The sequence below is a fragment of the Mariniflexile gromovii genome (assembly GCF_017814435.1).
Classification (GTDB): domain Bacteria; phylum Bacteroidota; class Bacteroidia; order Flavobacteriales; family Flavobacteriaceae; genus Mariniflexile; species Mariniflexile gromovii.
In genome coordinates this window covers 1-55,740 of record NZ_JAGJCB010000022.1, presented here as the reverse complement: position 1 = coordinate 55,740, position 55,740 = coordinate 1, and the positions used below count along the sequence as shown (strand labels likewise).

32 protein-coding genes are annotated in these 55,740 nt (G+C 33.9%); 21 read left to right on the top strand and 11 right to left on the bottom strand.

Features of this window, described 5'->3' with window-relative positions:
- The first annotated feature begins 153 nt into the window (after window positions 1–153).
- The 5 genes from J8H85_RS16510 to J8H85_RS16490 all read left to right on the top strand — a co-directional run bounded on the left by J8H85_RS16510 (window position 154) and on the right by J8H85_RS16490 (window position 4,983).
- Window positions 154–1,263 carry a cellulase family glycosylhydrolase gene (locus tag J8H85_RS16510; protein ID WP_209656454.1) on the top strand — a complete coding sequence of 370 codons (1,110 nt, stop codon included), beginning with the start codon at window positions 154–156 and terminating at the stop codon, window positions 1,261–1,263.
- Between the two features lie 313 nt (window positions 1,264–1,576).
- Complete coding sequence (locus J8H85_RS16505; protein WP_209656453.1) at window positions 1,577–2,629, top strand: glycoside hydrolase family protein; 1,053 nt, start codon at window positions 1,577–1,579, stop codon at window positions 2,627–2,629.
- Between the two features lie 46 nt (window positions 2,630–2,675).
- Complete coding sequence (locus J8H85_RS16500; RefSeq protein ID WP_209656452.1) at window positions 2,676–2,948, top strand: hypothetical protein; 273 nt, start codon at window positions 2,676–2,678, stop codon at window positions 2,946–2,948.
- 52 nt (window positions 2,949–3,000) lie between these two features.
- On the top strand, window positions 3,001–3,114 hold the full coding sequence (locus J8H85_RS19200) for a sulfatase-like hydrolase/transferase (protein WP_209656455.1): 114 nt from the start codon (window positions 3,001–3,003) through the stop codon (window positions 3,112–3,114).
- Window positions 3,115–3,123: 9 nt separating this feature from the next.
- The gene (locus tag J8H85_RS16490) at window positions 3,124–4,983 is read left to right on the top strand and encodes an arylsulfatase (RefSeq protein ID WP_209656451.1); all 1,860 of its coding nucleotides are present in this window, start codon (window positions 3,124–3,126) and stop codon (window positions 4,981–4,983) included.
- Between the two features lie 526 nt (window positions 4,984–5,509).
- On the opposite strand, the gene J8H85_RS16485 is transcribed toward J8H85_RS16490, so the two are convergent.
- Together J8H85_RS16485 and J8H85_RS16480 are read right to left on the bottom strand one after the other, a co-directional pair.
- The gene (locus tag J8H85_RS16485) at window positions 5,510–9,661 is read right to left on the bottom strand and encodes a hybrid sensor histidine kinase/response regulator transcription factor (protein ID WP_209656450.1); all 4,152 of its coding nucleotides are present in this window, start codon (window positions 9,659–9,661) and stop codon (window positions 5,510–5,512) included.
- Window positions 9,662–10,011: 350 nt separating this feature from the next.
- The gene (locus J8H85_RS16480) at window positions 10,012–11,442 is read right to left on the bottom strand and encodes a sulfatase-like hydrolase/transferase (RefSeq protein WP_209656449.1); all 1,431 of its coding nucleotides are present in this window, start codon (window positions 11,440–11,442) and stop codon (window positions 10,012–10,014) included.
- A 479-nt stretch (window positions 11,443–11,921) separates the two neighbouring features.
- Here J8H85_RS16480 and J8H85_RS16475 point away from each other — a divergent pair, with 479 nt between their 5' ends.
- From J8H85_RS16475 to J8H85_RS16460, 4 genes are all read left to right on the top strand, one after another.
- Complete coding sequence (locus J8H85_RS16475) at window positions 11,922–12,179, top strand: ExbD/TolR family protein (protein ID WP_209656448.1); 258 nt, start codon at window positions 11,922–11,924, stop codon at window positions 12,177–12,179.
- Window positions 12,180–12,263: 84 nt separating this feature from the next.
- Complete coding sequence (locus J8H85_RS16470; protein WP_209656447.1) at window positions 12,264–14,093, top strand: alpha-L-fucosidase; 1,830 nt, start codon at window positions 12,264–12,266, stop codon at window positions 14,091–14,093.
- 174 nt (window positions 14,094–14,267) lie between these two features.
- The gene (locus tag J8H85_RS16465) at window positions 14,268–15,761 is read left to right on the top strand and encodes a sialate O-acetylesterase (RefSeq protein WP_209656445.1); all 1,494 of its coding nucleotides are present in this window, start codon (window positions 14,268–14,270) and stop codon (window positions 15,759–15,761) included.
- A gap of 12 nt (window positions 15,762–15,773) precedes the next feature.
- Window positions 15,774–16,226, top strand: a complete 453-nt coding sequence (locus J8H85_RS16460) for a YybH family protein (RefSeq protein WP_209656443.1) — start codon at window positions 15,774–15,776, stop codon at window positions 16,224–16,226.
- A gap of 247 nt (window positions 16,227–16,473) precedes the next feature.
- On the opposite strand, the gene J8H85_RS16455 is transcribed toward J8H85_RS16460, so the two are convergent.
- The 4 genes from J8H85_RS16455 to J8H85_RS16440 form a co-directional block, all read right to left on the bottom strand.
- Entirely contained in the window at window positions 16,474–17,616 is a 1,143-nt protein-coding gene (locus J8H85_RS16455) for a putative glycoside hydrolase (protein ID WP_209656441.1), read from the bottom strand.
- A gap of 4 nt (window positions 17,617–17,620) precedes the next feature.
- Window positions 17,621–19,435: an alpha-L-fucosidase gene (locus J8H85_RS16450; RefSeq protein ID WP_209656440.1), complete on the bottom strand. Its 1,815-nt coding sequence runs from the start codon at window positions 19,433–19,435 to the stop codon at window positions 17,621–17,623.
- A gap of 216 nt (window positions 19,436–19,651) precedes the next feature.
- Window positions 19,652–21,301: a RagB/SusD family nutrient uptake outer membrane protein gene (locus tag J8H85_RS16445; protein WP_209656438.1), complete on the bottom strand. Its 1,650-nt coding sequence runs from the start codon at window positions 21,299–21,301 to the stop codon at window positions 19,652–19,654.
- Between the two features lie 26 nt (window positions 21,302–21,327).
- Window positions 21,328–24,480 (bottom strand): SusC/RagA family TonB-linked outer membrane protein, encoded by a 3,153-nt coding sequence (locus J8H85_RS16440; RefSeq protein WP_209656437.1) that lies wholly within the window; start codon window positions 24,478–24,480, stop codon window positions 21,328–21,330.
- Window positions 24,481–24,822: 342 nt separating this feature from the next.
- Here J8H85_RS16440 and J8H85_RS16435 point away from each other — a divergent pair, with 342 nt between their 5' ends.
- From J8H85_RS16435 to J8H85_RS16380, 12 genes are all read left to right on the top strand, one after another.
- Window positions 24,823–26,346, top strand: coding sequence for an alpha-L-fucosidase (locus J8H85_RS16435; RefSeq protein WP_209656436.1), 1,524 nt, complete (start codon window positions 24,823–24,825; stop codon window positions 26,344–26,346).
- A 14-nt stretch (window positions 26,347–26,360) separates the two neighbouring features.
- Entirely contained in the window at window positions 26,361–27,524 is a 1,164-nt protein-coding gene (locus J8H85_RS16430) for a putative glycoside hydrolase (protein WP_209656435.1), read from the top strand.
- 10 nt (window positions 27,525–27,534) lie between these two features.
- On the top strand, window positions 27,535–29,433 hold the full coding sequence (locus J8H85_RS16425) for a sulfatase (protein ID WP_209656434.1): 1,899 nt from the start codon (window positions 27,535–27,537) through the stop codon (window positions 29,431–29,433).
- An 8-nt stretch (window positions 29,434–29,441) separates the two neighbouring features.
- Window positions 29,442–30,926, top strand: coding sequence for an arylsulfatase (locus J8H85_RS16420; protein ID WP_209656433.1), 1,485 nt, complete (start codon window positions 29,442–29,444; stop codon window positions 30,924–30,926).
- A 21-nt stretch (window positions 30,927–30,947) separates the two neighbouring features.
- A complete protein-coding gene (locus tag J8H85_RS16415; RefSeq protein WP_209656432.1) occupies window positions 30,948–32,801 on the top strand; it encodes an alpha-L-fucosidase in 1,854 nt (617 codons plus the stop codon).
- Between the two features lie 16 nt (window positions 32,802–32,817).
- Window positions 32,818–34,278: a sulfatase family protein gene (locus J8H85_RS16410; protein WP_209656431.1), complete on the top strand. Its 1,461-nt coding sequence runs from the start codon at window positions 32,818–32,820 to the stop codon at window positions 34,276–34,278.
- Between the two features lie 159 nt (window positions 34,279–34,437).
- Window positions 34,438–35,919 carry an alpha-L-fucosidase gene (locus tag J8H85_RS16405; protein WP_209656429.1) on the top strand — a complete coding sequence of 494 codons (1,482 nt, stop codon included), beginning with the start codon at window positions 34,438–34,440 and terminating at the stop codon, window positions 35,917–35,919.
- 56 nt (window positions 35,920–35,975) lie between these two features.
- Window positions 35,976–37,115 carry an alpha/beta hydrolase fold domain-containing protein gene (locus J8H85_RS16400; RefSeq protein ID WP_209656427.1) on the top strand — a complete coding sequence of 380 codons (1,140 nt, stop codon included), beginning with the start codon at window positions 35,976–35,978 and terminating at the stop codon, window positions 37,113–37,115.
- A gap of 68 nt (window positions 37,116–37,183) precedes the next feature.
- Window positions 37,184–38,722 carry a sulfatase family protein gene (locus tag J8H85_RS16395; RefSeq protein ID WP_209656425.1) on the top strand — a complete coding sequence of 513 codons (1,539 nt, stop codon included), beginning with the start codon at window positions 37,184–37,186 and terminating at the stop codon, window positions 38,720–38,722.
- 12 nt (window positions 38,723–38,734) lie between these two features.
- Entirely contained in the window at window positions 38,735–39,007 is a 273-nt protein-coding gene (locus J8H85_RS16390; protein ID WP_209656422.1) for a sulfatase-like hydrolase/transferase, read from the top strand.
- Window positions 39,008–39,554: 547 nt separating this feature from the next.
- On the top strand, window positions 39,555–44,261 hold the full coding sequence (locus tag J8H85_RS16385) for a glycoside hydrolase family 2 protein (RefSeq protein ID WP_209656420.1): 4,707 nt from the start codon (window positions 39,555–39,557) through the stop codon (window positions 44,259–44,261).
- A gap of 56 nt (window positions 44,262–44,317) precedes the next feature.
- On the top strand, window positions 44,318–45,877 hold the full coding sequence (locus J8H85_RS16380; RefSeq protein ID WP_209656418.1) for a sulfatase family protein: 1,560 nt from the start codon (window positions 44,318–44,320) through the stop codon (window positions 45,875–45,877).
- A 437-nt stretch (window positions 45,878–46,314) separates the two neighbouring features.
- Here the strand turns inward: J8H85_RS16380 and J8H85_RS16375 are convergent, their stop codons facing one another.
- From J8H85_RS16375 to J8H85_RS16355, 5 genes are all read right to left on the bottom strand, one after another.
- The gene (locus J8H85_RS16375) at window positions 46,315–48,510 is read right to left on the bottom strand and encodes a T9SS type A sorting domain-containing protein (protein ID WP_209656416.1); all 2,196 of its coding nucleotides are present in this window, start codon (window positions 48,508–48,510) and stop codon (window positions 46,315–46,317) included.
- Between the two features lie 141 nt (window positions 48,511–48,651).
- Complete coding sequence (locus J8H85_RS16370) at window positions 48,652–48,999, bottom strand: hypothetical protein (RefSeq protein ID WP_209656414.1); 348 nt, start codon at window positions 48,997–48,999, stop codon at window positions 48,652–48,654.
- A 216-nt stretch (window positions 49,000–49,215) separates the two neighbouring features.
- Window positions 49,216–51,432, bottom strand: a complete 2,217-nt coding sequence (locus J8H85_RS16365; protein WP_209656412.1) for a galactose-binding domain-containing protein — start codon at window positions 51,430–51,432, stop codon at window positions 49,216–49,218.
- A gap of 171 nt (window positions 51,433–51,603) precedes the next feature.
- Entirely contained in the window at window positions 51,604–54,234 is a 2,631-nt protein-coding gene (locus J8H85_RS16360) for a T9SS type A sorting domain-containing protein (protein WP_209656410.1), read from the bottom strand.
- A 139-nt stretch (window positions 54,235–54,373) separates the two neighbouring features.
- Window positions 54,374–55,147 (bottom strand): T9SS type A sorting domain-containing protein, encoded by a 774-nt coding sequence (locus J8H85_RS16355; RefSeq protein WP_209656408.1) that lies wholly within the window; start codon window positions 55,145–55,147, stop codon window positions 54,374–54,376.
- Between the last annotated feature and the right edge of the window lie 593 nt (window positions 55,148–55,740).

Here is a 55,740-nt window from a genome sequence, read left to right as displayed (position 1 = left end):
GGTTGAAGTAGACCCGCTTTTGAATTATAATTTTACAATTCCTGGTTCCGATGATTTTTTCAATGTTACGCTTGATAAAGAGTTTCAATATGGGAAAAACTAGTTTTATGAGATAGAATCAATCAATTTTTTTAAATATCAACCTATATTAATATGAAACGTACCATGTTATTTTCAGTATTGCTTTTTGTCTGTTTAGGAATGCTTCCTGCAAATTCTAATGGACAATCAAAAGTTAAACAGCAAACCGTTGTGAGTATTGAGGGCGAAAAGTTTTTTATAAATGGAAAACCAACTTACGAAGGTCGTGAGTGGCAGGGTAACACTATCGAAGGCTTATTGATGAATTCTAGAATGGTTCAAGGTGTTTTTGATGATTTAAATCCGGAAACAGCAGGGCAATGGAAATATCCAGATACTCAAAAATGGGATGCTGACCGAAACACGGATGAATTTATTGCCGCTATGGATGCTTGGTACGCCAAAGGACTTTTGGCTTTTACAGTTAATATGCAAGGCGGGAGCCCGCTTGGTTATGGCAACAAAGGATGGATTAATAGTGCCATTGACCCAGAAGGCGAATTACGCGCAGATTATATGTCGCGTTTGGAAAAAATATTGGATCGCGCCAATGAAAAAGGGATGGTGGTTATTTTGGGCATTTTCTATTTTGGTCAAGATGAATACATTAAGGACGAAGCGGCTATTATTAAAGCCGTCGATAATACTATAAATTGGTTATTTAAAAAGGAGTACCGAAATGTTATCATTGAATTGAATAATGAATGTGATATACATTATGATCACGAAATCTTGACAGATAAACGGGTGGATGAATTGATAAAACGAGTAAAATCCAAAGTAAAAAACGGTTATAGCTATTTAGTGGGAACCAGTTTTTCAGGAGGAAAAATCCCAGCACCGAATGTGGTTAAGGAATCCGATTTTATATTGTTACATGGGAACTCTGTTAAAGACCCAAAACGTATTGCAGAAATGGTAGCCCAAGTAAAAACAGTCAATGGATATAAACCCATGCCGATTGTTTTTAATGAGGATGACCATTTCGATTTTGATAAACCAACAAATAACATGGTAGAAGCAATAAAGGCATACGCATCTTGGGGATATTTTGATTTTAGAATGAAAGGCGAGGAATATGACCATGGATTTCAGTCAGTGCCTGTAAATTGGCAAATAAGTTCGCCTCGTAAAAACGCCTTCTTCAATAAATTGGAAGAAATTACGGGAGGTTTAAAATAATATACTATTAACGGCTAAATTGACTTGAAAGTTTTTAAAATAAATACCAATAGTGTTTATTTCTAATTGGTGTTCCTGGAGTCGTATACTAATAGTGTAACAGAAATTTAATGCAAGCTTTAAAGCTATTAACATGTATTGGTTCGATACCTAAAAACAAAAATCATCCGGTTTTAGTTTAATGTTTATAGCTGTAGTTCTTTTTAATGTTTACAGCCAGTTATTTAAACATAAGCATTATTTAAGCAATATTTTGAGTGAATAGAGACAAGCGAACTTATGTTATTTCAAGAATTTTACAATTAAAAAAATAATGAAATACAAAAGTCATAGCTTAATTTTATTAACGCTTGTTATTCTAGTTTTTTCTTGTAAAAAAGATCTGTTGGTAAAAGAGTCTTCTTTCGTTAAATCACATATACCAGGAAAATATATTTTGGATGCACCAAAAGATTGGTGGCATTGGGGTATGGCTCCAATTTATGATGCTTCTGGGAAATTACATGTGTTTATGTCTGCCATTCCAAATGCGGGTAGCTGGAGTAAAAACAGTAAAATTGTACATTATAAAGCCAACAGCCCCGAAGGGCCATATACTTTTGTAGATACAACCTTTGCAAGCAAAACGCATACCTACCACAACCCACAAATCTCTCAGGTAGGAGACACTTATGTATTAGTGTATCTATTAAAAAGTATAGAAACCGAAGGACACCTTCAAGAAATAGGTATTGCAACGGCAAAATCAATAGATGGCCCATGGATAGAGAGTCCGTATAATCCAATAATAAAGGCCTCAGGAAAGCAAGGTGATGGTGCTAATATTGTTCACGCTTCAAACCCTACTTTTTTAAAAGATAAAGATGGAAAATTTAGAATTTATTATAAATCTATAACTGATTCTTACGGAAAAAAACGACATCGAGAGATTTCTTTAGCCATAAGCGATTACATAGAAGGACCTTATAAAAATTATCCAGATAACCCAGTTATAAGTTATGCGGAAAAAGCATTAGATATTGAAGATTGTTATGCTTTCCTCTATAAAGACATGTATTATATGATTGTTGAAGATAGGAAAGGTGTGAAAAACATGTTGGAAGGGCACCCTATTCCAGAAAAAGAGATTAAACCAGGAGGTAATCGCCCAGGTTTAATTTATAAATCGGAAGACGGCATCCATTGGGAGCGCCCTGAAATTGGTTATAAAACAAACGAGCAGTATTTTGGAAATAAGCTAGCAAGAACAGAACGTCCTCATATTTTATGGAAAAATGGTGCGCCTGAATATCTGTTTCTAGCTTGTCATGACGATGATCCTTCAGCGGGATTTTTTGTAAAAATTGAAGGGTGGATTCCAGATTAAAACACTAAAAGGCATATCACATTAATATAACTAAAAGTAGAAAAACATGAATAGAATTATAAGCGGATTTATTTCTTTTAATATTGTATTGATTTTTAGTTTTTCATCATTTGGACAAAAGAAAAACGTAGACACGAAAAAGCCACCCAATATCATATATATTTTAGTAGATGATTTAGGCTACGACGAGGTTTCTAGTTTTAATGAAAATTCAAAAATTAAAACAGCCCATATCGATAAACTAGTATCCGAAGGTGTTATGTTTACCGTGCCCATGCAAGCAGCACTGTATGTATACCTGCCAGATATGGTATTTTAACTAGCGTTCTACATTAAAAAGAGACGTGATATAGGGGTATAGCAAAGATTTAATTCCTCTAGACCGAACAACCCTGGCGGGATTATTAAAAGTTCAGGGTTATAGAACAGCAGCCATTGGCAAATGGCACTATACTAACATTAAAAATCAACTAATTATTAAATAAACATACATTATGAAGCTTAACCATTTTTATGAAATTCCAGAACAAGAGGGAAATCTGGGACTAAAATCGATAACCTATTTCTTGGTTTTATTCACCTTAGTTCTTCTAAGTTCATGTAAAGAAAAAGAAGAGAAAAAAGAAATTAAAAACACAAAACCTAATATCGTTTTTGTTATTACCGATGATCAGGGTTATGGTGATTTAGGGCACACAGGAAACCCGATTATTAAAACACCTACAATTGATAAATTTTCAAATGAAGCTGTAAATCTTACGAACTATCACGTAGCTACAACCTGTGCACCAACACGAGCAGGTTTATTAACAGGAAGAAATTGTAACAGAAACGGGGTTTGGCATACCATTATGGGGGCTTCAATTCTTAATCGAGAAGAAGTGACCATGGCCGATGTGTTTCGAAAAAATGGCTATAGAACAGGTATGTTTGGTAAATGGCATTTAGGAGATAATCATCCATTTCACCCACATGAACGCGGTTTTGAAGAAGCATTTTTTCATGGTGGTGGCGGTATTGGTCAAACTCCAGATTATTGGAATAATGATTATTTTGATGATTCTTATTTTAGAAATGGTGTACCAGAGAAAAAAGAAGGCTACTGTACCGATGTTTGGTTTGATGAAGCCTTAAGTTTTATTGAAGCTAAAAAGGATGAACCTTTCTTCTGCTATTTAAGTTTAAATGCACCTCATGGCCCGTACAATGTGCCAGAGGAATATTATAATATGTATAAAGATGAAACGGCTATCAGCGAAAAGCAAAAGCGTTTTTATGGCATGATCACTAATATTGATGATAATTTCTCGAAATTATTGAAAAAATTGGAAACATTAGGTATTGCTGATAATACTATAATTGTTTTTACTACAGATAATGGAACGGCTAGAGGTTATGAACAAGATGATGAAACAAACAAAATGTTAGGCTATAATGCGAATATGAAGGGGACAAAAGGAAGCGAGTATGACGGTGGCCATAGAGTACCTTTTATTATACGCTGGCCAGATGGTGGTTTAACAGGAGGGAAGTCATTAAACAATTTAGTGGCACATGTTGATATGTTACCAACTTTTGTAACCTTAACAGGACAAGAGTTTAAAGCTACAAAAACAATGGATGGTACCGATGTAAGTGATTATCTTTTAGGAAAGGGCAGTGCGCCAGAAAGGTATTTGGTGGTAGATACACAACGTGTATCTTGGCCAATTAAAGGAAAAAACAGTTGTGTTATGGATGATGAATGGCGCTTAATTGGAGGCACTGAACTTTATCATATTACTGAAGATCCTGGGCAAGAACATAATGTCGCGGCTGCACATCCAGAAAAAGTAGCCGAAATGAATGCTTTTTACGACAGTTGGTGGGCAGATGTTATTAAAGAAACCAAATATTCTACAATAGATTTAGGTGTTGAAGATATGGATTTATTAACCTGTCATGATGCCCGTACGATTGATTATTTTCCACCATGGAATCAACAACAAATTCGAGCAGGAAAACCTATGAAACCTGCACCTTTTATGGTGAATTTTGTTAAAGCTGGCAATTATAAATTTCATTTAAGAAGATGGCCCTCAGAAAGCGGTTTGGCTCTTGGAGCAGCACTAACCGATGGAAAGCCGGCAACCTCACATACCGAAGCAATAGCCAATGGGAAAGCCATGGCGTTTTCTAAGGCGTATTTAAAAATAGGCGAAACTATTAAGGAAATAGAGGTAGATAATACCCTTGAAGCTGCCGTTATTGAAATGAAAGTTCCAGAAGGTAAAACCGATTTATTGGCTTATTTTGATATGATTGACGGCATGCCATGTAATGCTTTCTATATTAATGTTGAAAAAGTAAATTAGAGTAAATTTATAGGTGTTTTGCGTATAAAACGGCCGTCAATTTGTAGATGGCCGTTTTTTTATGGCTAAGGGTAATGGAGTGTTTATGTTGCTTAAGACGGGGGAAATAGTGCTTGATTAAGCGCTTATTTTAGTAAATTTAAGCCTAATGGAAAATCTTGCAAGTATTATTATGAATAAGCTGAAATTAAGCATTTTATAAATGGTTTCAAACGTATTTTTAATTAGTTAATTCAGCTATAATTATTTTTCTAATATCATAATCATTCAAATCAACTGTAGGCTTACCCAAATTAGAACTGTTTAATTTCCTAAAGCTTTGTCGAATTCAGTTATCCGATTTTTACAATCCGAACATCCAATGAATAGAAGTAAGATTATAATCGTTTTGGTAATTTTTATTGGTTTGTAATAAGTTTGCTAATTGGCATTATAAGCATTTCCTTTATTTATGGATAATAATTATAAAAACTTTTATAGTACTATAAAAATTTGATGTGTTAACGAATCCATTCAGTAAAAAAATCTATTCTGAATTTTTTGCAAACTCCGAAGGGGTAACACCATGTAATTTTTTGAATGAGGTAGAAAAATAAGATTTAGACTCGATGCCTATTTGGTACATGACTTCGGTAACATTTGCTCCATCATTTTTACGTAATAATTCTGCCGCTCTTTGTAACCTGAAATTTCTTAAAAAGGCGTTCGGGATTTGACCAGTTAACTGTTTTAACTTTCTGTAAAAGTGAGACGGACTAATATTCATTTCGGCCGATAGTTCGACCACTCCAAAGTTAGAATCGGAAATATTTTCTTCTATAACTTTTATAATGTCATTGATAAAGGCTTTATCTCTAGTTGATAATTCGATTCCCTTTTTAGGGAGTTCACTGTTTTTTGAAAAGTATTCTTTAATTTTTAGGTTGTTTTCAATAAGTTTTTTAATACGTAATTCTAAAACTTTTATAGAGAATGGTTTGCTTACATATTCATCGGCTCCAAACTCTAAACCTTTAATAATATCATCATTAGTACCTAAAGCTGTTAGCAGTAACACTGGAATATGGCAGGTTTGTGGATTAGATTTTATTTTTTCACAAAAAGCAAATCCATCCATTTCTGGCATCATCACATCACTTATAACAAGGGTAGGCTCGTTTATTTTAATTTGTTCTAAAGCTTCTAAACCATTATTCGCAATGGTAATATTATAATTCTTAGATAGAGTACTGGTTAAAAAGTTTTGGACGTCTTCTTCGTCCTCAACAATTAACAAATGGTGTTCTTTTAATTCTTCGGTTGCTTTTTCATTTAAGGTTTCATTTTTATATTCTGTAGATAGCGGTACCCAATCTTTTATAAAGGATTTAGTATTGGTGTTTACTTCAATATTGTTGTAATCTTCAATGTTTCCTGTTGGTATTAATACAGAAAATCTAGTTTCTACAAAAGGTTCACTTTTTACCGATATTTCACCTTCAAGTAAGTTAATTAAAGATTTACAAAATGCAAGGCCAATACCACCACCACTAACGGTTTCAGAATTGTTTCCCAATTGGTAAAAACGTTCAAAAATATTTACTAAATCTTTAGCAGGGATGCCTTTACCTGTATCGATTACATCGATTTGAATCATTTTGGTTCCCGATTTGTAAATGATATCTGATTCTATACTTATACTTCCATTTATAGGTGTATTCTTAAATGCATTTGATAATAAGTTGAAAAGTATTCGTTCCACTTTTTCGGTATCAATTACAATTTCCTCATTTGGTGAATTTACTTTGTAAAAGAAATTGATGCCTTTTTCAGTAGCATAATTTTCAAAAGCCTCGGTGGTCGGGTAGATAAAGCCTCCCAAGGTGTTTTGGCTAAAATGTAAATCGATATAACCTTGCTCTGCTTTTCTAAAGGTTATTAATTGATCGACCAAACTAAGAAGTCGTTTAGTGTTCTTCTCAATAATGGCCAAATACTTGGTGTTTCCAGCATCTTTATTGGTAGAAATAATGTGTTCTAAAGGTCCTGCAATTAGAGTTAGCGGGGTTCTAAACTCATGTGATATGTTTGTGAAATACCTAAATTTACCTTGGTTTATAATGTCTAATCGTTCTTTGTCTAACTGCTCGTATTTTAAGCGTTGTTTGAGTTTTTCATGCTGTACAAAGTAAATGATGATAGCAATACAAATTAAAAGTGTTAATAATACAAAAAGCATATAACTCCACCATGTTTGGTACCAAGGCGGCAAAATAACAATTTTTAAACGCTTTATTTCTGGGCTCCAAACGCCATCGCCGTTTTCAGATTTTGCTTCAAAAACATATTCCCCTGCAGAAAGGTTGGTGTAGGTAACGGTTGTTTTTCCAGTGTGTTCTTCAATCCACTCATCATTAAAACCATTAAGTTTATAAGCCAATTTGTTTTTAGAAGGCGTTGAGGTATGTTCGGCGACTAATTTAAAAGCTATAGTTTGCTCATTTTGACTAATGGTTATCTTCTCAGTTTCAGATATCGATTTTTCTAGAACAACATTATTATCTAGTCTCTCTCCAATTTTAATCTCCTTATTATTAACTAAAAGTGACGTGATAATAATTTTTGGAGGCGTAACATTTAATCGAATATTTTGCGGCTTAAAAATCGTTAAACCATTTAAGCCTCCAAAATAGTAATATCCCGAATCTCCTTTAAAATAAGCGGCTTGTCTAAAATTATTTTGTGCTAAGCCATCCCTTACATCAAAAACATTTACCTCCTCTGTATTGGTGTTAAATTTAACCAACCCCATATCTGTACTTATCCATAAAAGGTTTTCGTCTTCCTGTAGAATACCATAAATGGCATCGTCTGGTAAAATATCATTTTTTCTAAAAAACGCTATTTTATCTGGTATGCCATCCTTGTTTAAACTTATTTTGTTTAATCCACCACCAAAAGTGCCTACCCATATATTTCCTTTAGTGTCTTCATGGAGCGAAAAAACATTGGGGTAACTTAAAGAAATTTCGTCGTCGTTATCTGTAATATGTTTTTTAATGTTTATGTTTTTTCCATCAAATGAGCCATAATAGACACCATCTGTTGTTCCAAACCATAGGTTTTTATTTTTGTCATTAATAACAGTTTGATAAACAATACTTGGGTCAATATCCAAGGTAGTGAGCACCTCTATTTTGGGTTGTTTTTCATGCTGTATTTTATCCCAGGGATTTTTAATTACCGTAACTTGATTACCAACAAAAACTAATGTATTATCGTCTATCTGACATAAACTGCGGTACAATTGGTCTTGAGCAACCGCGCCTTTATGTTTTAAAATTACTTTTTTGAATTGCTCTGTATTGGGATTGTAAACATGCAAATCTGAATTAGATCCAAACCAGATAAATCCTTTGCTATCCTCGTAAATGCAACGTATTATAGTTAAATCTAATTGATTTGATATATTTTCAAATTTAATATCACGTACCGTTTTGTCATTAATGCTTTTAGTACTTCTATATAAATCTCTATTGAAAGTAGAAATCCATAATTTACCTTTACTATCTTCTAAAATGGAAGTGATTAAATTGTCTTTTATTGATTGGGGGTCGTAAGGATTTTTAGAATAATTAATAAATTGTTTTTGAGCAATATCAAGTTTATTAAGTCCGCCTTGTCCTGTGCCAATCCACAAAACATCGTAATTGTCCTGAAAAATAGCGTTTACAAGATTGCTACTTAAACTATGATTGTTTTTCGGGCTGTTGGAGTAACTTATAAATTCATCAATAGTGTCTAAATATTTAAGCAATCCAGAAGCTCTTGTTCCAATCCATATAGTACCATTGTTATCTTCAAATATTGTATTTACGTATAGCGGATTATTATTTAGATTATTATTAATATCGTACTTACGAATCACATGAATTCCACTATTTTCAAAACTGGTTTTATATAACCCGTTATTGGTTCCTATCCAAAGTAAATTTTTTATACTATTAACTGAAGAAATATAACTGCCTTTAAAATTATCGAATTCTATGATGCGTTCAACAACAGTATTAATACCATTGGAGCCTTCGGCAAAATAAAGCTCATTTAAATTATTTGAAGTCGCTAAAATGATAGAGTTGTTGTCTGTAAAACTAAATTGATTAATATTTGCGACGTTGGAAAAGGAGGTAAGCATATCGCTAGAAACTTCAAATACACCGTGTACAACATCGGTAATATGGCAGGCATATAATTTGTTTCTTCCCGAAAACCAAATAGCGCCTTGAGGCCCTGAAGTGATATGGGTAATATTAATTTTTGAAGTTAAGGGTATTGTGTAAAATTTCTCAAGCCATGGCACATAAATATTCAAGCCTACATTTGTACCAATCCATAAAACACCATTAGGGTCATTATAGAGACTTGTAATGAAATTACTTGATATGGTGCCGTTTGATTTAAGTTGGGTTGTATAGGTTTCAAACTCGTAACCATCGTATTTTATTAACCCGTTAGGTGTACCAAACCATAAAAATCCATAACGGTCTTGAGAGATGGCATTTATAGTGTTTTGATTAAACCCTTCTTTATTTGAAAATCTTTCAAAATTTTGAGCACCTAAAAAAAATGAATTACAAAAACTAAGGCATAATAAAATTGTAGATATAATAAGATGGTTATATACGCTTTTTTTACTCATAATTCATAGAGATTAATGTATGTAATTAGTTGCTAAGATAGAAAAAAACAGGCGAATTTAATTTTTAAAAAAGGGCTGTTTCATGCTTAAACACGGGCTTTAAGTTAAATATTATAGCATAATTTTCTTTGTGCGGAGTTAATGTATTTGTCTGTTAATTTAGATACTTTTTGGGCTACTTAAAAATAAAATTTTAATCCATTTATAAAAGCATGTGTTTCAAAAAGTAAGGTTTTAATCTGTTGTGTTGATAGTTTCTATTAAATGGTTTAAAAAGGGAATTCATCTAAATAAATTTAATTTTGGATTTAAATCAAATAGACAAGATGAATTCACTAAAAATCTTGTGATTATTTATTTCTTTGAGCAGAAAAAAGATTATCATTTGGCTTTTCTGGCAGTGTTTTCTGCCAGGCTAATATTTGGTTTTTCATATCTTCTACTACAGTTGGGTTAGTTGCTTTTAAATCGTTTTTTTCGTAAACATCTTGGGCAATATTATAAAGCTCTACATAACTTAAATCATTGTTTGCAACCAGTTTCCAATGTTTATCTACAATGGCAAAAGATACCCAATGGTCTGGGGCGCTTTTACTAGTAGGCCAATGCGCGCCAATTTTCCAAAATAGAGGTTTGGTTCTTTCAGGGTATGTTTTACCCAAAAGTGTGGCTACCTGACTTATACCGTCAGGTTTATAGGTTTCGGGCAATTGAGCACCAGCCAGTTCGCAAAATGTTGGTAATAAATCTACTGCTGAAATTAATGAGACATCATCAATAGCTCCTGCTTTAATTTTTCCTGGCCACCTGGCTATAAAAGGTACACCAATGCCACCTTCAAATAAAGCTGCTTTGTAACCTTTTCTCCCACCTGTAATTCCTTTAGAGGCACCAATTCCGTAGCCAACTCCAGTTGCGGTATCTAAATATATTTTTAACTCTTCAACGGTTTTTACGGCTCGAGCCGGACCATTATCCGAACTAAAAACAACAAGTGTGTTATCGGTTAGTTTTAATCGGTCTATGGCATCCAAAACTTCTCCAATTCTATCGTCTGCATACGATAAAACTGAAGCATAAATATTGTCGGCTTCGTTTAACTCAGGAAAACGGTATTGATATTTAGGCAAAACGTGGTGTGGTGTATGTGGTTCGTGAACCCATAAATTAATAAAAAATGGTTTGTTTTGTTCATGTGCCGTTTCCATGAAAGCGATGGCATTATCAGCATCCTTATAATACGGCATTTGTTCTCCAGAGCAATTAAATGCCCCATAAGTATCGTAGCCATATTTAGCAGGGGTTGGCGAATCGGGAATCATATTGTTAGACAGATGCCATTTACCAAAATGTGCTGTAGCATAGCCACTTTCCTGTAATAATTTAGGTAAAAGTGTCGTGTTGTAATCTAACCAATCGGGCATGTTGCGCTTGGCGTTATTTTTAGCCCAGGCAAAATGACCATCAATATTAAATCGTGCCGGAAATTGCCCAGTCATTACAGCTGCTCGACTTGGTGAACACACGCCACTAGCCACCGTAAATCTTTGAAAATCGGTACCTTCTTTTACAAGTCTATCAATGTTTGGGGTTTTTACATAAGGGTGCCCGTGGGCACTTAAGTCTCCCCAGCCCCAATCGTCGGTAAATATAAAAACGATATTAGGTTTTGTGGTTTGAGGTGTTTGTGTGGTTTCCAGAACCTGATCTGCTGCCTGTTTACAACTAAAGTAAAGCAAGCTTAAGATGAATAAAAAGGTAATTGATTTTATAATTTTCATGAAGATTAAATTTTAGGCAATATATTTTTTTAAGAAGAGGTATTGTTGCTTGAATCCATTTAATTGTTTCTTAAATCAATCATTAACTAATGAATTAACAACAGCAAAGAGTATCTCATTTCGCTGATTTTTAATGTTATAAATAGAATTTGATATAGTGAAGTCGTCCTAGCTATTTATGGTTAACTGAAACTGTCGACCTATTTGGGGAATTTTTTAATTTTATAGGATAGATAAGTGAAGATGAGACCTGTGGGCATATGGCAATAAAAAAAGACAGGTATTAAATTAAGAGCTTTCTATAACTCAAAGGATGCTTAAAACCACTAAATACAATAACAAAGCAATTAAATGAGCAATTTGGATAAAGGTCTGGCTATACTTTTAAGTTAATTTACAATTAGATTTTAGCCTTTAAAAATAAAATAAGTGCACTAATTTAAAATGAAGGATTGGCGCCAATAAAAAATAATTGTAAAATGAAGAAGACCTTAATGAAGTTTGTGGGAGTCCTGTTTTTAGGGATGCATGGCATTGTTATCTCACAAAGCATTGATGTAGTAACACCAGATAAGGTAGAAGCTTTGGCTGTTAGAAATAATAAAAGACTGGTTGTTTTTCTTGAAAATGCATCCGATGTAAAAATAACTCAAAATATAATGGTGTTAGATAACAATTATAGTGTGGAACTACCAGCTAATAGTTTATGTGCATTTGCATTCGACCCCATTCCATAGAACAAAAATAAGAACCATTAAAGCGCATATTTTCTATCACATTAATATATAAAATATAGCCCCTAATTATAAAATTATTACCCAATGAATAAGATCCTTTTAAAATTAAAAACCCTTTTTCTGTTAATTATACTCTTACAGGTAAGTTGTAATAATAAGGACAAAGAAATCAATAATATAGATTATATAACAACGACTTCGGGGAAACAAGATTTTGGTAAAACCGATGTTTCTGCATACACCCCTGAAATTAGAGATAATATGCAAAAACTTTACGAAGATAAATTTGGGCTTTTTGTTCATTTTGGTCCATATGCGCAGTTGGAAGGCATGTGGAAAGGTGAAGAAATTACGGGGGAATGGATTATGAAACGCGCTTTTATACCAATAAAAGAATATGAAAAAGAAGCTGCAGCCAAATTTAAACCTAATAATTTTAATGCACAGGAATGGGTAAGTATCGCAGAAGATGCAGGTATGAAATTTATGGTGGTTACAGCTAAACATCATGATGGTTTTGCAATGTATGATTCTGAAAACCCTTATAACCTAAAAGATTATTCGGGGTTTGGAAGAGACATTTTAAAAGAACTTTCTGAAGCATGTGAAGATCGAGATATGAACTTAGGATTTTATTATTCACAAAGTCAAGACTGGCATGAAGAAGGCGCGTATGGAAATACTTGGGATTTTCCTAAAGACATGCCTCAAGAAAAATTTGATGCTTATTTTAACGAAAAGGCTATCCCGCAAGTTAAAGAGCTAACACAGAATTATGGCGACATTTTTATGGTTTGGTTTGATACTCCTGTGCGTATGCTAGATGCGCAATGTGAAGCGTTAATGGATGTTATTAAAACTAACCAACCAGGAGCTTTAGTTAATTCTAGATTAGGAAATGGTTACGGACATTTTGATGTGTCTATTGATAATGGAAAAACACCGAGTGTAAGCACCGATTCGTGGTTGCCAGATTTAAAAATTCCTTGGCAAACACATGAGTCTGTAACTGTAGGAGGTTGGGGGTATACCAAATTTGGAGGCGAACACGATCGCTCTGCAGAGTATACCGATTTTATATATAATCTATGCCGTATTGTGGGTAATGGAGGTGTTTATTTATTAAACGTAGGCCCCAGACCAGATGGCACTATTCCGCCTTCGCAAGTTAATAGTTTAAAAGCTATTGGCGATTGGTTAAAGGTAAACGGAGAATCGATTTATGGAGCCGACCCTAGCCCTTTAAAATTCCCGCCATTTGCAATTACAAGCAAACCCAATAAAGTTTACCTTCATGTAAAAGATTTTAATAATAATGAAGTTGAACTTAAAGGGATTCTTTCTAAAATATCGAATGCCTATTGTTTGTCCGATACAGAAAAAACACCTTTAACCTTCAGACAAGAAGGTGCAAATTTAAAGGTTACCGTACCTCAATCTTTACAAGCGCCAAAAGTAACTGTAGTTGTTTTAGAAATGAAAGATATTAATGCTAGGGTTATAGATGAAACTTTGCAACAAGAGGCGGATGGTTCAATTAAATTACCCGTTGAAAAGTGCGAATATGAAATTAGAAGAATTAGTTATAACTATGAAGAAAAAGTAACCCACCGTTGGGGAGAAAATACCAAGCAAGGCCTTGTATGGACGGTTAATGTAACTCAACCAGGGATTTTTAAAATAGTAAGCGAAGATAATTCGGATAGTGAATTGCAATACGAATTAAAAACTTTAGACGATGCCCAAATTTTAAACGCAAAGGGTGAACTAGGTGTTCTGAAAAGAAAAACACATGTTCAAACCATCGAGATTGCAAATAAGGGGATTCAGAAAATATATGTTCATCCAGTAGTACGCACTACAAAAAGCAGTGAATTTAAGTTTAAAGGTTTGGAGCTTATTCGAATCGATTAATAATGCAGAAGAATCAAAATGTTTAATTAGACGACTATATATTTTATTGTTTTTGAATAATTAGATATATCAAGTAAAATATCTGTAAGTAAATGGGTATGTGCTTTATATGAATTAAAAGAGTTGTATAGTGGGGCATAGGTTTGTTTAACCAAGCAAAATTTTAATTAATTTATGAAATATTTTTCACTTTTTCTATTCTTATTTTTTTGTGTCTCAACTACTTTATGGGCTCAAGAAATAAAGTTTATTGAAGCTCCAGAAAATTATCAATTGTACGCAAGAGACACTACAAATTCGGCTGAGGTTTTGGTTTCAGGAGCGTTAAAAAAGCAGTCAATTTTAAAAAAAGTTACGTTAAAAGTATTTAAAGATGATGTGCTTTATACCACTCAAAAATCAATTATAAAGGACCATAAATTTTCAATTTCTACAAGAATTCACGCAGGATTACACCAATATAAATTTGAAGTTTATATAGAAAAAAAACAAAAAGATAGCCTTTACTATTTTGCCAATCATGTGGTTTGTGGCGATGCTTATATTATTACAGGGCAATCAAATTCTCATGCCAGTAGTACTTTATCTACTTATAGCAATGTCTATTGCAGAAGTTATGGTGTGAAAACGGGGTATGAGGCTTATAACGAGGAAGACAAAAATGTACACTGGGGCTTAGCAACGGGAAATTGCCCCGGTTTAAAAAAGACTGTAGGTGGTTGGTTTACAAAAAATTCTTTCGGAGTAGGGGTTTGGGGTATGGAATTAATGCGGCATATTGTAGAGACATATCAAATACCTGTTTGCATTATTAATGGTGGTAGTGGTTCTTCATCTATAGAACAAAATATGTTGTATCCCGAGCAACCTTCTTTAGAAACAAGTTTTGGTAGATTGGCTTATCGTGTAAATAAAGCAGGGTTAAAAGACAAAGTTAAGGCTGTTTTTTGGCATCAAGGCGAATCCAATTCTAATACAGAAAGCAGTTATAAAGCGTATGCTTCTAATTTTGATGTTTTGCTAAACGATTGGAAAAGGGTTTATACGGGTTTAGAAAAAGTATATTTATTTCAATTACATCCTGGTTGTGGGCGTACCCTACAAACATTTCAGGCAGAATTACGTGAAGTTCAAAATGAGATTGATAAGAAGTATGAAATCGTAGAAATCATGTCTACAATGGGCGTAACTGGTCATGATGGTTGTCATTTTTCATACGAAGGGTACTTAGAGTTTTCTAAGCGCATTTTTCCGCTCGTATCTAGAGATTTTTATGCTGAGCAATTTAATTATACCATTACACCGCCAAAATTGATATCATCAAATTTTATAAGTCCAAAAGAAATGCTGTTAACTTTTGATCAGCCTTTAGTTTTTGAAGAAAAAAAAAGGGTTCGTGGTGTAGATTATTTTTTGAAAAATCAATTTTTCTTTAGCACGAATTTAGGAGATGAAAACCGTGTTGAGACAATAAAAAGTATTCACGTTGTAGATAATACATTGCATATTTTATTAGAAAGCAATTCAGACATTAACTTTATAAGTTATTTGCCAGCTAAGTTTTATACAGGTACCGAGATTGTCTATAATGGGCCATGGTTGATGGGCAAAGAAAACAATATTGGTGCTTTAAGTTTTTATCAAAGACCTATAGGGAATTATAAATAACAAGACCATCTTATGAAATTAATTAATCTATTATTTTGTGCTGTTTTAGTCACGTCTTGCACTAAAAATGAAACTAATGAAAAGGATTTGCTTTTAAAGACAATTGACGCTTACGAAACAGCATGGGCAAATGGCGATTTTTTAACAGTAGAAAGCTTTTTTACACAAGAGGCCAAACGTTTGCATACAGAGCCACATGTTTGGGATAGGGCAGAAATTAAACGCTATTTTGAAACGCGCGCAGCAAACCAAAAACTAGTTCAGGAGCCAACCGAAAAGCAAGATTGGAAAATGGGTAGGGAGTATATTGATATTAGAGTAGAAGGTAATATTGCTTACGATATATTTACTACAGAGCGTTTTAAAGCAGTTCATATTTGGGAAAAACAAAATGATGGATCATGGAAAATTCAGTATGATATTGGTATGTTAAATTATGTTGAAGAAATACCAATGCCAAAATAATTACGATTGCCCAACTTTACAAATTATTTGGGATGCATTCTCATTTTAAAACTTAAAATCTAGAAAAATGAACCAGTTAATTATATCAGCTCAATTAAAAACATAACAATGAAATTTATTTTAAGTCTTGTAGTATTTGTTTTTGTAATAACTATCGGTTACACGCATAAAAAATCTCAGATTATTTTTAACCTGAGATTTTAAAACTCACATCGTTTATGAGCTTATGCTTTAAGTAACTTGTTTGTTATTTCCAGTCGATTGTAGCTTCTTTTGTCTCTAAGTTAACCCAAATTGAAGCATGTTCAAAATCTCGGGTTAATTCCCAACCTTTCACTTTCATATCATGTAAAGGTTTGCCTAAAGGTTTATCAAATTCAGGATACCAGTCTAAAACGCCATGTTTAAATCGGTAACCCCAGTTATAGATAAAAAATGAATTTTCTTGAGCTCCGGCCAAAAATGATGCTAAAGGAAATGTGATGTTTTTTCTTGAGATCTCTTGCTTTTCTTTTAGGGGTTTCGCCATGAAATCATTATCAAACCAAGCATAACCAGGCCAACCTTTAAATACGACTATTTTACCTGTTTTACCTGCTTTCTCCATCTCAAGGATGTCTTGTAACATGCTTTCCTTGGATTGACTTTTAAGGATGGCAAAATGCTCAATCATTACTGCATCGGTATAATCTGGAAAGTTGTTTCCTGTATTATCGTTTGGTTTAGAGCGTATACCGTTATAAACAATAAGCTTGTCGTTGCCTAATGCCATTCTAGTTTCTTTAACTAAATCTTTTAATCCTTGCTGTATGGCATCGTATTTCTCTTGGCCCCAAATATTGATGTTGGCTTTGCTAGCGACTTGAATAAAAGCATCCATAAATACACCATCTGTAGAACCATTTAAAACTTCATTTTTAGCAATGTCTACCCACCAATTCCTTACTTCAGGATTAGAAAGATCATAGCGTTTGGTTTTTTCATTTTTCAGGTCATATTCACCACTTTTCATTTTTAACCACCACTCTGGATGGTTTTCATAGACCGTATGAGCTTTGTACATATTATAATCTAGAAACGCATTCCAATAAAAAATAACTTTCATATTGGGATTGTATTTTTTTAACTTTTTCGCATCTGCTTCAATTCCAGTTTCAGTGGTTTTATAATCTGGAATACCGTGTCCTTTTTCTAAAACTATAAAACTTGAATGTGAGGCAATAAATTTGGCTTCCTTTTTATTGAGGCTTCCTTCTTTTCCAAAATGAAAAGCGATGGGAACCTTATCCCAGCTAAATTTCGGAAAATTATTATTCGTTTGTCCAAAAGTTTGAAAACAAACGAAAAATATTATACCATAAATAATTACTTTTTTTAAATAAGCCTGCATAGGTTTAGTAATTAGTAATAGGGGTGAATACAATTGATTTTAAACTAGAAGTTGCTTTATTACCCTCTACAAGAGAAACCGATATGCTGTGTTTACCAGGTTTTTTAAATTCTAGAATCCCCATAGTGTAGTTTACATATTTGTCGGTAGCAGCTTGCTGGTTTTGTAACAAAGCGTTTTCATCTGTAGTAACTTTCCATACCAGTCTGTCTTCTCCTGCATAGCAAAGGTTAACATAGTAATAACCTGGTTTTTGAACATTAACCTTCCAAGTTACTTTTCCATTTTCTTTCCAATTCCCAACTTGATTAGCATGTTTCCATTCGCCAAACTTTTCCATCCATCGAATGTTTTTTTGTTCAGCATTTACAACTACTCCAAACTCTGTAATAAGTTCTGTATCCGTATTAGGGTAAATACCTAAGGCTTCATCTTTAGCAATTATTTTTGACCCTTCTTTAAACTTTAATTCGATAACAGAGATCAAATCATCTGGAGCTTTAAAAGGCACATCAAAAATAGCCCATTCGTTTTTGTCTTCTTTATAATGCACGGTAACATCGTTCCCGTTAGGGTTTAATATTTTTGCAGATTCTATTTTAGTTTCTAAACCTGGTAAGTATAATTTTCCGTCTGTTGGCCAATTTGAAACGGCTAAATACAATGAATTTCCTTTTGAAGTTACATCGCCCCATGGTAATTTATAATCCCATGGTGAAGGATCTGCATCATATACCACTTGTGGGTATTTTTTAAGCCATTTACCTGTTGCTCTTAAAAATTCAACACCAATTTCAGGAATCTCGCCTAGGTTATTAGGTCCTACATTAAATAAATAAGAGCCTCCTCTTGCTACGGTCTCTACCAGTCTAGATAATATTATTTTTGGGCTTTTAAAATTATTATCATACCAGGCGTAAGACCAAGAGTCGTTATTGGTGTCGCAAGTTTCCCATAAGCCTTCTATACGCTTAGTTGGCACTTCCATATCACCCACACTTGCATAGTCGCCCAAACCATAGCCAACTCGGCTACACATCATGGCTTTTGGCTGTAATTCTCGTACCATATCAGCCAATTCTACAACATATTTCTTTGGCATATCTCCTGGGGTATCAAACCATACAAAATCTATATCTCCATAATTTGTACAAATTTCTTTTACCTGTGGTTTACACTTGTTATAAAAATAATCCTTAAAAGTAGTTTTTTTACCTTTTTTATCAACTTCAGGACCTCTGGTGCCTCCTGGAGCGGTCCAATCTTGGTTGTGTGAATAATAAAATCCAAAACCTAAACCTAAATCATGGCAAGCATCAGCCAACTCATGCATGGGGTCTCTTCCAAAAGGTGTGGCATCTACAATATTAAAATCACTTACTTTGGAGTCGAACATCGCAAAACCTTCATGATGTTTACTTGTAATCACAATGTATTTCATGCCAGCATCTTTGGCCAATTGTGCTATTTTTTTAGCATCAAAACCAGTTGGATTAAACGTTTTTGCAATCTGCTTATAATCTTTAACAGGGATTCCTGCCATTCTTGGATTCATAATCCATTCACCAATGCCATAATAGGTTTTACCATTCCATACGCCGCCTAAATTTGAAAATAATCCCCAGTGAATAAACATTCCAAAATTACTTTCGTCAAAGAACTTTGCTTTTCCATTTTTTAATGCGTCTACTGAAACTTTTGTTTCTCCCCACATTTCTTCCATGCCTTTGTCTTTTTTAACTTGGGAGAATGATGCATTAGCTACACACAGTGCTGTAGCAACTATTAGTAGATTTTTTTTAATTATTGTAATTATCATGCTATTAAATTTTAAGTTTTCCTTTTTTTAGATAAACAACTTTTTTGATAAAATACCGTTATAATAAAGGCATTGGTAGATCGAAGAATAAATTATTATGTATTCTGGTAATCTATTTTAAATAATATTTGGTATTGTTTAGTTGTTATAAAAACCCCTGTTTTTAACTTTCGTAAAAGCAGGGGTCGTATCAAACTATATTTATTTAATTGTTAATTAATCATAACCTTCATTTTGAACCCATCCATTTTCTTTATTTAAATCCATCTCCGATTGCGGAATAGGAAATAACCACTCATTGTCTGGCCATGCAGGTCTGTCATTATAAAACGGCGTGTAACAATTTCTGTAATCCGTTAAAGACCCTTGTTCTGCTGTCCAATCAAGATTAATATTTGTAGTCTCTTGAACAAGTCTATTTGTTCTAATTAGATCGAACTTTCTTTTAAATTCTGCATTAAATTCAACACGTCTTTCTTGCCAAACAGCTTCTCTAAATTCATTTTGTGATAAGCCTGGAGTTAAATCGGCTAATCCTGCTCTGTTTCTAATGGCATTTACTGCTGCATATGCATCCGCATTTGGGGCCCCGTCGGCTTCATTTTGAGCTTCTGCATAAATTAATAGAGCATCTGCATAACGATACAAAACAATATTAGAATTGGTGTATTGAAAATTAGTACCTTCCTTGCCTAGATAATAAGCGATATCGATAAATTTTCTAAAGGTTGGTTGACAAAGATAGGTTTCAGTAGCAGACACATCATAACGTGTCATAATACTCCAAAGTCTTTCATCTCCATCTTCAAAGGCGTCATAAAGATCTGGAGTAGGTAATTGAGCGCCAATACCTGGTGGAAATCCTGGAAAACGCATAGATCTAATATTCGCGTTATTGCCTTCAGCAACTAAAGGCGTAATGTTCGGGTTTGCTCCCCAGTATCCTGTGCCAAATGTTGAACCATTACTTTCACGACTTAGCCAGTTTCCTTGTCCAAATACTTGAACATAAGATAATTCTAGCATAGATTCAGGAGTGAACGGGTTATTATCATCCCAAGCCATACCGAATGCTGGTGTACTTCCTGAGCCAACAAGGTTTAAGCTATGTGGTGAATCATCAATAACTTCTTTTGCTTTATCTCGTGCTAATGCCCAGTTTATTGGGTCACCTTGAATAAAGTCACCTTGGGATGTTCTTCTATGGCCTGCGCGTGTTAAATAAACTTCAGATAAAAGTAGTTTGGCTGTCCATTTTGTAATATGCCCATCATGTAAAGCATCTCTACAATATACCTCTGCAAACTGAAGGTCTGGTATGATGACTTCATCATAAATAGTTTCTGCACTTGTTCTCGGCTTTTCAAAATCGGCATCGATGGATACGGCATCTAGTATTAATGGCTGATCGCCAAACGCTCTAACTAATTGATAATAATACAAAGCCCTTAAGGCTCTCGCTTCTGCAAGAACTATGTTTTTTTCATCTTCATCCATTTCTATATCAGGTACATAAGTTAGTACGTTATTGGCTCTAGCAATGCCTATCCACCAGCGGCTATATATAAGAAATTGCTCGAAAATCTGATCAGATGGTGACACTGTATGCGTTCCTAAAGAATTGTAAACCCCACCTGCATCTCTACTAACCTGATCATCTGTGTAAGCATCAATAGCGGTCCAAAATCTACTATATACCTCATTCATTTGTTGATAAACACCATCAACAGCTGTTCTAGCGTCTCCAGCTGTTTTAAAGTAATTGCTCGCTGAAATGAAAGTTGGTGGTTCTTCAACAAGATATTCATCGCATGATATACTCATTGTCATAATAAGTAATAATCCTATTTTTACTTTTATATTCATTTTTTTATGTTTTTTAGTTTGTAACTTTAGAATTTTAAATTTACTCCCATTCTGATAACTCGACCTGCAGGGTATCCTGCATTGTCATGTCCTAAATTTGTTGTAGACGAACCTCTTAAAGAGACATCTGGCGAATACCCTGTATAGTCACTCCATATATGTAAATTGGTTCCTGAAGCATATATCCTTAAAGCACTAAGGTTTAATTTGTCGGTTATTTCTTTTGGTAAATTGTAGCCAATTGTAACATTTTGTAATCTAACAAAAGAGGCGTCTTCAATATAACGATCGCTAAAGAGTAAATTAGCGCCATTGTTTTGATCTACTCTTGGCCAAACATTACTTGGGTTTTCTGGTGTCCATCTGTTTTGAGTTACACTTAAGCCTTGTCTCCCGGTAAAATTTAAGAGGCCAGTATTTTGTATAACAGCCATATCTCTACCTAATTGAGAATCTATAAAAATGCTTAAATCTAAATCTCCAATTTTAAATGAATTATTAATCCCAAATGTAATATCAGCTTGTGCCTGACCTATGATTGTTCTATCATCGGCCGTAATTACCCCATCTGGAGTTACGTCTTCATATAATTGTTCTCCTGGTCTGTGACTTTGATCTGTGGTAGGATAGCCTCTATCATGGCCATCAACAAAGGTGTAAGTAGCATTAGGGTTTGCATTATAGATATCTATACGCTCTTGATCTGTTAGCCCTTGAAACTCCACGAAGTCATCGAACTGTGCTATTCCTGTTCTTTTATAACCATAAAATGTTCCTATTTCTTCGCCTATAATTAAACGTTGTGTTCCACCCGATATGAAACCAGGATTCCATCCACTAAAGAGATAATCTGATGCCATATTTCTAACAATAGTTTTACCCGTAGCAGCATTGGCGTTTAGTGTCCAAGAAAATTCAGGTTTATTAATGATATTAGCATTTACGGAGGCTTCAAATCCATTGGTTTCTAAAGACCCAAAATTTTCAGTAAATGTTGTGAATCCGGATTGTACAGGTATTCTATTGCCTGTAAATAAAAGGTCGTCAGTTATTTTTTCATAGTATTCAAAAGTAGCTCTAAACTTATTTTTTAAAAAACCTAAGTCTAATCCTAAATCTAATTGTGTTGTTGTTTCCCAAGTTAAATTGTCATTTGGTAATTGACTAGCAAAATAAATAGTTGTAGATGCCTCATTAAATGGTGTTAAACCACTAGCGTATTGGTCTAAAGATTGATAAGGTTGAATGGCTTGATTTCCAGAAGTACCATAGCTTACACGTAATTTCATTTCATTTATAAAATCACTATCTTTCATGAAGTTTTCTTCTGACAGTTTATAAGCAAAGGCAGCAGCGGGGAAAAAAGCCCATTTATTATTAGCAGCAAATTTTGATGCGCCATCGTAACGCCCCGTTACAGTAAATAAGTATTTTCTATTAAGGGTTAAATTAATTCTTCCAAAAAATGAAGCTAAAGTAGTTTTTGAATAAGTAACCCTATCTGGATCATAAAAGGTAGCAGAGCCTGGATCGTAATAAGTTAATAAATCATTAGAAAAACCATAATTAGAGACAAAAATACCTTCACTTTCACTAGATTCTATAGATTGTCCTAATACGGCATTTATATTAGTCCCTCTACCTAATACCTTTCTGAAATTTAAGGTATTTGTAACCGTAGATCCAGTAAATCTACTATCTCCTGTTTTTGCTCTTCCGCCTTCTGCTACATTATTTGGAAAAATATCTAATTGATAATAACGCTGTGCTGTATTTCTATTCTGATAGGAAAATGCAGTTTTAAAAGATAAGGCTTTAGTAAAATAATATTCGGCATAAATATTACCTATCATTTGGGTAAGTAAGTTATTATATTTGTTGCCTTTTAATGCTGTTAAAGGCGTCCAAAGTTCAATACCCTCATCCTCATCATCTGCAAGAAGACCCGTTGTTGGAAAAGATCTAAGCGCTCTAGAAAAAGCACTACTAGCTCCTCTGAGATTATTAACACCAGTACTAATAGCACTTTGGTTTGAAGTAACATGAGAATAATTTATACTTGTACCTACTGTAAATTTTTCGGAGATGTTGGCATTTAAGTTAACTCTAGTCGAGGCACGTTTGTAATCCGTATCTTCTACAATACCTTTAGCATTAAGGTAATTTGATGAAATTAGATATCTAAGATCCTTATTTCCACCACTAAAACTTAAGTTAGTATTTGATGTGGTACCTATACGCGTAATGGTTCTTTGCCAATTTGAGTTAGGTAATAATCCAGCATTTGCAGAATCTAATCTAACTTGCGCTTCATCAGTGAGGTCATTACCTACATTTGTAAAGGCTTCTCGATTTAATATATAAAACTCATTAGATTTTAATACATCGATATAATTTAAAACCTCCGTAATTCCATATTCTTGTTCAATAGAGATAACTCCTTTTCCTATCTCCCCTGATTTGGTGGTAATTAAAATAACCCCATTAGCACCACGAGAACCATATATGGCAGTTGATGATGCATCTTTAAGGATTTCTATAGATTGTATATCTGCGGGATTAATCATCGCTAAAGGGCTTGATGATGAACTCTCTACGTCTTGATCACCTAATCCGCTAGCACTAGTGTTGTCCATAGGTATACCATCTATAACATATAGCGGTTCACTACCATTTAGGGAACTAATGGCTCTTACCCTAATAGAAGCCCCAGAACCTGGTTCACCAGAGTTTTGTGTTACCAAAACTCCTGGAGCTCTTCCTGCCAATGCTTGATCAAGACTTACCGTACCTGCTTTGGTTAAGTCTTCTCCTTTTACAGAGGAAACAGACCCTGTTAAATCACTTTTCATAACACTACCATAACCTACAACAACAACTTCGTCAAGTGTTGTGTTTGATTTTGCTAGTGACACATTAATGGTGGTTTGATTACCTACCGTTATCTCTTTTGTTTCTGAACCAATAAAGGAAAAGACCAATATATTGCCTGGTTTAGCCTTTAAGGTGTAATTTCCATCAAAATCTGCGACGGCACCTTTTGCCTCACCTTTAATTAATACAGTAGCCCCCAATAAGGGCTGCCCTTCTTCATCAGTTATACTTCCTGAAACGCTTTTTTCTTGCGAAAAAGCTTGAAAAGTTAACATAACAAGAAAAATAATTAGTAATTTTTTCATAATTTAAATTTAGTTATAATTGGTTTCCGCTAAATTATTGTTAAATCAAAGTAAAGCTTTTCTCGAATTAATCATATGTTTACTCATTTTAACCATTGTCGATGGTAAACCATGTAAATTGGGTTGGTTGTTTTTTATTGATTCACTAATTCTTTTATTAGAATAATGTTTTCATGATTTTAGTTTTTTCATAAATCTATTCTATATAATTAGTTTTTTTTTATGATTTATAGTATAGTTATTTTTTTTGTTTTGGTCGTTTAGAGCATGTTTTTGATTATTTAGAGAAAACAGGTGTTGTTGTGTGTCTTTAATTTTACATGGTTAACAATAATTTTAAATATGTCTAAATTAAAATTAATAATAGTTGTTTTTTTATCCCTTTCAACATTGGTTTGTTTGGGGCAGAAAAAACAAAAGGCACAAGCAAAAACTATTATTGATCCTAATTGGGATTCGATGGCTAAAAAGTATCAGGTGCCAGAATGGTTTCAAGACGGAAAAATAGGCGTATGGATGCATTGGGGTATTCCTTCAGCGATAGATGAAACAAGACCAAATGATGGCTCTCACTACGGAAGAAGAATGTATGGGCCAAATGATGGTGAAACTGGAGCGCAGTTAAATATGACCCAAACACTTTCCGATTGGCATGCTAAAACTTATGGAGCGCCAGAAGATTTTGGTTACGAGAAATTTGTTCCAAACTTTACCGCAGAAAACTGGAAGCCAGAAGAATTGGTGAAATTTTTTAAAGATTGTGGTGCTCATTTTATTATGCCAGTAGCGACGCATCATGATAATTTTGATATGTACGATTCTTTCTTTGGATGGAATTCTGTGAAAATGGGGCCAAAACGCGATGTTATTCAAGAATGGAAAGATGCTGCTTATAAATACGACTTAAAATTTGGAGTTTCCACACATTTATATTGGTCGCCACGTTTTTTTAACACGGCGCGTAAATATCAAAAGCCAAACACACCAGAGTGGGAGCTTTTTAATATGGATTTCGATCCTAACAAATACGCCAGTCAAGATAGCTGGAATGAACATTGGTATAAACGCTGCTGGGATTTAATTGAAAAGTACGATCCAGACATGTTTAATAATGACTCCCCATATCCTTCAATTAAAACAGGAAAGGGCTTAGGAGTTAAACTTTTTTCAGATTATTTAAATAAAGATTTATCTGAAAATAATGGAAAACAATCTGTTGTATTATCCTTTAAAGATACTAAAAGAGATAAAGCTGCATTTACTTACAATTTAGAACGCGGCATGTTTGGCGAACCACAAAAATATCCTTGGATGTGGGCTACCGATCTTTCAGGAAATTGGTTTTACAGAAAAGAGGCTAAAACAAGAATGAGTATTCCTGTGTTAATAGGAAATGCTGTCGATGCTATAAGTAAAAATGGTGTTGTTATGCTTAATGTTGCACTTAAGGGAGACGGGACACTTCCAGAACCGCAGGCTAGAATGTTACGTGCATTTGGCGATTGGATAAAAATTAACGGCGAGGGTATTTATGGAACTAGACCATGGAAAGTATTTGGCGAAGGCCCTTTAGAAATTGTAACAAAGCGAACAGGCGAGAATTTAAAAGCATACTCTGCTAAAGATATTCGATTTACAACCAAAAACGGAAACATCTATGCTTTTGTGTTGGCAAAACCTACTGAAGATATCGTTATAAAAACTTTAAAAGAACACGACGTTTTAAAGAATAAGATAAAAAATGTTACCCTGCTAGGAAGTGATGAAAAAATAGTGTGGAAACAAACTAAAGACGGCTTAACCATCAAGCTACCAAAAAACATCCCTGGGCAACCAGCAATAGGATTTGAAATTATTTTAAAATAAATAAGATGCATATTATGAACTATAAAGTGTATATGTTTTTACTTGTAGCGGTCTTTTTTGACATAGAAGGTAATGCGCAAAACAAAAAATTACCAGAATTTTCATGGGACACCATGCCCTTGTATATGCATCTTAGAAAGGCTACAGCTTTTACAGATGAAGAAATAAACTATTTGTCAAAATTCCCATTAATTACTTTCGAGAAAACCACAGGAAGTAAAACTTATGGTTCTACCGAAAATGGGACAATTGTTGCAGCCAAAGCGGTTAAAAAATTAAACCCTAACGCTACCATATTATATTATAAAAATGTGATTATCAATTGGGATGGTTATAAGGATGATGATTACTTTATAAGAAAAAACCGTGATGCCCTTTTGGTAGATGAAAACGGAAAAAAAGCGTTAATGCCTAATAAAAAAACAGGTTTTTTTGATATTTCAAAAGACTATGTGCGCAAGTATTGGTTGGATAATGTGACTGAAGTAACTAGCAGTCCTTATATAGATGGCGTGTTTATGGATGCCAATATAAAAGTATTGGTTCCAGGCTTTTTTGAGAGTAGAGTTGGTGCAGAAAAACAAAAGGATATTCAAGCGGGCTATGTTACCATGATGGAGGATTTAAATACTCAGCTTGGATCAGATAATGTTTTGCTTGCTAATATTTTGCGTGTTCGCCCAGAGTTTAAAGATGTAGGCCGAGGGTATTTAAAATATTTTGATGGTACTTATCTTGAGGGGTTTGAACATGAAAACTTTGGAATGACCTATGAAGATTATTTGGCCAAAGGGATTGAAGCCGTGCAAAAATCGGCAAGAGAAGGTGAAATTATTGCCATGACAATTGGCATAGGGCAAGCTTCAAAAAATGCAGTTGCAGGAATTGACGATGTAAGAGAAAAAGTAAATGCCAATTCAGATTTAACAAAACGTCTGGATTATATTTTAGCTATTTTCTTGGTGTGCGCAGAAAAGCACAGCTACATCTATCCTCATGATGGCTTTGGTATTGAAAGATCATCTGTTTGGTTAAAAACATTTCCTCAATATCAAAAAAGATTAGGCGCTCCTAAAGGTTATGCAAAAAAAGAAGGCTATGTCTACACGAGGTCTTTCGAGTATTTAGATGTTGTATTAGATATTAAAAATAAAACGGCCCAATTAAACTGGAAATAATCAAAACCAAATGAAAACAAGTCCTCTATTTTCCATCTTACTTTTAATTATATCACTTTGTTTCAATCTTGTAGTTGGCCAGAATAAAACAGATAATTTTAAGCCTAACATCATCATTTTTTATGCAGATGATTTAGGGTGGCAAGACACCCAATTAAATAATTTAGATGACCCAAGTCCTTGGGAAACACCAAATATTTCAAAATTAGCTAAAAACGGATTAAATTTTACTAATGGCTATTCTCCAGCACCAACATGTGCGCCTTCTAGATGTTCAATTTTAACTGGATTGCATCCCGCTAAAACGGGAGTTACACATGTAGCAGGAGGTAGTGTCCCCAAAGCAAAATATTCAAATTATATTGAACCATTTTTTCCAACAGGATTAATGCCTGAGCATTTTACCATTGCAGAAGCTTTAAAAGAGAATGGCTATACAACAGGACATGTTGGAAAATGGCATGCAGGTAGTCTTAAAATTCAAGCATCAACTAACCAAGGTTTCGATTTTGCTTTCGAATCTAGAGGTGCTCATCAAGGACCTAAAAAACCTGCAAATCGTTTAACCGAATTTGCTACTCACGATAAAAAGGATTCATATCGTTTGAGTGAAGAAAAATATCCGCCTTTTACAAAGGAATCTCCTAATGGCATTTCTTATCCTAAAGATGAGGTGACCGAGAAAGCTTTGGAATTTATAGAGAAAAGTAAAGACAAACCGTTCTTTTTGTATTTAGCGCATTGGTTGGTGCATGCACCTATCCACACTAAAAACAAAGAATTATTAAAGTATTACAGTGATAAATTAGGTGTAGATTTTCCAACTCAGGATATTCCTGTTACAACCGGCGGGCAAACAAATCCGTTTTATGGTTCAATGGTAACAACCTTAGATTGGAGCCTAGGGCGTGTGGTAGATTTATTAAAGAAAACCAACGATCCTAGAAATCCAGGTAAAACATTATATGAAACAACTTATATCTTTTTTTCTTCGGATAACGGAGGTTGTGAAAAAACAGGAAAAGAAATCATTACAGATAATTTTCCTTTAGATCAAGGGAAAAAATATGCTCAAGAAGGAGGGATTAGAGTGCCAATGGTAGTAGTGGGGCCTAGTATTCCAAAAGGAAAAAACTTTGATGGTTTGGTAAATCAGTTAGATTTTTTTCCAACCATTTTAAATCTTACACATAGCAAAATAGCAGAAAATTATAGTTCAAATCTTGATGGATTGGATATTACAAATGTTTTAATCGATGGTGAACAGAGTATTATCAATAAAGAAGGAAATACAAGAGAAGATTTGTGGTGGCATTTCCCTCACAATCAGGATCATCAAATGCAATCGGCAATACGTTCTGGAGATTTCAAACTGTATAAAGATTTAACCACTGGAGAATATGAATTGTACCGTTTGTATCAAAATGGAAAAAGAGCAGATTTAGAAGAAAAACACAATGTCGCTAAACAAAACCCTAAGGTTGTAAAAGATTTGGCATCGAAATTAGAGAAATACTTGAAGGATTATGATGCTAAGTACCCTTATAAAAGTCCTTCAAAAACTAAAGACGCATCAGAAAAGCAAAATATTGCAGCAATACCAGTAATTGCCAATACCACTTTTAATGATAAAACTAGAAAATTTTCTGTAACCCTAGAAAGTGGTAAGTCTGAAGTGATTGAAAGCTATGCACTTATACAGATAGGAGATCCGGTTCGAGTTGATAAAAATGGAAAAAATAGAAAGCGTAGTAAGCATTCAACAACATATATAAAATTACCAATAACTAAAAGTAAAAATAATTTAGAGTACAGCTTAACGGTACCTAAAGAAGCATTAGAGTATGGTTTGATTTTTATTGATGCGCATCGTTATATGGTGAAAAGTGAATTTCATAAAAATAAATAGAATATATCATGAATATGATCTTAAAAATCAATATAACTTTAATACTTGCTTTGTTTTTTACCCATATTTCGGGAGCGCAAATACCTTCAAAAGGCCTTAAAAATAGTCGTCCAAACATCATATTTGTAATGACGGACGACCAAGGTATGGGCGATTTGTCTTGCATGGGTAACCAAGTGGTAAAAACACCAAATATTGATGCTTTTTACGAAAAATCAACTCGTTTTACAGAATACCATGTAAGTCCCACTTGTGCCCCTACAAGAGCGGCATTAATGAGTGGTGTTCACGAATTTAGAGTAGGCGTGACGCACACGGTTTTAGAGCGGGAAAGAATGGCTTTAGATGTGTATACTTTTCCTGAAGCTTTACAATCTTCTGGCTATCAAACAGGATTATTTGGAAAGTGGCATTTAGGAGATGGAGACGAATACTTGCCTCAGAACAGAGGGTTTAACGAGGTGCTCATGCATGGTGCAGGTGGCATTGGTCAAGTAGGTTTAGGTGATTTTCCACCCAATAGAGAAAACGTTTATTTTGACAATGTATTACTACACAATCAAACCATTGTACAAACGAAAGGTTTTTGCACCGACGTGTTTTTTGATGCAGCATTGGCTTGGACAAAAAAACAAATTGATGCAAATAAAACCTATTTCACATACATTACTTTAAATGCACCTCATGCGCCTTTAGTAGCTCCAGAAGCTTATAAAAAACGCTTTTTAGAATTGGGTTATGATGAAGGGACTGCAGGACGATATGGCATGATTGAAAATATAGACGACAATTTTGGCGTACTCATGCAGAAGCTTAAAGAGTGGAACGCTTTAGAAAATACCTTGGTTATTTTTACAACCGACAATGGAGCTACGCATTTAGGTGGCACTTTAAATGGAAAACGCGTAAAACATTTTAATGCAAATCTTAAAGGTGGAAAAAATTCCCCTTACGAAGGAGGTAATCACGTACCTTTTTTTTGGTATTGGAAAGGTGTTTTGGGTGAGGGTATAGACCGTAACGAGTTAACTGCTCAGGTTGATGTGTATAAAACCTTTGTAGAACTTGCAGGCGCCAAATTACCTGAAAAAACGCAATACTTAGAAGGGGTTTCTTTAGTGCCTTTGTTAGAGAATGAAGCAATTGTTTGGGAAGATCGTTTGTTCTTTACGCATTGCGGTCGTTGGGCTTCAGGCATGGTTAACGAGGCTAAATACCATAAAATGGCAGTAAGAAGTCAGCAATGGCGCTTTGTAAATAATATAGAATTATATGATGTGGCTAGTGATCCTGGGGAAACAAAGGACATTGCAGCAGAATATCCTGAAGTGGTTTCAAAATTCAAAAAACCATACACAGATTGGTGGAATAATTCCATTCCGTTTATGGTTAATGAAAACAGAAAAAAAGTTAAAAAGCAACCCCTGCATATACGCTATGAAAAACAATTATCAGAGCAAGGCATACCTTTTTGGAATCCAAAAAATATTTAGTAAAAAAAATCATAATTTAAAATGAGTAATAAAATAGTTTTACAAAGTTTAATAATAATGGTCTTTTTAGGGTTTTACAACTGTAAGCAGAAAGAAACATTAAAAGTAGAAAAAACTCAAACTTTCGACCAAACAAGAAATTGGGTAATTTTAAATAAAGCCGATGCTGTAAAAGATGGAAATACGTATACATGGCATGTTGAGATAAAGCATCCTGTAGACTACCTAGTACAAGTGGTTTTTGATGCTTTACCAACAAATTTAGCGCTTGTAAAAGTTAAGATTGATGATCAAGAATTGGTAGGTGATTTTCAACAAGATTACACCACTTATAATGATAAAATTGTTTCAGAATTCGATAAATCAATAAAAATTAGCGATGCTTCTAAACAGCATGTAATAACTATCCAAACAGAGGCAAATTTTGATCAATTAAGATTGGTACCTTCATATAAAACACCTGTAGGTACGGGAGTGCATCATCAAGAATGGTTGAAAATGCACGAATCTCCCGAAAAACAGGCCGCTTTAGCATGGTTTAAAGAAGCCAAGTTTGGTATGTTTATCCACTGGGGATTGTATTCGCAAGCAGGTGGCATTTGGAAAGAAACCAAAATTAATAATGCGCCTTTCCCAGGACCAAAAGTAGCAGAATGGCTCATGCATGCGTTTCAAATTCCAAGAGAAGAATATGCCGAACTCGCAAAAACTTTTAATCCAGATAAATCTTTTGCGCAGAATATCGCCAAATTAGCCAAACAATCAGGGATGAAATATGTGGTGATTACCTCTAAACATCACGACGGATTTGCCTTGTTCGATTCAAAATGTTCAACCTATGATATGGTTGATGCCACACCTTACAAAGCCGATGCTGTAAAAGAATTGTACGAGGCTTGTTTAAGCGAAGGTTTAGATTTTGGTGTGTATTATTCTCATGGAAACGATTGGAATGATGGGGGTGATGGAAACTATGCAAACGTTAAAAAAATAAACGATTCTTTGGGCATTTATACACACAGTTCGGGTAAAAACTTATGGGACCCTAGCCCGAATACTCATACAGCATATTACGAATCTAAAAGTTACCCTCAAATTCAAGAGCTTATCGCTTTACTACCAAAACTACGTTTAATTTGGTTTGATGGTGAAGGGTTTACTACCGAAGATCAATCTTTCAAATTTTACAAAATGGTTTACAACACCAATCCAAATATATTGGTAAATAGAAGAGTGGGGTGGGATTTTGGAGATTATTTAGATGCTGGAGATAATAAAATTCCATCGGCTAATGATAAATTAGATAAATACTGGGAAACCTGTGGAACGACTAATAACTCGTGGGGTTATAAAGAATATGACCAAGATTGGAAAAGCACAAAAGAGCTTTTATACTATTTTGTAGATATTATGTCTAAAGGCGGAAACTACCTATTAAATATTGGTCCCGACGGAAAAGGGCATGTTCCAGAGGCTAGTTCAAAAAGCCTTCTAGAAATGGGCGAGTGGATTGCTGTAAATGGTGATGCTGTTTATGGAACATCGCGTTGGATAATTGCCAATGAAGGTGAAGAAGAAACGCTTTTAGAAGGTACAGGACACAGAGCGGCAAAAGGATTCAAACGTAATTTTACAACTAATGATTTTTGGTTTACAACTAAAGCGAATGCGGTTTATGCCATTTCATTAGCGCCATCATCTCATACGGTTTTAATTCGTTCTTTAAATAAATCTGCCGGCGACATTCAGGAAGTTAGTATTTTAAATGGTCATCCAATTCAAAATTGGTCACAAACTGAAGAAGGATTATTAATTCAATTAAAAACAGCTATAACTGCTAAAAATGGTTTTGTAGTTAAAGCAACGATTAAATAAAATAAGAGAAATAATTATGAAAAAGTATACCCTTTTAATTTTTTTAACTACCGTTTTTTTTAATGGTTATAGTCAGCACAAACAAAAGCAAAACACAAAAAAGCCTAATGTTGTGGTTATATTTATAGACGATGAAGGCTATGGTGATATTGGCTGTTATGGCGCAACAGGTTTTCAAACGCCCAATATAGATTATATTGCAAGCCAAGGTATGCGGTTTACAAATTATTATGCCGCCCAACCTGTATGTAGTGCGTCACGCGCGGGTATTTTAACAGGTTGCTACCCTAATAGAATTGGGTTTTCGGGTGCTTTATTTCCAAAAGACACCATTGGAATGAATGCATCAGAATTAACCATTGCCGAAATGTTTAAAGCCCAAGGTTATGCTACTGCCTGCTACGGGAAGTGGCATTTAGGATGGCAAAAAGAGTTCCTGCCATTGCAACATGGTTTTGATGAGTTTGTAGGTTTACCTTATTCTAATGATATGTGGCCATATGATAATGTTACAGGTGAAAAGTTGCCAAAAGGTAAAGGTCGTGGAAATTATCCAGAGCTGCCTTTAATAGTTGGAAATGAAATTTCTGAAACAATTTCATCTTTAAAAGATCAGGATAAACTAACTACACTTTATACCGAAAAAGCAGTAGATTTTATTAACAGAAACAAAGACACGCCTTTCTTTTTATACGTTCCGCATACCATGGGACATGTACCTCTTGGTGTATCTAAAAAGTTTAGAGGCAAAAGTGAACTAGGTCTATATGGTGATGTTATGATGGAAATAGACTGGTCTGTAGGTGAAATAAATGAAGCCTTAAAACAAAATAATCTAGTAGATAATACCATTTTTATTTTTACAACCGATAATGGTCCTTGGCTAAGTTATGGTAATCATGCTGGTTCATCAGGAGGGTTAAGGTCTGGGAAATTTACTAGTTGGGAGGGCGGACAACGTGTGCCGTTTATCATCCGTTGGCCAGGAAATACACCCAAAGGAACAGTTTGTAATAAATTAGCTTGTGCGGTTGATCTATTACCCACTTTTGCTTCAATCACTAATGGCAAATTATCTGACAATAAGATTGATGGTGTTGATATCACATTACTTTGGAAAGGTGATTTTGAATCCAACCCGCGTGAAACCATTCTTTATTATTTTGGAAAGAATAATCTAAATGGTGTACGAAAAGGGAATTGGAAATTGGTTTTACCACATACATATGGTTCATATAACACACAACCAGGTAATGACGGGCATCGTGGAATAAAGTTGAATATAACTGTGGAAAAACCAGAACTGTATAATATGATGAGAGACCCTGGTGAGCGATTTAATGTTATTGAATCGTACCCAGAAAAAGTGCAGGAACTCATGGAAGTTGTGGAAAAATACAGAAAAGAACTTGGTGATTTAAATGTTGGGATTGCTGAAGGAAGTGAAAATAGAAAAATAGGGAAAATTGAGATGTAATAATGATGCCTGCTTTAGTAAAAATTAACGAGCTAGTTTACTTTTTAGGGTATCAAAACTAGTAATTAAATGGTTGAATAGAGAAAAAAGAGTAGGCTAAATTCTTATACTTTTGGTAATTAACCAACTTGAATTTCATTCAATAATTTAATTAGACTAATGTTAAAAGTAATAAAACAGAATATAATTTTAGGCTTACTGCTTGTTATGTGCTCCTTTTTTAAAGTAATGGGACAAGCAGATAAATTAGCCGAAGATCCTTTTGCTGTTAATACACATAAAACTAGATTTTCAGAAGTTAAGCCTTGGGAAGGTAAAACTCCCGAGGAACTTCGAGCATGGGCTAAAAAAAACTTACATCATAAATTAACAGCTAAAAGAGTTATAATTGATGAGGAACACCCAGAATGGGCATGGTTTAGAAAATCTGGCTTAGGGATTTTTTTACATTGGGGCTTACCAAGTGCCAATCCCGATACAGGGGATGCTTGGGCGATTCAATGGAGTGAAACTAAAGAAAAGGCAGGTCGCTATATGGAACCTGCCACTAAAATGTTTGCTATTGCCGATATGTGGAATCCTGAAAAGTTTAATCCAAACAAATGGATGAAAGCGGCATCAAAAGCAGGTTTTGGTTATGCGGTATTAACCACAAGGCACCATGACGGCTATGCGTTATGGCCAAGTAAATATGGAGATTGGGATACAGGCGATAAAATGAACGGACGAGATTTAGTAAAAGATTATGTAGAAGCCTGTAGAGCAAACAATATAAAAGTAGGTTTTTATTATTCGGGTCCAAATTGGCATTATGCCTATGAAAACAAAGAGTTTGAACATCCAAAAAGTGAAAAATATACGATTAATTATAAGCATGAAAAGGTAGATAACATACCCAAATTGACTCAAGAAATGATAAAAAATGAGCGTGAGGAGTCGATAAATCAAGTCAAAGAATTAATGAGTAATTATGGTCCTATTGATGTGATGTGGTGGGATGGAAGTGTTGCTGTAGAAGGCAGTGAATTAAAAAAAATGCAACCAAACATATTAGTTGCTAGAGGGAATATTGCTACACCAGAAGGATTGGGACATGGCACAAGCGAAAGTCTAAAAGTAGTAAACGAAGCGAATTGGTGGTGGGAATTGTGTGTAAAATCTGAAAACACGTTTACTCCAAATTGGCATTATGGTATAGAATGCGAAACAAACCATTGGGATACCAATAAATTTCTTACAGAACTCGTGCGATGTAGAGCGCTTGGTGGTAATTTATTAGTTAACGTACCCCCTAAAGGAAATGGTGAAATGATGGATTGGTTTTATGAAGTTTGTGCCGAAATGGAGACTTGGATGCAACATTCACGTGAGGCTATTTATGATGTGCAATTAACTGCGCCACTGCCAACTTTAGATAAAACCAATAATTTTACAACAGTAAAAGGAAATAATTATTATGTAATGCCCGATGCACAAAATCGAATAGAAATACATAATGTAGAGCAACCAAAATCGGTGGTTTTATTAAGAACAAAACAAAAAATAGATTTTGGTTATGATAAAAAATCAAAAACAATTACGGTTGTTGTTCCTGTAGAAATAACCACTTCATTGCCAGATATGGTGAAGTTTACATTTTAATAATTAGCTCATAGGTTTTCCATTTATTTAAATAAACAGTATTAATAAGCGTAACAATGAAACCAAATCAAACTAGATTGAATATACTAATAGCAGCCATGATTTTTATGGCGCCATTTTTTAAAACTAATGCACAATCCGACGACCAATCAAACGGGGCATACCGTAAAATTTATATACAAGAGTCTTGGGCAAAATTAGATACCAATAATGATGGTGTATTTACCGAAAAAGAAAACGAACTCAGCTGGAAAAAAATAAAACGGTTTGATAGCAATCAAGACAATCAGGTTAGTTTTGAAGAGTATTCAAATAAAATACAAATCCCTAACCTAGAAACAGACGGAAAAAGAAAATTAAATGTGCTGTATAAAGTCACAAAAGAAAAGGACTTATACTTAGATATTTATTATCCTAAAAACGCAAAGGAAGGCGATAAATTACCAGTAGTTATTTATACGCATGGTGGTGGTTGGGCAGCAGGAAGCAGACATGGTGCTTCTAATGCATCTTTTAAAACGGTACATACTGCGCTTTTAGATAAAGGGTTTTGCGTGGTGTCTGTTAGTTACCGTCTTTGGGAAAAAGATGGTACCACTTCAATGCGCGATTGTGTAATTGATTGTAAAGACGCCCTACGATATTTGTCTAAAAACAATCAGGAATTAAGCATCGATAAGAACCGCTTTTATGCTTTTGGCGATTCGGCAGGAGGGCAAATTGCTCAAATGTTGTTGTTAAGTTCGCCTGAAAGTTTAGAAGGTGATGGATCACTAAAAAACTACGATTACAAAATGGTTGCAGGAGTATCTTGGTATGGGCCTTGTGATTTTGAAAAATCTAGTTTATTTAATCACGATGATAGACCAGACTTTAGAGACCGATTCGGACCAAGAATTTTAATGCCAGATACCAAAGAAAAAGATAAATTGGCTTTATACAGAGAAATGAGTCCGATTAATTATTTAACCAAAACGAGCCCGCCCTTATTGATGATACAAGGCGATAGTGATACAACAATTCCTGTAAAACACGCCTATTACATGGAAGAAAAGGCTGAAAAAATTGGTGCTCCTGTAAGTATTATTATTGTTAAAAACGCGGGGCATAATTGGAGAAAAGTAGGCGCCGATATCAATCCTACACGAGGAGAAATAGAGCAATCAACCATTGCATATTTTGTTTCTAATTTTTAATACAATTAATATTTTAAAAAAAAATTATGGGTGTATTTACAAAGAGTGCAATCTGCGTAATTGTCTTAATGTTTAACCTGATAAACATAAAAAACAATGCCATTGCACAATCTCCAAAACCAAATATCATCTATATTTTAGCAGATGATTTAGGTATTGGCGACTTAACAATCTATAATGAAAACGGTAAAATCCCTACACCGCATTTAGATAAAATGGGTGCCGAAGGCATGAAATTCACCGATGCTCATACCTCATCTGCCGTTTGTACACCTACCAGATACGGTATTTTAACTGGGCGTTATAATTGGCGTACCCCTTTAAAAGAATTTGTAACCTGGGGAAATTCACCCATACTTATAAAGGAAGACAGATTAACAGTAGCTAAGTTACTTCAAGATCATGGCTACCAAACAGCAAGTATTGGTAAATGGCATCTTGGCTTGAATTGGACCATGAAAAATAACAGTCCAGATTATCCTTATTTTTCAGATAGAACAGATAAAGTCGACATAAATCAAATTGATTTTAGTGAACCTTTAAAATCAGGCGTTTTAAATTTAGGATTCGATTATACTTATATGATTCCTGCTTCTTTAAATATGCCACCTTTTGTGTATTTAGAGAATGATAAAGCTACCATGATTCCAACCCAAAAAACGGAAAGAAAAAGAAGCGAATATCCTTTTTCTAGTTGGATAAAAGGAGATGTTTCTGATGATTTTGTACACGAACAAGTGCTTCCAACATTTGTAGATAAAACGATTTCTTATATTGAAGAAAATGCAAACAAAGAAAAGCCGTTTTTTATATACTTACCATTGCCTTCACCGCATAGTCCCGTATTGCCAATTGCGCCTTGGAAAGGAAAAAGTGGTGTTAATGAGTATGCCGATTTTGTAATGATGGTAGACGAATTAATGGGTGATATCTTTAAAACACTGAAAGAACAGGGTATAGAAGAAAACACTTTGGTTGTTTTTACAAGTGATAATGGATGCTCAAGCACAGCAAACATTCCATTATTAAAGAAAAAAGGCCACAACCCCAGTTATATTTATAGTGGATTAAAAGGCAGTTATTTAGAAGGAGGACATCGCGTACCATTTCTAGTTAAATGGCCTGAAAAAATTAAACCAAATACGGTATGCAATGCCACAGTGTGTACTACAGATTTTATGGCTACCATTGCCGATCTGATCGATTATAAATTAAAAGACAACGAAGGTGAAGATAGCTATAGTATGCTACCTCTGTTAACCCAAAACGGAGCTTACAAAAGAGAAGCAACCATACATCATGATAAACTCGGGGTATTTGCCATTAGAAAAGGCGATTGGAAATTAATCGTGTCTCCGAACTCAGGAGTTGATGCCGCAGGAAAACCAGCCAAACAAAAAAAAACACTACCTGAATATATCTTATACAATTTAAAAACCGATGTTAAAGAACATCACAATATTGCAGCCAAACATCCTGATAAGGTTAGGGCGTTAAAAGATTTACTTATACAGCAAATTAAAGAGGGCAGAAGTACTCCAGGAGCCATTCAAAATAACGACCCTATTTCTTCACCTTGGCCACAAGCTGAATTTGCTTTTCATTAAATCAATACAGATATGACCATTACATTTAAACACATTTTAAGTGCTTGCTTTTTACTTCTTGTTTTTACAAGTAGTGCACAATCTAAAAGGCCTAACATATTATTTATTTTTTCAGACGACCAAAGTTTTGAAACCACGGGTATTATAGGTCTAGATCATTTAAAAACACCAAATCTAGATAGGTTAGCTAATCAAGGGGTTACTTTTACCCATAGTTACAATATGGGAGCCGTATGTGTTTCCAGTTATATCTTCAACATATCAAGGAGTAAGTGCAGCCATTAATTAAAAAAAGAATCTAAAATGGGGAAATGAAATATTCTTATAAAATTTATTTACAGATTAGGGCTATCCGCCTCAAGAAGTAGTTAGGTCTAAACAATACAAATACATTCGCTCTTTTAGTAAAGAAAATGATCGAAAAATCTTGTCAGAGCAATCTAAAATATGCTGATATAGCGTTTTTATGTAGAATTGTTTAAACTACTAAAAGCCCCAAAAGAACAAGATAACTTGCCAATAATCCTGATTACAAAGAACTTCTTCAATATTATGGAAACAGATGTGGAACTCTCGTAGAAGCACTTTGTTAAAAACAATATGGTAGATTGTAAATTGAAATTATTTCAAATTAATAACAAACGATACCCTTAATAAAAGTTATAATCACTGCATTTTACTAACTAAAAATGTAATTAGCTTATTTTAAATTCTTTAATTTTTTAACATGCTACTTGTCGCTCAATTAAAGCAAAAAATTGCTTGTTTACAGCAACATAAACGGTGTTATAATCTGCTAAGTTTGTAAACTAAGTTAAATATAATTAGTGAAATGAAAAAAATATTTTTGTTGCTTGCATTATATCTTATTTCAGTTTTTAGCATACATGCAAACTCTATTCTAAAGAAAGATAATAATCCATTACGTAAAGAAATTAATCTAAACGGACTGTGGGAAATAAAAGTAGGGAGTAGTAAAAACTTTGTAGATATTCAAGTCCCTTCATCATTTGCTGGTCAGAATCTATTATGGGGTAAAGAGCATTGGGATGTATGGGGGTATCCAAAAAATTGGAAAAATAAAGAAGCTGTTTATAAGCGTTCCATTTCAATTCCTAAAGATACCAAGGGACAACAAGTTCTTTTACGTTTTGAAGGCGTTAGACATACTGGTCGAATTGAAATAAATGGAAAAGAGGTAGGTAAGTGGGAAGATTCTTATATCCCATTTGAATTTGACATCACTAATTATGTTAACTATGGTAATGAAAACGAATTGTTAGTTTTCGTTGATAATAATAATACTAGCGGATTGTTTGAAGATTACAATACTTTCAGAAGAGGTATTTATCGTGATGTAACGTTAAAGTTTGTTCCAAAGACTCGAGTAGTAAGTTCTCAAGTCTATATACAAACTTCTGTTTTAAAAAACACATTAACTTATGAGGTTCCTTTATTGAACAACAGCAAAAAGAAACAAGACATTAAGTTGCGTTTTAAAGTTGAGAATTCTGAAGGAGACATTGTAAAAACATGGGATTATAAAGAGAAGATTTCGCTTTCACCTTCTGAAATGAAAAAAGTTAAAACTTCAGAAATATGGAATAATGCACACCTTTGGTCGATAGACGATCCTTATTTACATTTTATAACTACAGAGGTGTTAAATAATGACGGAATACTTATAGATAGTCATCGATTAAGATTTGGTTTCCGTGAAATTACTTGGCAAAAGCATCATTTATACTTAAATGGAAACGAGGTGTTTTTAAGAGGGCATGGCGGTCATTCATTTGGAGATCTTCAAGGCGGAAAAGAATATACTCGAGCATGGCTTACCCAGCTAAAGGATCAAGGTGTAGAAGCTATGAGACTTCATAACATGCCTCGTCATTTAGAAATTTATGATGCTGCAGATGAAATGGGATTTTTGTTAATTTCTGAAGCTGCTCACCATTTTAGATTACCCTCTAAAGAGAAAGCTATGTCACACATGGAAGGTTTAATTATGTGGTTAAGAAATCGTCCTTCCATAATGATGTGGAGTGTCGCCAACGAATTGCATTGGAGAAATTTTGAAGAACCGGTTTATTTAATTGAGTTAAGTCGAAAATTAGATCCAACGAGACCTGCATTTAACAGTGATTTTTCCCAATGGAGTAGGCATGGAGATGTGATTTCACATCATTATGCTGCAGAAAAAATTTGGACTGATTGGGAAGAATTTGGTCCTGAAAAAGTAATGATTTGGGACGAAATTGGTAGTGTGTGGCAACATGATAGACCTTTAAAAACGGGACCAGCAGGTGCTGAAATAAGCGCTCAAGACGTTGCGACAGGTATCTGGAGAGATGGTTGGGAAATGATGCGAAATGACATCCAGGTTTTTGCAGACGGAAAAATGGTGAATGGCGAATTCTACAGGGTAAATGCTTACTTTCCTTGGGAATTGAGTTATAACTTTTTTCGCTTTCAACCGATTAATAATTTTCAAAGATATTATCCTAAATATGCAAAAAAAGAAGGGGTATCGGGTCTTCAACCTTTGTTTATAAACCCAGGTGCAACCCCTATAAATATTTGGGATCCAACATTACCTACATATATAGCAAACCCTGCTTTTTATTGTTTTAATGACTTTTTAGCTCGTGTACGTTTTCCAGACGATCCAAAATATAGAACTTATTTCTCTGAAGAAACGATTATATTCGATGGTCGACTATTTTTTGAAGACCATCGTCCTGCAGACAAAGTAGAATTTAGAGTAGAAACACCAGAAGGTAAAGTGTTAACGTCTTCTTCTAAAGATATTTCATTAATAGCGGGTGAATATAAAAAAGAGTTTCATTCTCAGTGGACACTTCCTAAAGTAGATGATGTTACAGAAGTAAGATTGGTAAGACAATTTTCAAATAAAGGTAACATAGGATATAGAAAAATTACTGAAGCTAAAATATTCCCTAATATTAAATCAATCGATTTAATATCAAAAAAAGTTGCCGTCATTGGTAAAACACTGCAAGAAATACTTGGTGGTTCTGGTGTACCTGTTTCAAAAGCAAATATTATTGTTGCAGAATCTTATGATGCTTCTTGGGACAAATATGTCGCAAAAGGTACACGTGTATTAATTCAATCTACCCAAGAAAAGTTAAATTCACAGAATAAGATAGGTCAGGCCGTGATCACTATTAGGGGTAAATCGGAAAATTTTAAAGGTAGCGTGGAAAATTTAAAACTTGCAAAACTTCAAACAATGAATTTTGGTGCACAAGAAAATGTGAAATCAATTATGAATGGTAAGAGTTTTACAATTGAGAATCCAGCTCCTGGAACATGGTTGACTTTTGATTTTCCTGGAATGATAGATTTTTCGCAGACTTCAAAAATCCAATTAGATTATGGTTTGTGGGAAAACCCAGGAAAAGATGGGTATGAAACTCAATGGACTAACAATGGAGGAGCATCATTTTATGAGAAAAAGTTTAAAATCTTAGTTTCTGATACTTCGGGAGGATGGTTTGTTAGTGATGGAGATAACGGAACCTTAACTATGGAAAGAAAAGACCCGTTTGCTTTTAATGATTTACTTAAACTAGATTGTTCAACCTTTTCCTGGAAACCAGTAAAATTTGAAAACGGAAAAATTGTAGAGAACAACGGTGATGTAAAAGTAAACTTAACAGGAATAGTTGCTGTTGGTGTTTTATTTACAGAAACCAACCCTAAAAGTAGAGTACAAATAAAATCTTTAGATATTAGAGGTGGTGCATTACCTAGTGCTTATGTACAGCCAGGTAGTAATAAACATGTCTTATTAGAAAACTTAGGACAAGAAGACTTTTCTTTTTGGAGAGGTGGTAGTTCATTACAATCTATATCTTTCCCAGAATCTTTAAATACAAGAAGAATCTTATTCGGAAATAAAGATGGATCAAAAGCCGCACTTCAAGAAACTTTTATTGGAAAAGGTGTTCTTTTAGAAAGTGCTTTAAATATTCAAAATAATAAGGAACCTATGGCAGGATTTCTTTTAAATAGAATGTTAAATTATTTAGATGCCTATAAGCCAAGTAAAGACTTAGGAAAGGTTCATCTAATAGGTAATGGATTTTTGAGTAATTGGTTGAAAAAAATGGATATTGATGAAGTATCTAATTTATCTATAACCTCAAAAACAGACATCATTGTTGTAGAAGCAAATGATGCTATAGAATTATCAAAAAACAAAAAAGACCTAAGTAAACATCTTGAATCTGGTGGAACTATTTTGTTTTCACAAGTAAGCCCAGAGTCAATTGAGTTAATCCGTGAAATTACAGGTAGATCTTTACAATTAACGGAGCCTTATTTTGAACAACGTTTTAAATGTATTAAAGCTCCTGTTTCTTGGCAAAGAATTGGAACACCAAAAGAATATGTTGATTATTATGAAGGTGTATTGGTTCCTTATCCATTTGAGCCAAATTTAAACCCGCTTCTATCTGGTATTGCTAATATTGATTTAGATTGGAACTCAAAAGAAATGTTTAAATACGGTATTGAAATAAAAGATATGAACCCAGTTTATGCGGTTGAAGATCATCAGATTTTAATAAGTAACTGGCATATTGGATCTGAACCTACCAACCATTTATATGGTGAACAACTTAATGGAGTTCGTGATTTACGTCAAAACAGTTGGTTTGTAAATAGAGACCCTGTAGTAATGGAGTTAAAAGCAAAAGGTGGTCGTGTATTAGTATCTCAATTAGATTTAAAAGCTGGTGGAGAAAAATCACATCGTATTTTACAAACATTAATGACAAATTTAGGTGTTTCTTTTAACGGAGCTTTACCAATCTCTACTGATAAGGTATATGATTTGTCTTTACAGAAAGCGCAAATTGAGCGTTTCAAGGTGTATGACAAACAAATAGCACCTGTAAAAAGAGAATATTATGGAATCCCTAAGGTTATGCCAGATTATCTTGAGGGTACAAAAATAGCACCAGATGCATCAGATTTAGAGTTGCCAACATTAGTATTTGTAGGAGACCCAGTAACGCTTAGTTTAAATTACGCTACCATGCAAACGCTTGAAGGGGTTGTAAAAACTTTAAGTCCTATTAATTTAGATAAAAGTAAGAATGCTGTTAAAACTATTTCTGAGAGCATTGGTAAAAATAAAATTGACAGAGTTGTGTTTTCTATAGGAGAAAATAATTTGGATTCAAATATTACGGATCAGGAGTTTTTACAATACTTAGAGGATGTTTGGAAAGTTTTAAACAAGAAATCGAATAAAATTTATTGGACTCCTATTCCATCAGAATTTGGTAAAAATAAAAAGAAAGCGCTTGTTGCAAAAAGACTTAACGCCATTGCAGAAAAGTACTTTGAAAAGAAAGACGTATATGTTATTCCTTTTGTATATAAAGATGTTAGTAGTTTACCTGCTGGATATTTCTCTGGTAACACACAAGAATTTTCTACAAAAGAAGCTCGTATAATTGCTAAAGGATTGGCAGATGCCATTATCTCTTTTGGAGCACAGTAAGTAATAAAGTATATAACAATAAATCAAAATTAATTATGTTAAAAAATAATTTGCTGATGATGATCATCATATTACAATGCATTTTTATGCAAAGTAATGTGTATTCTCAAGATAAAAAACCTAATATCATTTACATTTTAGCAGATGATTTAGGTATTGGTGATTTAACAATTTATAATGAAAACGGTAAAATTCCTACGCCACATTTGGATAAAATGGGAACTGAAGGTATGAGATTTACAGATGCACATACTACTTCTTCTATTTGTACTCCTTCACGTTATAGTATCTTAACAGGTAGATATAACTGGAGAACCCCTTTAAAAGAGTTTATCGTTTTGGGAAATGCCCCTACATTAATTAGAAAAGACCGATTAACTGTAGCTAAATTGTTGCAAGAAAACGGTTATCAAACGGCAAATATTGGTAAATGGCATCTTGGATTAAATTGGTCTATGAAAAATAATAGTCCAGAATTTGAACATATAACAGATAGGAGGAGAGATAGATTGGACTTCAATCAGATAGACTATAGTAAACCTTTAAAATTCGGAATTTTAGATTTAGGATTTGATTATTCCTACGCTATTTCCACTTCTTTAAACATGCCTCCTTATGTATATTTAGAGAATGACAAAGCCACCCAAATCCCCACAAAAATAACAGAAAGAAGCAGAAAAGAGTTTCCTTTTACTGCTTGGATGAAAGGAGATATAGCGGATGATTTTAAACACGACCAAGTACTACCCACTTTTGTAAACAAAGCAGTTTCTTATATTAAAGAAAAGGCAAATGATGAAAAACCATTTTTTCTTTATTTGCCATTACCAGCCCCACATAGTCCAGTATTACCAATTGATCCATGGAAAGGGAAAAGCGGTATCAACGAATATGCAGATTTTGTGATGATGGTAGATGATTTGATGGGAGATATTTTTAAAACCCTTAAGAGTCAAGGAATAGAGGAAAACACTATGATAATTTTTACTAGTGATAATGGATGTGCAGCATCAACAGCCAATATTGGTATATTAAAAAAGAAAAATCATAATCCTAGTTATATTTATAGTGGCTCTAAAGGGAGTTATTTGGAGGGAGGACACAGAGTTCCTTTTTTAGTAAAATTGCCGGGGAAAATACAGCCTAATTCAGTTTGTGATACAACTATTTGTACTTCCGATTTTATGGCTACTATTGCAGATTTATTAAACTATCAATTAAAAGATAACGAAGCTGAAGACAGTTATAGTATGATGCCTTTATTAACACAAAAAGGAACCTATAATCGAAAAGCTACCATTCATCATGATAAATATGGAATTTTTGCTATTAGAAAAGGAGATTGGAAACTAATTGTTTCTCCAAACTCAGGAATTGCACCTGGAGGAAATCAAAATAAACTTACAAAACCGCTTCCAGAATATATCTTATACAATTTAAAAACAGATGTAAAAGAAAGTAACAATGTAGCAAAACAATACCCTGATAAAGTTAAGGAGTTAAAAGAATTGTTAACTCAAATAATAAAAGATGGGAGAAGCACACCTGGTAAAATCCAACAAAATGATCCTATAAGCCATGCTTGGCCTCAAGCGGAATTTGCGAATCTAAAATAAATAGAGGTTCGTTAAGAATTTTTAAATTAAAAAATAAAGGGAGCCCTAAAAAATATCATTTTAGAGCTCTCTTTTTCCTTTGAAAACTCCCTATTGATTTGTGCGGTTGACAAAGTAGAAGTAGCTTGCAATGCCATGCGAGAAGAAATAAATAAATCGTAAAAAGAGAATCCATTAATAAATTATTGCAGGAGGACCTATACAAGTTGTGGGTGAAGGTATACATCAAGCTAATAAATAAAAAAGTCAATATAAGCTCTTTTTCCAACATTAAACTCATCTTGATATTTTCTTGATCTAAAAAATGTATAGAATCAACCTATAATTCATTTTTTTTATTAACCTTAGCGATGCTATGATTTTTAAAAAGCGTCTTTTTTATATAAGTATTATTACATTTTCAGTTAAAGAAAAAAAATCAAGATGAGTTTTAAAAGTTATTCCTTTATTAATTTCACTACTGTTATTTGATTTACAGTTTTAGCTTTAGCTAAATACAGGCCAGGGGACAAGTCGCTTATATTATAATTAGTTGTTTGGCCTTTTAATGTTTTTACTAAGACTCCTGCCATATTAAAAATTTCTATTTGCTCAATATCTTCATTAAAATCTCCTACAAGAGAAAAACCATGTTGAACAGGATTAGGGCTCACCTTAAAGGTTTTGTTTTTTTTAATATGGGTGTTGGTTGATAATCCCTGTTGGTTTGTATAATAAAAATTATAAAACCTAGCTGCCGTAACAGTTGTTGCACTGCCTTGGTCTAAATCGTTAACTTCTATGGAAACTTTAATAGGGGTATTACTAAAATTAACAGCATTAGTAAAATCAAGGCGATATTCATCATATATACCTACAGAATTTATCAATATGTCCGTATTTGTGTTTACCACATTATAAACTTGTGGAGATAAACCTTCAACAGTAACGGTAACAGTTGCTTGTGTACCGACAATGGTTCTAAAATCAAAAGCTATATGCCCTGTTTTATTGCCTGAATCACTTTGCACATAAAATTCTAATTTGCCACTAATATTATCTAATACTGTATTAGTTCCTCTTAGTTGTGTGTACGTTGTATTAGTAGAAAATACACCTAGCAAACCAGGAGTAATCGTAGGGTTTAGTGTTTCATTTAAAGCAAATCTCTGATCTCCTTCATCTGAAGTTACTATAACTTGAGCGGTAATTGCATTAAGTTCTTCTACAACAGTTAAAGTTCTAGAAACATTTACTGCTGCATTATACTCAGAATTACCAGCTTGTGAGTGGGTTATTGTTGTAGTTCCAATACCTACAATATGAATTTGATTGTTTATAATTGTAGCAACAGATGTATCTGAGCTAGTCGTGGTAACCGGTAATCCAGAACTTGCTAAAGCTCCGGTTGGAATGTCAGAGTCACCAAGCTCTTTGTCTGGAAGTTGATCAGCAAAGATAAGTTGATAACGATTATTTGCTGATTCTCCAACTAAAAGTGCACCTTCTGGTCTTGAATAAGGAACGTAATCGGGCATTGGAGACATTTGCAATCTCGAATCTATTTCTTTCATAATACTCATTTCCTCTGGCGTAATTTTACCATCGGTTTGTGTATTTCCCCAGGTTATGGCGCAGTTACCATCTGTTAACGTACGTACAAATCTGTAGGCTTGCTCTACTTCAAACAACAATGGAAAACTGCTATTTGTCCAATTTTGTCTCATTGGTATCCAAGCATGCTTAACAAGGTCTGTATCGGGATTGAAATAAGTTGATACAGCAATTATTTCTGGAAATGTAAATTCTTCGTAAGCCCATGAGTTAGGTGGTGCACCCTGTGCTAAAGGTGTTGGATGCCCCGAAGTAAATTCTAAGTAGGGTGAGAAGGTATTGAAGCTTTTTATTCTATATTTTCTCAGATCTGTATCATTTAATCCATCTGTATCAACTTGTATAATAGTACCATCAGGATATTCAAAATAGTCATCATAATCTGTTACATTTTCTTCAACACCGTTACCGGTAATACTCAAGGTAGGATCTACATCTTTTAACATGGCTATAAAATTTACGATTCCTCCTGGACAACTTCCTGTATGATCTAACCAGTAACCATCTGCCAATCCTTTAAATCGTTCTGCAAAACCTCTAGCTAAATTTCGCCAAGCGGCTCCTTCATCTCCACCAAACTTGGTGTTATAGTAGTTAGCCCAAGCAGCTTCATATGTAGCGTTGTCAGGTGTGCCTCCTCGTGCCGAAGGACCATCTGTTGCAATGTAAAGAATTACTTTTTTTCCTCCATTTTTTAAGACGTTTATAACATCTAAAATAATTTGTTCATTTTCAAGTGAAGGTACAAAATCAGGATGAATTTCGTTGGCAATATCTACATTAGCATTAGTTCTTAAGGTAAAATGATAACCATGGGCAGGATGTGTAAAATTAGTAATTACATGACCAGCTGATGGCAGTTCATCTACAATTTCCTGTGCACCTGTAACCCAGTCATCATCAGCTGCATTATTATCCAATTTGGAACCACCACTTACAATTAATCGAACACCCCATGAACCTTGCAATGATTCTTGTGCGATAGATTTGTTGGTTAGTAACATCGAAATAAAAAGAATGGCAAGTAATATTTTTTTCATAATTAATAAATTAATTTTTGACGAAAAACAAACAAAAACAGTTAACCATAATCAATTATTTTTCTCTGTATTTTAACTTTTAATGATAGTTTTTATTTTTCTTGATTTTGGCAAATTACTTTCTAACCAAGTACTAACTTTTTAGTTTTTCATTGTAGCCATTATTTCTCTAGCTCTAGCTTTACCAAAAGCTTTAAACATCGATTCATTAAACTTTTCGTTGTTCTCTTTTATTTTTTGTTTAAACATTTCAGGATCTTTCGTTTTGTACTCATCTGCAATTTCAAAATGTTTAAACAGTGATTCCTTTTTCAAAGCTTCAAAAGTTTTTTTCTCTTCTTCTTTTAAAGTTAATGATGCTTCTATTTTTGTTAAAGCTTGTTGTGTAATTCTTTCTGCACGTCGATCGTTATTAGATTGTGCCATAGTAGCAATACTAACTAATAATCCTAATACTAATGTGAATAAACTTTTTTTCATTTTTTTCATTTTAAATTAATTTTTAGTTCAAGTTGACTTTCAACTTTGTCTATAATAATGTTGCTTCAAAAGTATTTAAACTTTGGTTTTACTAATTTCTGTAATCTATCATTTTATTGCTTTTTTCATTCATTTATTCCTTTAACCGTTTATTATAAATGTTTAGTACAGTATATTTCTGAACTATTGAAACTATTTGTACTAAAGCATATTAGCTGCCTTTGGCTATAACTTTATTAATCGATTAATAGCGGTTTTTCCTTGGGTATCTATTGTTTTTGCAAAGTATATTCCCGGCTTTAAATTAGTGATGATATACTCGTGTTGTGGGGTGTCAAAGTTTTTAACTAATTTTCCTGAGACGTCGTATATATTAATGTTATGAATATTTTTTTTATTTATTTTGAAAGAGGTTTTTACGGGGTTAGGAAAGAAATTTATGTTCTTTTCTGGTGAGGTAACCGACAGTTTTAATGCTTCAAAAACCTGTACTTCTGCTAAGGATAATGTTGAGCCTGTGTTATTACGAACTTTTATTATTTTACCTTGAACACCGTTTGCATTAGAGGTTACTGAAGGATCTGGATAAGCATCAAAAGTTTCAGAATAGGTTAATTGCCCATCGGCATCATAAACTAAAACAGTAAAATTTGAAAGACGCTCTAAACAACAACTGTCTGTGCGACCAAAAATATTGATAATCCCAATAGCATATTCAGCATCTAATTCTACCTGCCAATACGTTTCTGGATCAGATCCTGTATGTGTTACGGATCCTTCAGAAAATGCTCCATTTGTATTGCCATCTATGGCTCTAGTGGCTTCGGCATCGTGTAGGGTAGAGGACTGCGTTGCAACTCCATCTAGGGCGAGATTAGTTGCGGTGATAGGAGAATCTGTAGTTTGAACCCATATTTTGTTGAGGTATGGAGCTGTTAGAATAACTTTAGCATTGTCTAAAATTAAATCATCAAGTAGCGAGAAAGAAGGGTTAGATGACATATCCTTATCAAACGCATATCCTAAAAGTCGCACATATTCTATTGGGCTTTCATGAAGTTTATATACAAATCTATTTTGGTAGGTTTCATATTCAGGATCACCTTCATTATAAGGGTTTTCCAAAGGTTGAGTTGTTACATTGTAATACGGGTCTGGGGAAATGTATGTTTTTCCGGTTGCTGTATTTTTCATAAGAAAAATAGGTAGCATATCCTTTGTGAAACTTGTGTTTAAGTAAATTGTTTTTGAGAGTCCACCGTCCGAATCGGAAGCTGATATTGTTGTTTTTGGTGTTTCATCGGCATTAGGCTCAATAAAACCATAATCGCTATATGGTGCTAATAGATTCCCTTTTTCTTGAACAAAATCTCTTGTTCCATTTATATAGTAGGTTCTGTAATAGAACGTTTCGCCGCGTTTTATGTCTAATTGAGCAATAACGGTAAATAAAGTATAATCTCTTGGGTTTGTATCGCCACCAACTTGACCAAGTCTGAAAAACACATTTCGTAAACCATGATTGGTCAACTCGGCTGTTTTAAGTTTGTTTCCAAATACAATTCCCATCGAAGCTGCTGTGCTATTAGTAGTGTTTTCAGACCATATCACATAACCACCGGTTTCATCAATATCTCTAGTATCAACAGTAGTTCCTGTGTTTCCATCCGAAATTTCAATACTTCCGTCGGGTAAGCCTACAAATTTACCGCGTAAACTGGAAGCGCGAACACCTCCCCAAGGTGCATTGATGTGAACCATAGGTTCATCTCCAAAATTTTGAATGAAATAAGTAACTTCTAGCACACCTTCTCCAATTTCTCGATATTTAGTTGTGTATAAAATTTCAGATTTATACAAAGATGGTATATGTGCTTGAGCGCCCCAATTGGTAACAGCATACGATTTATCGAAAGCATCATAGTAAGAAGCCATTAATGGACTGTACCAGGTTTTCTCTATACCATCATTATTATAGGCTCCGGCGCCATGAATAAAATAAAATGCCGAAGTAAAATCTCTATTATTTAAAGTTGATACAGAAACAGGCTGCCAAACTTCATCATTCCATGTTGAGTGTTCTTTAGATTGAGGAGGAATACCTTCTCCATAGGCACTTTTAAAAGAATAAATTTGTCCGCCTTGACCAATTCTTAACTGCCATGAATTTTCTGGTGTAGATGCTTGGTGTTCAAGTTTTGCTAGATACACATGTTGTTCGTCTGCTTCTGTTGGGTCTAGCCAATAACTTCCAGAAGGCGAGTAGCTGGTTGTAAAATTTGTTGTACCATTTTGCTCCAGAATACTGTTATAATCTATAGAAGGAATGAATTTAAAAAAAGCATTATCCTGGGCATTTTCAGGATTCATTTCCAATACATTTTGTGCCACAAGGGGTATAGATAGCACTACAAACAAGGCGTTTAGAATTATTTTTTTCATTTGTTTAGCAGTTGTATGTGATGTGATGTTGTTTTTTTTGTTATCAGTTAATTTGAATCTATACTTTAGAATTGGTATTAAAGGGAAAAGTGTAAATTAACATGCATTTATAATAAAACAGTTTCTCTTATCTATCATTGTTTTGCTCTAATACACTGTGACTTAAATAGATTATTTTTTTATAAAACGATAAACTTGAGTAGGCTTATTTTTTAGGTTAACTTTTAAAAAGTATAGCCCATTTTTTAAGTTGATTACGTTAAAGTTATCGGTGTTTTTAAAAGAATGGACTTTTTGTCCTAACTGGTTTAGTATTTCTGCCTCTTCTACGACCTTATTAATTCGTAAAGTTTTATTTACGGGATTTGGGTATAGCATTAGTCTTTCAGGAGACTTTAAAGAAACCTCGGTAGATAAGGTTGAATTTATATTTTCGTTTGCAGTTAAAGACTCAAAATAATAGGTTAAGTCTTCGTTTGTTAACTCCTTTCCGTCTTCATCAACAGGATATGTAAGACCTGAAGCTACCATAATTACGAGCCTGTCATAATAATTTAAATCGGATGCGGTGAAGGTAAACTCTAAGGTTTCCCAAGCATTTGTTTGAGTAAAATATGCTTTTACAAATTTTTGATTCAAATTAGTTCCCCCTAATCTGTCTTGTAGATAGATGCTTACCGATCGGCTATCTTCATTAAGAATATTTATTTCTGAAATAGTTTCAGGTTTAATTAAAGCTTTTAGTTTAAAGGTGATGCTTTGGGTGTTGTTAATGATCCCATCTTCAAAATCATAGCGTATTTGGGCAAATTTCCAACTGTTCTCGGTGGTTTTAGTGAATTTTGTAGCCAACCCTGAAGCAGATCCACTATTTGTAACTCCGGCATCTAATGAAACATTATATGTTTTTGTATAGTTTCCGCCAACACTACTTGCGTAATTAATTTCTTCAACGGCGTTCTCTTTACCGTAATTCAACCAATCATAATATGGTTCTGGTGCTACATATTCAGGTTGGTTTATGGTTCCTCGCAAATCATCAAAATAATAAATGATACCTGTTGAAGTGGTGTCATCTGGAGCAAAAACCAAAATAACTTGATTAAAACCACCTTCCGATAGAATGTTAGAAGGCACAGTTTTGTTTGTGAAATCAAAGTTGTAATCTACCCATTGCGCACCAGAATTTAGAGTAATGTCTTCATATAAACTACTTGTTTTGTAATCTATTTCAGAATTAGATAAATACAGGCGTACTTTATTATTTGAAATAGAAGCTAAATCTGGGTTATTTATATATAATTTAATTTTTTGTTTGAAAATTGAAACATCAGTGATGTTCTTTGTTAAATTAAAAACAATTTTAGCATCTCCCGATGTTCTTTCAAACTTACCAACATGAGTACTTGGGTTTATGCCAGAGGTATTGGGATTGGTTGTGTTGTCTGTAAAAGTACCTCCTGAAGAATTATCAATTCGTGTATTAAATACAGCTGTTTCATAATTATACCATTCATAATCTCTAATAGCGTATTTAATAACCGAGCTGTACATTAATCCATCAGTGGTATTATTTACATTTACGTAGTAGGCTTGGGCATCTTCGGGAACTGTTGTAGTAATTAATCCTGAATTGCTTGATTTATTTAGGTTTGCAGTTTTTGTTAGCCATAAATATTTATCGTCTGTTTTTCCCCATTGCAAAGTGTCTTTAGTGTAAAACAAAAGTGCTTCATCAACTGGGCCATCAAAATTAAAACTATAGCTTATGTTTTTATCAGAATCTATTTGTTCTGAAGTAAATTCTAATGGTTTTACAGCATTAGGGGCTAAGCCCGTTACATAATCTGCAAAATCATAAATTTCTTCAGGTCTTCTTCCTGCTCCATGACCGTGACCCATTAGGTCTTGTATGCGTAGAAATTTCTCTGGGCTGTTGGATGTTTCATAGGTTTTTCCGAAAATATTCAAGGTAAACTGTAAATCTTTATTACCGTTTACAAATAACATAGGTGCCGAGTGTAAAGGCGTATATAATGAAGGTTCCCAGTTTTCAAGATAAAAATCTTGAGCCGATTTACTCATACTTGCAAACTGCTTAGAGTAAACAGGTGAGTCGTACAAAAATCCGCAGCCATAAACAGGAATTACAAAATCTAAACGTTCATCTATGCCAGCTATAACCGTATTAATTATACCTCCCCAAGAAATGCCGGTGATTCCAATATTATTTTTATCGACATGAGTGGTAAAGGCATCATTTCTAAGTAAACTGTTGGATAACATGGCATTTGCAATAGCATGATAAAACCATTGATCTTGTAACGGGCCATCGTTGTCTGAAAAAAACACGGGTTGACTTGGTCCTGCATATTGAAAAGCAGCTGAATCATCAGGGGTGGTACCTCTATTAGACATGGCAATTGCGATATAGCCTCTATTAACCCATTCTGCTACCCACTCAGTGTAAGCTCTACCGCCACCGCCGTGCACTAAAATTACAGCAGGAACTTTGTCGCCAGGAGAGAGTCCCGCAGGTTCCCCGTACCAAGCAAATATTTTTGTTTCGTTATTGCTATTTACGGCTTGCGTATAAGGTAGTCCTTGGTAGAATAAGCCACGAATAGTACCGTTAACAGAAACGGTGTTGTAGGCATCATAAGCTGTGGTGAACTCAAAACTAGGGGCGTTATAAACGCCGCTAGTTGTTAGAGCTTGTTTTATGTATGCTGGGCCGCTGGTTGCTTGTGAAAAACTTAGTAATGCTAAAAAAAATATGATAAGTGAGATTGGTTTATGCATAATTATTTATATAAAAAATATGCACAAGAATTTTTAAATCATGTGCATATAGGTTGTGAAATTATTATGTGCTTTCTTTTTTTTTTTTTTTTTTAATAATTTAGTATTACCTTGTTTAATTAAAGAGGTATTGTCATTTTTATTTTTTTATTAATTTCATCGTTTCAGAACCGGACAAAGTGTTAATAGTTATCAAATATAAACCTGATGCTAAATCACTAATATCATATTTAGTTGTAGGGGTTAGTGTTTTTAATAAACGCCCATTAACGCTATATACTTGCACGTTATTTATTTCTTTTGTACCTCTTATTTCGAAACTATTTGTTGTGGGATTTGGATAAAGGTTAAATGAGTTTTTAATAAAGTTATTTGTTGATAAGGTTGATTTATCAATAACAACGTTATAGAGTCTTGAATTTGTTATACCCGTTTGATTTCCTTGGTCTAAATCGGTAATATCAAAAGTAATTTTTAATGGTGTTGATGTAAAAGTTATGGTCTCAGTAAAATCTATAAAATACTGAGGCGTAAAAGCAGAGCTAGTACCATCAGCTGGCAAGCTAAAAGTTTGTGGTGTATAACCATCCACTGTAACTGTAATTTCAGCAACAGATCCATAAAGCTTCCTAAAGTCAAATGAGAGTTTTCCATCTATAGAGCCAGAAGCAGTAGCTATATCAAATGTTAATTTTCCCGAAAGATCATCTTTTATAGCTGCATCTCCTCTTAATTGATAGTATGCATTATTGGCACCTATACTAAAAACACCAGTTACTGCAGTAGCTTGTATTCCAGGAATTTCTGGGGATTTAAACTGTTCAACATTATTATCGGTTGTAATAATAGCTTGTGCTGAAATAAAGAAAGTGGTAAATAAAAATAGTTTTGTTAAAAGTAATTTTTGTCTCATGATATTATGTTTTTATAAATGAATAATGACGAAATTACTCTAACGGCTATAAGTATAATTGCTGTAATCTATCATTTTATTGCTTAAGCCAACCATTTTTAAGTATTTACCTTGGTTTGTATATATTAAGATGGAATATGGTGTAGGATTACTTTTTTTTAAACTAGTAATAGAAATTGTTATGTTTTTTTTATAAAAAAATACGCGTTAACAAAACAGAAGTTAACGCGCAACTAAACTAACCTACATTATCTATTTAGATGTGTATGGCACACCAACCGTTAGAAATAAAAACGGTAATCAATTAAAACACTTTTTTATTAACTTACTACCTCTTAAAAGCGGAAGCTTTAAACACTTCTTCACCACGATCTTCTCCTAGGTATTCTATTAAGCCTTCTTTTACTTTTTAGCGGTTTTCTCTTATGTTTTTTCTGAATTTTTCAGGGTCTTTTTTTTTTTTTTTGAAGTGTCCCGTCCTGCAATAGCGATACACTCAAACCTTAGTGTAATGAAAACACCAGAAAACAGTGGGTATGTAAAGCGTACTCAAAAAGATTATTCGATTTCTTTTAAGCTTCAGGTTGTTCAAG

What these genes read in the sequence shown, in the direction of transcription:
- J8H85_RS16510 (WP_209656454.1), top strand. Translation starts at nt 154, where the DNA reads ATGAAACGTACCATGTTATTTTCAGTATTGCTTTTTGTCTGTTTAGGA.
- J8H85_RS16505 (WP_209656453.1), top strand. Translation starts at nt 1,577, where the DNA reads ATGAAATACAAAAGTCATAGCTTAATTTTATTAACGCTTGTTATTCTA.
- J8H85_RS16500 (WP_209656452.1), top strand. Translation starts at nt 2,676, where the DNA reads ATGAATAGAATTATAAGCGGATTTATTTCTTTTAATATTGTATTGATT.
- J8H85_RS16490 (WP_209656451.1), top strand. Translation starts at nt 3,124, where the DNA reads ATGAAGCTTAACCATTTTTATGAAATTCCAGAACAAGAGGGAAATCTG.
- J8H85_RS16485 (WP_209656450.1), bottom strand. Translation starts at nt 9,661, where the DNA reads ATGAGTAAAAAAAGCGTATATAACCATCTTATTATATCTACAATTTTA.
- J8H85_RS16480 (WP_209656449.1), bottom strand. Translation starts at nt 11,442, where the DNA reads ATGAAAATTATAAAATCAATTACCTTTTTATTCATCTTAAGCTTGCTT.
- J8H85_RS16475 (WP_209656448.1), top strand. Translation starts at nt 11,922, where the DNA reads ATGAAGAAGACCTTAATGAAGTTTGTGGGAGTCCTGTTTTTAGGGATG.
- J8H85_RS16470 (WP_209656447.1), top strand. Translation starts at nt 12,264, where the DNA reads ATGAATAAGATCCTTTTAAAATTAAAAACCCTTTTTCTGTTAATTATA.
- J8H85_RS16465 (WP_209656445.1), top strand. Translation starts at nt 14,268, where the DNA reads ATGAAATATTTTTCACTTTTTCTATTCTTATTTTTTTGTGTCTCAACT.
- J8H85_RS16460 (WP_209656443.1), top strand. Translation starts at nt 15,774, where the DNA reads ATGAAATTAATTAATCTATTATTTTGTGCTGTTTTAGTCACGTCTTGC.
- J8H85_RS16455 (WP_209656441.1), bottom strand. Translation starts at nt 17,616, where the DNA reads ATGCAGGCTTATTTAAAAAAAGTAATTATTTATGGTATAATATTTTTC.
- J8H85_RS16450 (WP_209656440.1), bottom strand. Translation starts at nt 19,435, where the DNA reads ATGATAATTACAATAATTAAAAAAAATCTACTAATAGTTGCTACAGCA.
- J8H85_RS16445 (WP_209656438.1), bottom strand. Translation starts at nt 21,301, where the DNA reads ATGAATATAAAAGTAAAAATAGGATTATTACTTATTATGACAATGAGT.
- J8H85_RS16440 (WP_209656437.1), bottom strand. Translation starts at nt 24,480, where the DNA reads ATGAAAAAATTACTAATTATTTTTCTTGTTATGTTAACTTTTCAAGCT.
- J8H85_RS16435 (WP_209656436.1), top strand. Translation starts at nt 24,823, where the DNA reads ATGTCTAAATTAAAATTAATAATAGTTGTTTTTTTATCCCTTTCAACA.
- J8H85_RS16430 (WP_209656435.1), top strand. Translation starts at nt 26,361, where the DNA reads ATGAACTATAAAGTGTATATGTTTTTACTTGTAGCGGTCTTTTTTGAC.
- J8H85_RS16425 (WP_209656434.1), top strand. Translation starts at nt 27,535, where the DNA reads ATGAAAACAAGTCCTCTATTTTCCATCTTACTTTTAATTATATCACTT.
- J8H85_RS16420 (WP_209656433.1), top strand. Translation starts at nt 29,442, where the DNA reads ATGAATATGATCTTAAAAATCAATATAACTTTAATACTTGCTTTGTTT.
- J8H85_RS16415 (WP_209656432.1), top strand. Translation starts at nt 30,948, where the DNA reads ATGAGTAATAAAATAGTTTTACAAAGTTTAATAATAATGGTCTTTTTA.
- J8H85_RS16410 (WP_209656431.1), top strand. Translation starts at nt 32,818, where the DNA reads ATGAAAAAGTATACCCTTTTAATTTTTTTAACTACCGTTTTTTTTAAT.
- J8H85_RS16405 (WP_209656429.1), top strand. Translation starts at nt 34,438, where the DNA reads ATGTTAAAAGTAATAAAACAGAATATAATTTTAGGCTTACTGCTTGTT.
- J8H85_RS16400 (WP_209656427.1), top strand. Translation starts at nt 35,976, where the DNA reads ATGAAACCAAATCAAACTAGATTGAATATACTAATAGCAGCCATGATT.
- J8H85_RS16395 (WP_209656425.1), top strand. Translation starts at nt 37,184, where the DNA reads ATGTTTAACCTGATAAACATAAAAAACAATGCCATTGCACAATCTCCA.
- J8H85_RS16390 (WP_209656422.1), top strand. Translation starts at nt 38,735, where the DNA reads ATGACCATTACATTTAAACACATTTTAAGTGCTTGCTTTTTACTTCTT.
- J8H85_RS16385 (WP_209656420.1), top strand. Translation starts at nt 39,555, where the DNA reads ATGAAAAAAATATTTTTGTTGCTTGCATTATATCTTATTTCAGTTTTT.
- J8H85_RS16380 (WP_209656418.1), top strand. Translation starts at nt 44,318, where the DNA reads ATGATGATCATCATATTACAATGCATTTTTATGCAAAGTAATGTGTAT.
- J8H85_RS16375 (WP_209656416.1), bottom strand. Translation starts at nt 48,510, where the DNA reads ATGAAAAAAATATTACTTGCCATTCTTTTTATTTCGATGTTACTAACC.
- J8H85_RS16370 (WP_209656414.1), bottom strand. Translation starts at nt 48,999, where the DNA reads ATGAAAAAAATGAAAAAAAGTTTATTCACATTAGTATTAGGATTATTA.
- J8H85_RS16365 (WP_209656412.1), bottom strand. Translation starts at nt 51,432, where the DNA reads ATGAAAAAAATAATTCTAAACGCCTTGTTTGTAGTGCTATCTATACCC.
- J8H85_RS16360 (WP_209656410.1), bottom strand. Translation starts at nt 54,234, where the DNA reads ATGCATAAACCAATCTCACTTATCATATTTTTTTTAGCATTACTAAGT.
- J8H85_RS16355 (WP_209656408.1), bottom strand. Translation starts at nt 55,147, where the DNA reads ATGAGACAAAAATTACTTTTAACAAAACTATTTTTATTTACCACTTTC.